This is a genomic window from Streptomyces montanus, assembly GCF_005786655.1.
GTDB lineage: Bacteria > Actinomycetota > Actinomycetes > Streptomycetales > Streptomycetaceae > Streptomyces > Streptomyces sporangiiformans.
Window position 1 is genome coordinate 1 of the sequence record NZ_VBZC01000010.1, and the last position, 57,671, is coordinate 57,671.

The following is a 57,671-nucleotide window of genomic DNA, read 5'->3' on the forward strand; positions in this document are numbered from 1 at the left end:
GGCACCCCCGCAGGGCCCCGGCCGGGCGCCCCTCGTGCCCCGGCCTCCGCGCCGCAGAGCCCCGGGGACACCCAGACCAGGGCAGGACGGACCGGCCCCCAGGACCCGTCCGCGCCCACCCCAGCCCGGCCCCCAGGCCCCCAAATCCCCCTCCACCGGGGCCGGGGCCGGGCCACCACACACCGACCACAGCCGGACTCGCCTCCCGGCCAGGGCTCCTTGCGGACGTGGTGTCCGCAAGTAAACGAGAGGAGAACATGTGTCTCAGGACACCAGCTCAGTGAATCGTCAGGCGTTCATGGACAGGCTGCGCGAGCAGTGGGAGAAGCAGCCGACTGAGCAGTACGAGTTCGTCGGGCTGACCGGCATGGACTACAACGACTGGCTGGAGCACCGCCATGGCTGGCCGGTCGACGCGGCTGGCAACTGCCGCATCCACTCGGAGCTGGAGGAATTCCCGGCAACGGACTGCAAGGTCTGCTCGACCCTGATCAAGCTGTACGAGGAGCAGCACGGCAGCACCACCGAGTTGGCTCCGAACAGCTTCGTCACCACCGGCGATGCGGCGCACCTGGCCGCCACCTCGGCCCGACCCATGTGCGTGGGCCGTCTCAGCGCCTCGTTCTTGGCCGACCATGCTGCCCTTGAGCAGGCGACCGCCCACTGGTCGCTGGAACAGCTCACGGCCGCCGCCAGCGCCCTCACGGCCGCCAGCATCCGGCGCCGCGAGTCCATGTTTGTGGACGTGCTGCGCGCCCTGTTCTACATCCTCCCGAGCGCAGGCGAGCCCGTCGCCCGGGTCGAGTTCGTGACCGACTCCCCGGCGGAGAACGGCGTGTTCTGGAACGCGTCGAGGGTCTACCTCCACCACGCGGACGGGTCGGTGGGCGAGTTCGAGGACTTCATCGAGGACGGTGCCGAGAAGGAGCTGTACGCCGACCTGGACGACATGTTCCGGGACCTGCTGACAGACATCGCCGCCGACACCCCGCCGCAGCCCGGCGACCACCTGATCGTGGACCTCACGACCGGCGAGTTCGAACGGTCAGGAAAGTGGGCGGCCTAACGGATCACCAGCCCACCCCGACGCCGGTGACACTCCCGGCAGCCGGGACCGCTGAGCGGCAGCCACGCGTTTGTGGTGGGGCCCGTACCCGGCAACTCTGGTTCGGGCCCCACGTGCTGCCGTCTCCGGGCACCGCCCGCCCAGCCGGCCGGGCGCATCGATCGCAGTTGCCGAGCCCGCGCCGAACCGTCGACACTCCCACGGTCTGGCTGCCGGGTCCGCCACGGCCACCAACGCGCAGCGGTGCGGCGGTGTTGTTCCTGGTCACCGCTCTGCCAGCAGGGGGAGCAGGACCGTAGCTTTCTGGGTGCGGCACAGCGCGGCAGGCGGCCAGGGCAGCAGCAAGTCCCGTGCTGCACAGAGTCGTTACAGATCACTTTCGCGCCGTTTGTGGCCGCGCCGTATTCCCGCTCAGTCTGTGGCCAGTTGGAGGAACGGATGCCCCGGTACAAAGTCTTTCTTCATGCTCACGCCGGTGCCGAGGTCGAGGTGGACGCGCCGGACGCGCAGGAGGCCAACCGCCTGGCGCAAGAGGCTGTCAGGGAGCGCAGGGCTGTACGCCGCCCCATCGAGAAGTGGACGCCGACGATGACGGTGAACCTCGACCGCAAGCCCTGACCCCCGGTTGCCGCACCCCTTGCCTGCCGTGCCCGGACGCACCCAGCCCGACGTTTTCGCTGGTCGGGCGCGGTAGGGGGAGGGATGGTGGTGCGTAGGATGCCGACGCTTACCGGGCGCCGCCAATTTCGTAGACGCCTCGGATGGCGAAACCACCGTCGGCTGTGGCGTGACTGCCCCCGAAAGATGTCGTATTCGTAGCGAGTGCCGACGATTACAGCGTGACGTACGTCGGCCCGAACGGCAGGACAAGCATGTCGCGCTCCATGTTTTCCGACTTGTTCGAACCAGCGGGCACGAAGGAGTAAGAGCAATGGATGTGGATGCCGGAATAATGGATGTCGCAGTGATGATACGGGCCTACGTCCTCAATCCCCAGGGGCTCTGAATTCTGTGCGGCACGCAGAAGAGCTGGCCGGGCGTATCCACGATGAGGTCCTGTAAGTGCTGAACGCCGCAGCGGATGACGTCACGGATTGGTTCGGGGCCGAGGACACCGGCACCCGCGATGCGGTCAACCTGATCGTCAACGTAGTAGCCGAACGTCTCAAGGGGAGCGCAAAGGAAATCAACGAGATCATTGAGGAGGGCTACGACGCTACCCCGGATGAAGTCTACGACTGGTGCCGATCATGACACGAGGAAAGTGGCTCGTCGAGAGGGGGTAAACTCACCCTGCCAAGATCACAAAGGTCCACCGGTGAAATGGCGCTTTGTCGACCAACTGGCCGGTCGAGGCGTGGTGTTGTGAATGTGGTGCAAAGTTTGCCAAGTGCCGGATGAATTATGCCGGGAACTGGGATGTGTGCACCCCCGACACGACCGTCATGTGGAAGGTGCACTTCCGAGCAGGCATTCCGCCGTCTGGTGCACAGCCAACAGGTGTCAAGGGCCAGTTTGTGCACCGGCGAAATGGTATCGCCCGCTGCATATGCCTAGCGTTGCCGATGCAAGCCCGGCCCCACCACCGGACGAGTGAGGCACAAGCCGAACCCGCCCGCAGGAGAGCCGAACAGGCCAGCTGCGAGCTGGCCCGGTGAGCGGCGCACAGCAGGAGCGAGGCGAGCTCCCAGCAGCTGCTCCTGCTGCGCCGCAATGAAGAACGACGGAGGCTCGCTGCTTCGAGGCATGTGTCGTAGCCAATACGCCCCCTGGCATCGCAAACCTCCCGGATCTCGCATATGAAGGAGCGCACCGATGATCCACCCCCACACAGAAGCGTCCAACTCTGACGAGTTCAAAGGCTTCAACGAAGCCCGGCGCATCATGTGGTGCCATGACGCTCGTGCTCGCGTGTACGAGCGGTTCGAGCAGACGAGCTTCATCGGTGACACGAACGTTGCAGCGGTCCACGTCGACAACACCACCAGGGCAGACCGTGTGTTTCTCGTGGCATTCGACAAGGCCGGCCAGCAGGTCGGCGTCGACACGCTCTACATCGACGAGCCGAATCAACACCTCGGCATCGCGCCCGAGTTCGACCACGACTTCACCGGCATGGACGTCGTGCCGGACTCTCAGCTTGACCAGGCCATCTCTCGCGAGAACGGCTGGGTGGTCAACCTGAAGGTACTGCGCGAGTACGACTCCTTGGCCGATTGCCGGGCCACGCAGCGCGCGGTGTTCCTGGCGCATCTGCAGGACATGATGAAGAACGGTGACGTCCGCGGATTCCTGTTTGGCCGGGGTGAGTCCGATGACACTGATGCGGCGTGAGAGACCACGACCTCGTACCTCAGACGACCCCGCCGGCAGCCTGGCCGACGGGGTCGTCTGTGTCCTTGGACAGCGAATCCAGTCGTCCGCCCCGCGCTGACCTGCGGCGACTAACTTGATTGGCAAGGGCGTTGGTGAGGCCGTCCCCGCTCACCAACGCCATGACCTGCGACGACTGCGTTGGATGGCAAGGAACTCCACGGACTGGGTTCGATGTCGGCGGACAGTCTGATCTCTGACGCTGTTACAGTGCTGCATTTTCACAACAGGTGCACCGACGAAACTCCGTGACCAGGGGCGATACGCCCCTCACTGGCTGTTCGACCTGCTGCGCGGACCGGCCGCCGGTATCGGTACTGCCGGCGTGTGGTGGCGCGGGCTGAGGGTCTGCGCGATCGACGGCACGACCATGGCCGTGCCCGACAGCCCGGCGAATCTGGCCGCCTTCACCAAGCACCGCTGCAACAACGGCGGTTCGGGATACTCGGCCCTGCGGCTGCTGGTGCTGGTGTCCTGCGGCACCCGCACGGTCATCGACGCGGTGTTCGGACCGACCACTGACGGCGAGACGTCATATGCACCGCGCCTGCTCCGCAATCTGCGCGAGGGCATGATCGTGCTGCTGGACCGCAACTTCGCCGCCCGGACCCTGGTGACCGCCATGGTCAGGACCGGCGCACACGTGCTGGTCCGGGCAAAGAACGGCCGTCGGCTGCCCGTCCTGGGCCGCTGCGGTAACGGCTCCTGGCTGTCGGCGATCGGCGCCGTCCCCGTGCGTGTCATCGACTGCGAGATCACCATCACCACGGCCGTGAGCCGCCGCACCGGCCGCTACCGGCTCCTCACCACCCTGACCGACCACCAAAGTCACCCCGCCGCCGAACTGATCACGATGTACCACCAGCGCTGGGGACCGCCAACCTGGAGATCAAGTCCACCATCCTGGGCGGCCGCGTCCTGCGCGCCCGCACCCCGGACGGCATCGACCAGGAGGTTTACGCCCTGCTCGTCGCCTACCAGGTCCTGCGGCTGGCCATGGCCGACGCCACCGCCACACGCCCCGGCATCGACCCCGACCGAGCCAGCTTCACCACCGCCCTGAACACTGCACGCGACCTGGTCGTCCAGGCCACGGGCGTGATCGCCGACACCGTCCCCGTCCGCCCACCGACCAACTGACTGGAGGCTCTGCTGTGCCCGACGCCGAACTTGCTGCCCGTATCCGTACGGAGATCACCCGACACCCCCGGCACCACGACCAGCATGCCTGGCTCGCCGGAACCCGTCTCCTGCGCCCGGACCAGGCGCCGGACTGCGGCACGACCCTGTGCGTCGCCGGATGGACCGCCCACCTGACCGGCTACACCCTCGAGCGCGACTCCGGCATCGTGAGGGCCTTCCGGCCCGGAATCCCCCGCGGATACGTCGACGACGTCGCCCGCGTCGAACTCGGCCTGACCGAGGACGACGCCCGCACGCTCTTCGCCACCCGCCGCACCCGCGCCGAGGTGCTCGCCGCGCTCGGCCAGCTCGCCGACGGAGCCGCCGCCATCGACTGGCCCACCATCTGGGCCACCCAGCCGCCCGAATAAAGCCCGCGCCCCGCGCCCCGCGCCCGGCTCCGGGCAGGCCAACCCTGGCCCCTGAACTCCCGCTGCCCGTGCGGGGGTTCGGGGGCTTCTCGCTCGTGGGCACTGGCCCGAGACCGTGCAGGGCCTCATCGGCCCTCGGGGGCCGGGGTTCGAACAGGTCGTCGGCCACCGGATGCCGGGCGGACTCGTGCGGCCCTTCCCCGCCGCGCGGTGAGGATCGTGCCCGACCGCCCCTAGCCGAACGACCCGCACCGTTGACGGCTCGCCCCCGCATCCGCCGAGGGCGGGCCGTCCCGCGTTGCCGCACGGACCGAACCCGGCACAGGGGTGCCCGGCTTGGCGTGCCGGGGGCCAGTGTCAGTGCGGCAAGAGCGGCTCCCGCCCCGCCATCTGCGGGTGTGGCCGAGCCCCCCCCGAACCGTCGACTTCCGCCGCCATGCCGGCCGGACATCGGTGCGCGCTGTCGGCCGCGCTGCCAGAGCTGCGCACTCGGGGACGGTTGCGCCGCTAACTCCCTGCCCCGCCATGGTCCTGTCCACCGGGCCGCAGCCCGCAGATCCCCCTCCCGTCACCGCTGCGGCCCGGCGCCCCCTTTCGACCGCCGTGCCGCGCTCACCGCGCGCCAGGACGCGGTGGCTGCCCCCCTGCCAGGTGACGTGCAGCCCCCACGGCGGGCCCCTCGCCAGGAGACGTAATGCCTGATCCACCCCGACCCGCCCCCACTGAAGTCCTTGCCGCCTTCCAGGCCGTGTTCTGCCAGCCCGGCGACGACGGCGACGACTGGGACCCCACCGACACCCTGCGCTGCACCCGCTGCGGACTCCTGATCCGGGCGGGCGCCGATGCGCACCTCACCGACCTCAACACCTCTGCCCTGGAGCATTCATGCCTGAACACCCGACCGTAGAAGCCGTTCTCCCCAAGCCGGTTGCCGCCATGCGCGACGACCTGCTGGAAGCAACCGGGCAGACGGCCGACATCCGCCGCACCTCACCGCTGCACTACCTGCTGCGGCTGGCCAGCGAGAGGGTAGAGCTCACCGTCACCTGGCGGCGCAATCACCGCGGCACCTGGAAGTGGAGTACCTCGACGCTCACGGTGGACGGCACCCCCCGTGAACTGGCCCGCGACTTCGATGACTTCGTGCGCATCTGGAACGACCCTGATGTCCTCTCCCGCCCAGGGGGCCGCTCCGAGCTCCCCGAACTGACCCCGGTGAGCGATGAAACCCAGCTCCCCGACAGGGTGCGCCAGACCCTCGACAACACGCGGGACACCGCCCGGCGAAAGGACACCGACAGCAACATCAACGCGTTCGCCGCAGCCACCGACAGCGGCTACACCATCCAGCTGAGCGGCCCCAAAGGCACACTGCACATCCACTACACCCCCAGCCGCCGCACTCCGGGATCCTGGGCCCTGGCCCCACGCCACCCGTTCCGGATGTATGACACGAACGGCATGGACCGCACCAGCAAGTTCGGCGGAGACCTGAGCACCGCCATGGCGGACATGTTCGGCCTCAGCGCTGCCCCCGCAGTGCCGGGGCAGACCGGCCACACCCGCCAGGCCAGCGTGACCAACTCGGTCCAGGTCCGGCGCCACACCGTCATCCGCGTCTGACCTAGAAACCACCCATCCCTTCGGGCCCGCCCCGCCGCTGCATCCGGCACGTGGGCGGGCCCTTCGGCGTCCCCGGGCCCGGTCACCTCCTGTGCCCGACGGACCCGTGGGGGCCTCGGGCCGTCCTCGCCTGCTTGCGGCGCTAACCGCGCGCCGTCGCACGGTGCTGCCCGGCCGCCCCGACCTGCCCCGGCCGGGCGGGTTGATGCGGCTCATTTCACTCCACCCCAACGAACGGATTGTTGACCATGCAAGTTCTGACATGGGCGCTGATCTTGCTGGGCATGCTGCTGTGCGCTGTGCCGCCCGCCGTGATCTCCGACCCTCGCATTCCCATCTTCAGGCTGCGCAAAGGCAGGCTGGCAGGCGCTCTGGCGGCCGGATGCGTGCTGCTGTCCGTGACAATCGGCTGGTATGCACTGGTTTCCGTGATGCTCACGCCGGTAGCGGTGCTGCTCCAGGTCGCAGCCGACCGTGGCCGCGCCCGCACCACGTCGGCCTCCACCCCGACAGCGTGGGTGATGAAGGCCCCTACCTACCGCGACCCGGCCACCCGGACCCTGCTGATCACGCGTGCCGACCACGCCGCCAACTCGAAGCCACATGGGCGAGTTGTCGGCCGAGGCATCCAGGTTGCTGACGCGGATCCTTCCGAGGGGCGGGAAAGGATCTCCAACAGCGTGGGAAACGAGCTCGGCGCGGAGCCGAATCTCCGCAGGTCGACGAGTTCCGTCGGCGCCCCCAACAGGGGAGGAGATCAGCACAGCTGATCCGGGGGGCGAACCCGGGCCGAGTGCTTTGCGGGGAGATATACCGTGGACCGGCTCACGCCGGTCCCGGGTGACGCCTCGCGGTGAGCCCTACGAGGTCACGCAGTTCGTCTTCGGCACCTTCGACGTCCAGGAGCAGCAACCATGAGCAAACCGCTGAGCATGGAGGACCTCACGGTCAAGTTCCACAGTAACCGCGCCGGCGTCTACCGCGGCGAGACCACGATCTGGCAGGCCCCTGAGGGAAGTCTCTACCGCGTCGTCCAGCGTCTGGACCCGGCCGAGTTCGAGATCGCGACCCTCGTCCCCACTGGGTGGATCACGCTTCTGGCCCTGCACAAAGAAGCAGACGGCGTCGCCGACCAGGATGAAGCAATGAACCGCTGGCTGGACATCCAGAACCTTCCCCCGACCTCGAGCAGCGACTGGGTGGCAGAGCCCAGGACCGAAGCATGACCGCCTCCGCCGATTCCGGGCTCACGCTGGACGACGTCCTCGATCTGAGCAGAGCGCTCGATCTCGTCGATGCGAAGATCAAGCTGCTCAGCGAGTAGTGGCTCGAGTACCCGCAGGACTACGCTCCGGATGACATCCGGTCCATGAACGACGAGGTCGAGCAGCTGCACCAGCTGCGCACGCGACTGATGGACCTGCAAGCCCGCCGGGACGCAGAGTCCTCCGCCTGAGAAGACGACGATGCCCTGACTGCCTCGTGGCGATCAGGGCATCGAATCAGGCTCGGTACGTAGCAGTGCCGCCCTGCCGGGTCGTCACACCGGCGGGATAAGCAGCGAGGCCCCCGCGTAGATGAGATCCGGATTCTGGATCTTGTTCGTCTCGACCAGGATGCCGATCGGCACCCCCGTCGTCCCTGAGATCGCGGTGAGCGTATCGCCTGGCTTGATGGTGTATGGCTTCGCCTTCGGCGCGGGCTTCGCCTCGGCCGGTGCACCCGATCCGTTGGGTTTGTCCTCGTCGCCGCGACCCGGCGTCGGATCCTGACGCGCCCCGTTCTCGTCCTGCTTCCCCGTGCCGCCCTCGCTCGGCTGCTGGGCGTTGCCGCCTCCGGCGTTCTTCTCGCCGGGATTCCACGGTGCCTCGACCGGGGCGTGATTGCCCTGCAGCGCCTGGATGATGCCGCCGTCGGACGTCGCGAGCTGCGTCAGGCCCCATCCGGCGAAGAGCGCCGCTCCGCCCACCATGACGCTGGCGGCGATGACGGGTCCGTTGCCGAAGCCCATCGGGCCGGCGTGACTCCCGGCAGCTGCTCTCATCTGCGCCGACGGCTTCAACGCCGTCCCCACTGGCCGCTGAATCGTAGCCGTCATCCCTGTCCCAACTCCTCTTTGAATAGCGCGCATAACCATTCACGTCCGGCATTGACATTCTACTCATAGCCGAACTGAAGTTGATAGAATAAGGGATTGGATGGCAGTCCGAATCCTGTCCGATAGCCCGCCAATGGCCCCCTGAATCGCCGACCGCCAGACCGAACGAAGGAACCGCACCACCATGGTCAACTACTCCATCTCCGCCAGCCAGATCACCGAGGGCAAGAACGTCTTCATCCGCGGGAAGCTCGGCTTCGCTGTACTCGCCCGCCTCATCGAGGGCGCGGAGCTCGTCGCCAGCGACCAGCGCAAGACGAAGAACGGCATGAACCCCGTCGGCAAGCCGCACACCACCGCGACGATCATTCACGCCGAGGTCCAGTTCGCCGATCCGAACAACCCCACCCTCGAAGAGCAGTTCGTCTCCGAGCGCCGCTACGATTCCCCGAAGCGGCCCGAAACCGGACCCAACTACTCCATCGACTCCAAGGGCAGCACCCTGCCGGTCATCGCGATCCCTTCTCCGAAGGGCGACGGCACCTATGACCAGGATGAGTCCGGCCGGGAGCTCGCGCAGGGCCTCGACGTCACGCTCGTGCTGCGCACCTACAAGCCGAAGAACTTCAACAACCGCGGCCTGGCCCTCGAACAGGTGATCGTCCACGAGGCGCCGCGCTACTACAATGCTGGCGGCATCGACCAGGCTGAGCTGGCTGCGCGTGGCATCGTGCTCAACGGCACGCCGCGCCCCGTTCAGGCCACTCCTGCCAGTGCTGCTCCTGCTGCCGCCGTCCCGGTGGCGACCGAGGTGGAGGACGGCCTGTCTTTCCCGGCCCCTCAGCCGGCGTCCGCACCTGTGGCCGTGGCCGCGCAGTCTCCGGTTCAGGCTCAGGCCCCGGCGACCGCCGTGGCTGCGCCCGTCGCTGCTGGTCCTGCTCCGGATGCTGTTCCGGCCGCAGCTCCCGCTCCTGCCCAGCAGGAGACCCTGGAGCAGAAGCTCGCGCGCCTGGAGGCCGAGAACGCCTCCCTCAAGGACGCCGGTTCGGCGGTGGGCTCGCCCGTGGCCACCGGCCCCTGGAACGGCTCCGGCCCGGCCCAGCAGGCGGGGATCACCTACCAGGGCTGATCCACGCTGACCATCGATGAGACCCCCGTACTCGCATCCGTGCAGTACGGGGGTCCTGTCTTTCTCTTCCCCTCCTGACGCCTCCGATCGAAAGCGTGCGTCCCACGATGACTCCAGCCGACCCCCATGCCTGGTTCCCGCAGTTCTACGGCAACCCCGCGATCCGCACTCTCGCCAGTGCCTGTCGGTGGACCATCTCCGGACAGATCAGGGAAGAGACCCCCGACGATCCCACCAAGCCGCCGAAGCGCAAGGCCCCGATCGACGTACGGCACCTGCTCGCCGGCTGCACCTCCAGCTGCAAGCACGCCGGCCCACTACGCGGAGCCTTCGCCCTGGACGAGACCTGCCTGCTCACCCTCGACGAACTCACCGCGGCGATACCGAACGCCGCAAACACCGCCTTCTACCTCCAAGCCCAGACTGACGGGCTGCTCGTCCTCGACATCGAGGCCGACTGCCCGCCAGGTGTGGCCACAGACCTGCTGCGGCTGCCGGGCATCCTCTACTCGGAGCTGTCGATGTCCGGCCAGGGCTTCCATCTCGTCATGCCGCTGCCGAAGAACTTCCACGACTTCCCCGTGGCCGCCGGCAAGCGCGTCCTGCGCGAGGAACACGGCTGGTACGAACTGCTCCTGGACCACTGGTCGACCTTCACCCGCCAGCCGGTGCCCGATCGCGTCATCTCTCACGTCAACGCAGCAACTATCGCACCGGCCTTCGCCTCCATCGAGGACCTCTACACGCAGCTGGCCGTGAACGCCAGCGAGAGCTCCGGTGCTTCAGCATCAGATGTCGACACCGCCGAGGTCATGCCCGACATCCCGTACTCACAGGCGATCGTCGAGCAGACCCTGGCCAGTGCACGCCATCAGCTCCGGGATCCCGGCGACTTCAACCACGACATGTCCCGCTGGGAGTTCTCCGTTCTCGCGTCGCTCTACGGCTGGATGCGGACGCAACTGCGCGCCTACAGCGCCCTCGGCGTCGAGTACTCGACGGGCGACACCGCGTGGTTGCTCTACAAGGCGGCGCTCGACGTCATCCCTGCGCGCCCCAAGCACAGCGAGCGGCGCAACGGCCGGCCCTTCCTCCTCGACCGGGCCGCCGCGCTCGTGGCCGACCGCGAGGCCCGTTCCTCGTCGACCAACTGACGCTCTGTGCCTGCTGCTGCTTCTGCTCCTGGTTCATCTGCTGCCTCCGGCAGCGGGTGGGGTGGGTGGCGGGTGCTGCGGCGGGGCCGAGCACAGGTGGGGGACAGGGCTGGATCGCGCGGAGCGCGATCGGGTGGCGATGTGCAGCGGGGCTCCATCGCCACCCATGGCGGGAGTGCAGGTCTCCGCCGGGCTCCGACGGCGCGGCCCGCGCCACAGGACCGTTCACGGCCTATGCAGCCTCGGCGACGCCGAGAGCAGCAGCGCCGTCCTCCGACATCTCTTGTCTTTCTCTCTCTTCCTCGCCCACGCACAGAAAAGACATCGATATGAAGTTCAACGACACCCTGACGACCCTCATCAAGCAGTCACTTGAGGTCGACGCGACGCCCGCTCTCATGGGCGAACCCGGCATCGGCAAGTCCAGCTTCGTCGAGGACCTGGCCTACTCCATGGGCACGCAGGCTTTCACGCTGCCGTGCAACCAGCTCGCCGACAAGGCCGACCTCACCGGTGCGCGCCTGGTGCCGTACACCAAGGACGACGGCACGCAGAGCTACAAGCAGGTCTTCTACCCGCACCAGGTGATCCAGGAGTGCATCGACTACGCCGAGAAGAACCCGCGTGAGTGGCCGATCCTCTTCCTCGACGAGATCAACCGCACCACCTCCGACGTCACCTCCGGCGCGCTGACCCTGGTCACGCTGCGCCGCATGGGCTACGTCGAGCTGCCCAAGAACGTCCGCATCGTCGTGGCCGGCAACGACAGGGGCAACGTCACTTCGCTCGACGAGGCGAGCCTGTCCCGCTTCGCGATCTTTCATGTCGAGCCCGACGCCGCCACCCTCATGTCCGTGCTCGGCGACAACATGAACCCCTGGGTGAAGACGGTGCTCACGCAGTACCCCGGGCTGATCTTCCAGAAGTCGACGCCCGAGGCCATCGTCGCCGACGGTCAGGACGACGACGACGACAACGGCAACGTCACGATGGCCGATCTGTTCGACGGCGGCGAGGAGATGAACCAGCTCACCACGCCGCGCACCATCGACAACCTGTCGAAGTGGCTCAACGCGGCCGACCCGCAGCAGCTGGCGCAGTACCTGGCGACCCCGATCCAGATCGGCGACCGCGAGACATCGCTGCTGAACGAGGCCATCGAGGCCTACGTCGGAGACACCATGTTCACCACGCAGCTCGTGGCCACCATCTCTCAGGACCTGGCGAACAACGCTGGCGGCGTGCAGCAGAACCGGGTGAACGTCCCGAAGCCGAACTGCTACCAGAGCCTGAAGGCCGCAGCGACCATGACCGACATGGCCGCGGTCATCGCGACGCTGACCGACAACGAGAAGTCCGGGTCGCTGCTGTACGCGCTCAAGGAGAGCGAGGACAACGCGCGCCTCATCGAGCAGCTGGCCCAGGCCATCACCCAGATCGAGCCGGAGCACACCCGCACGCTCATCGAGATGGTGACCAGCCAGCAGATCGACCGCCAGAACCTGGAGGCCTTCATGGAGATCGACGCTCCGATCGTCAACCAGGCCAAGCCGGTCCTCTCGGCCTTCCTCTGATCGCTCGCTCACCGGTGGTGGGGACTGCTGCGGTGCAACTCTTGCTGCAACTCCCCACCACCGGCGGCGCTCTGCCGCTGCCTTGTCCTCAGAAGGAGACCACGACCCATGACGATCACCGTCACGAACCAGAAGCCGGCCGTACTCGACGCACTGCACACCATCTCGTGCACCGGTGATTACGACCCGATGCCGGCGATCCAGCAGACCCTCATCGACCCGCTGCTGGAGCCGTTGAACCCCAATACCCCGGCGAGCATCACCGACGCCCAGGGCGCTGATCTGACGGGGGACATCCCGGATCTGGTCCTGAGCTGCCTCGGCGACACGCTGAACGTGACCAACGAGCAGACCGTCAAGGAGCTGCTCGGGCAGACCCTGATCAACTTCGACCAAGGCACACCGCTGCCGGTCGCCGAGCTCTTCGCCGTTCAGGCCGGGCAGCAGAACAAGATGCCCGCTCCCTCCCCTCGGGTGCTCTACACCGCGCAGGCTGATGTCCTCCCGGCCGCGAAGGCTCTGCTGGCGAGGACCGGCGACGAGAGCGCCTTCTTCGCCTCGATCGCCTACACCTTCCACCCCGACACCCTCGGGTTCTGGTTCCAGTCCTCCGCGGCCTTCGACGACTTCAAGATTTGGCTGTCCCAGCAGACACAGACGATGGCCAGTGCGTTGCCGCCGGCCACCACCAAGCTGCTCAACGACTTCACGGCCCTGTCCCTGAAGGGGCTCACCGAGTCGCTGCTGGTGCGCAAAGACGACTCTGACGCCAACGATGAGCACTCCTTCGCCCGCGTGCTCGTGCACATGCTCATGAACTACGCCGAGCAGCAGCGGGCCCAGGCCGGCCAGCAGAACACCGCTCTGGACACCGGCGTCCTGCCGTTCACGGTCGGGGAGCTGTTCTGCCCGCGCTCCGTCGTCCTGGTCAACGTCGAGGCCCATGCCCGGGCCACCGCGGCGAAGATCACAGGGGAGTGGAACCTCATCAAGCAGTCGCTGGCTTCGCCGGTGAAGGTCGTCTCGAACACGTCGCTGTCCAAGCTCACGTCGCTGCCACGGGCAGCCGCCCGGGCCGCCGCCCTGGGAGCCAAGCAGCAACCGGGGCAGCCTGGCAGCCGTAGCGCCCAGGTGGCGTTCCGCAAGCAGCCGCCGAGCAAGCTCGACCTGCTCAAGCACATCACCCGTGTGCTACGCCGGATGGGCAAGGTCAACAAGTCGCAGAACATCTTCCGCACGACGACGGCGACCTTCCTCAAGGCCAACCGCCGGAACCCGGACGACTTCAACAAGCCCGGCCGGATCACCTCGGTGCAGTACATGCCCGACCTGCATATCTACATCGACACCTCCGGCTCGATCTCCGAGGAGAACTACCAGGAGGCGGTCATGATGCTCATCCGGATCGCCAAGAAGCTCAACATCAACCTGTACTTCAACTCGTTCAGCCACTTCCTGTCCCAAGAGGTGATGCTGCGCACGGAGAACAAGTCGACGGCTCAGATCTGGAAGGAGTTCCGCAGGATCCCGAAGGTGTCGGGCGGAACGGAGTACACGCAGATCTGGCGGTACATCAACGCCAGCCGGGTGCGCCAGCGCAGGCTCTCGCTCATGGTCACCGACTTCGACTGGCTGCCGCCGTCCACGCGTCAGGACCACCCGAAGAACCTGTACTACGCGCCGTGCTCCGCCATGGACTGGTCGTTCATGGTGGACCTGGCCAAGCGCTACGCCGACTCGATGCAGCACATCGACCCGAGCATCCGGCAGAGGCTCCTCGGCATGGTCGTCTGACCCTGCTGCCCCCAAGGACCGCCAAGAGCGGTGCCGTGCAACCAACTCCCCTGGCCGGCACCGCTCTTGGTGACCCCTGGCTTCTTCTCTCACCCATCCATATCCCTGCTCGGAGCCCGTGAAGCATCCACCCAGCGCGCCATCACGCCGAGCGACCCGCACCGAAGGAGGACCCGATGGGTCTCAGCAAATTCACGCCCGGCGGCTCCGACGACGACAAGGGCACCGGCGGTGGCCGACCTCCAGCGTCGTTCCCGCCCATGGGAATGCCATCCGGCGGCAGCGCCGACGATGACGTCAAGGAACTCCTCGTCGACTACAACGAGAAGTTCAAGAACGCCGATCCGACCTTGTTCCGTGACACGCTCATTGAGCAGGTCCTCTCGGTCATCATCAGCAAGACCAAGCCCAACGCTCTGCTGGTCGGTTCCGCCGGCGTCGGCAAGACGAAGATCGTCGAGGACATCGCACGGCGCATCGCGCTCGGTGACACCCTCATTCCCGACCAGCTCAAGGACTACACGATCTACGAGCTGCCCATCACCAACATCATCGCCGGGACAGGCATCGTCGGCTCACTGGAGGAGAAGGTCAAGGCGATCGTCGAGTTCGCCTCGGACCCCAAGAACAAGGCCATTCTGTTCATGGACGAGATCCACCAGATCACCGGAGGGTCCGGCAGCCATGGCGACGCCGTCGGCCGCAAGATCTCGCAGATCCTCAAGCCGGCCCTGGCCCGCGGCGACATGTCCGTCATCGGCGCGACCACCAGTACGGAGTCTCGGGCATTCGACGAGGACCCGGCCTTCGCCCGCCGCTTCACCCGGCTCATCGTCGACGAGCTGAGCGTGGAACAGACGCTGGCCGTGATGACCACGGTCCGTCCCGGCCTGATGGCGCACTTCCGTCATCAGATCGGAGTCTCCGACGACGTCCTGGCCTCGGTGGTGCAGATCGCCGAAGCGAACTCCCGGGCTGGCCAGCACCGGCCGGACAACGCCATCACGCTGCTCGACCGCGCGATGGCTGACCGGGTCCTGGAGCAGAAGAAGCTCATCGTCCAGGCCGAGAACGCCGGCGACACGGCACTCGCGCAGACCTTGCGGTCCATCCTGCAGGTGCCGCTGACGAGCACCCGTGTGCTCGATGTGGCCAAGCGCCTGATGACCGGAAACGCCCAGCGCAAGGACCTCGACGTCGCTGCGTTGAGCGCCACGCTCACCAGCCGCCTGCAGGGCCAGGACGACGTGCTCGCCAAGCTCACGGACCGTCTGGCCCGCGAAGAGCTCGACCTGTTCCCGATGAAGACGCCCACGACGTGGCTGTTCGCCGGGGCCTCAGGTGTGGGTAAGACCGAGGCGGTCAAAATCATCGCTGAGGAGACGACCGGCACCGAGCCGATCATCCTCAACATGACCGAATTCCACAGCGAGTGGTCGACGTCGAAGATCATCGGCTCACCTCCCGGCTATGTCGGATCGGACTCCAACCAGGAGCTCCCGTTCGACACGCTGGAGTCCAACCCCCACCGGGTGATCCTGCTCGACGAGTTCGAGAAGGCTGACAAGGCCGTGCAGCGCCTGTTCCTCTCGGCGTTCGACGAAGGCTACATCCGCAATGCCCATGGCAAGATGCTGGACTTCTCCAAAGCCCTGGTCATCTGCACGACCAACGCCGCCCGTGATTCGCTCGACGGCAAGATGATCGGCTTCGGCAACAACCCGAAGACCATCTCGAACCAGAGCCTCAACAAGGCACTGGAGCAGTTCTTCGACGCCGAGCTGCTGGGCCGGTTCTCACTGGTCGTGGGGTTCAACCCCATCGACCGGCAGACCTACCGGCAGATCATGGCCGCCGACTACGAGCGGCAGCGTGAACGGATCGTCGAGGCCAAGCCGCGGCTGGCCCAGGCGCTGCCCGCGTCGATGCCCGACGACGAGCTGCGCGCCATCGAAGAGACCACCTACGTGGACTCCCAGGGTGCGCGGCCGGCGCGCAAGGCTGTTCGCACCTGGATCGAGGACTGCCTGCTCGCTGCCCAGACCGGCGGCACAGCCTCGGCATCCCCGTCGGACGACTGAGCAGCCGTCCGCATCGCACCGAGGGCTCCTGTTCCGGATGTTCCGGAACAGGAGCCCTCGGCGTACCTCACCCCCCACACCCTCATTGCTCAGAAAGGGGGACAGCCATGTCCGCCAGGCTCCCCGAACCTCTGCTCCAAGAGCACCGAAAGCGAGCCATGGAGCTCTCCGCCGCGGCCCGAGCGAACCTCACCACCCATGTCCGGAGTACCGATGAACTCCGCAAACTGGGCCTCATGCTTGGCCTGATCGAGGTCGATCCCGCAGGATCCCTCGTCACGGCCTGCCCCTGGGATCTCGATGCCGGCGATGCTGCCGTCGATGGTCCCGACCGGCGCTCGGACTCGACTTCGAAGTGAGATGAGCTGCCGCTGATGAACGACCGCGCGCCTGGGTAGTGCGCGGTGTCCGGGGCGTGGCTTCGCCACATACCCCGGATTCAGGGGCCTAACGGCCCCTGACGGGTGGGTTGAGAGGAACACGGGCGGGGCTCGTCAGCTGACGAGCCCCGCCCGTGTTCGTACCTGCGCCCATGACCCAGCCCTGTCGCTGCACTCTTCGCTCACCTTCGAGCATTCGACTGACTATTCACCTCTTGTCAGAGTTGCTGTGCGATTGATTCATTCTTTCTCTCAATCCCCCTCTCGACCCGCTGGAGAAAGGCAACGACATGCCTGTCCTGCTTGATGACCTCGACCTCTCGGCCAATGCCGTTGCTCAGAAGGCTGTCGACCCGAAGTTCTTCTCCTCGAAGCTCACCGGCAACGGCAAGAAGATCGGCCTGCTCAACGAGTCCCTGCGGCCGATCAACACTGCCACCAACACCGCCTACGCCATGGCCACCGACATCGAGGTCAAGCAGAGCTCGACGCAGCACGACATCACCACGACATCGATCCCGCTCGCACCGATCACGCGTCGCGCCCTGAACGCAGGCGGGTCCTTCACCCTGCCGAGCCCGCACGCCGACGACCGCTTTACTGTCGACACCTCGTCCAGCCGATTCGACGACTGGGACGTCGCCTTCGACATGACCCCGCAGGCGCTCGTGTTCTACGAGGACAAGTCCGGCGGCAAGTCCACGCGCGACCTCGTCATCCAGTACCGGATGGAGCTGTACCTCTTCAAGAAGGGGCTCCCCGAGCCCGAGTACGCAACCGCCGCTTCGCGCTCGGTCGGCTACGGCAACCACGACGCCGCCGTCTTCCTGCAGTGGGACACCAGCCCGCTGGAGAACGCCCGTGACTACGTCCAGGACGTGCTCACATCCGCCGGCCTGACGGCCTCCAACCTCGGCGATGAGTTCGACGAGTGGATGCGCCAGTACTCGATCTACGAGCGCATCACGCGCCTGGCCCAGATCTGGGACTCCGAGGCGATTGCCGACGAGGTCTGCCGCTACATCCAGGACATGCCCGCGGGCCCGACGGAGCAACAGCTGAACATGCTCGCCGTCCAGCTGCGCTACCTGGAGAACTACAACGTCCCGCTGGAGGCCTACCGCCAGATCCACAAGCAGGTGGATGTGACCTTCTCCGACCAGATCGCCACGAAGCTGTCGAAGCAGAACCTCAGCCTGCTGATGAATCACACACTCGACCATCTGGAGCAGATGAAGCCTCAGCTGATCGTGCCTGCGCAGCCGGCCACGCCTCCGAATCTGCCGCCCCACCTGTCCAAGCAGCAGCTCGACGCGCTCACCACGCACGAGCCGCTGGTGATGACGCAGGCGGGAGCCGGCACCGGCAAGTCGACCGTGATCCTCGAACGGATCAAGTACCTCGAAGCCTGCGGCGTCCCCGCCTCGGACATCACGGTGCTCTCGTTCACCAACGCCGCTGCCGACAACATCACGGAGAAGAACCCGGACGTCGGCTCGATGACGATCGCCAAGATGATCATCGACATCTACTCGATGAACCACCCGAGGCACAAGGTCTCGGCGATCGACACCATCATCAACTCGATCGACATCTTCTACCCGAACAGCCAGTTCGCGGCGACGTTCCGCCACCGCCTGCTGGAGGTCGACCAGAACAGGACCGGCGCCTTCACGGCCCTGAACACCTTCGTCGAGAGCCACTTCGACGAGGTGATCGCCCTGCTCGACCGCATCGAACAGACTTCGCTGGAGCTGCAGATCATCATCTGCTACCAGAAGATCGACGACATGGCCGAGCCGGCCCATGTGCAGTCGAAGTACCTCATCATCGACGAGGTGCAGGACAACAGCGTGTTTGAGTTCATCTACGTGCTGAAGTACATCACCAAGCACGCTCAGTCCCTGTTCATCGTCGGCGATGCCTCGCAGACGCTGTACGAGTTCCGCTCGGCGAACCCGCGCGCGCTCAACACGCTGGAGGGCTCGGGGGTCTTCGCGACCTTCAAGCTCACGACGAACTACCGGAGCAACCAGGAGATCCTGGACTTCGCGAACGTCGTGCTCGGCGGACTGGAGACCAACCAGTTCGCCAACATCCAGCTGCAGGCGAACTCGCTCGCCATGCCCACGGCCGACTCGTTCCTGGAGAAGGTCACCCTGGAGTACCGCGAGGTGGCCAGACTCACCGGGTTCGTCACCCAGGACCTGCAGGCAACCGTGCGCAACACGGTCATCCCCAACTACGTGGACAAGTGCCTGGACCGGGGCGAGCAGGTGGCCTTCCTGGCCTACTCGCGCCGCGAGGTGTCCTTGATCCAGGATGTGCTCGAAAAGCGCTACCCGGACCGCCACGTCGCCTCTCTGGTCAGCGATCGCGTCTACGCCACGGACATCTTCTCGAAGTACATCAAGTTCTTCTGGAACGACGTCCTGCAGGCACCGCCGACCAACGCCGCGTTCGTGGTCTCCCAGGGGATCAAGGACAACATGGACAAGCTGACGAAGAACGCTGCCAACGCCAACGTCGAGAAGGCGATCCTGCGCACGATCTCCGAGTGGTGGATCGAGAACAGCGCGACCATCAACGGCTGGATCACGCTCTGCCACCAGGGCACGCTCACGCACAAGGCGTTCTTCGATCGGCTGCGCGACAACCTGCTCTCCTTCGAGATTCAGCGGAACCAGCAGAAGCTGAACATCAACAAGCAGAGGAACCAGGAGCGCAAGCGGAAGAACCTCGAGTCCAAGGCCGACCTGGTCGTTTCGACGATCCACGGTGCCAAGGGTCTCGAATTCGACAACGCTGTCGTCCTCTACAGGGAGGACACGAAGATGACCCAAGACGCCAAGCGGATGTTCTACGTCGCCTTCACTCGTGCCATGAAGAGCCAGTACGTACTCGGCTACGGCACCGTGAAGAACCCGCCGATCCAGAGCAGTTACGAGCAGATCGTGACGGCTCTGACCGAGCGTGACAAGAGGAACGCCGCTCGCGCCCTCGGCATCGATCCGGATCTCCTGGACGACAACGACAGCGCTGCTCCCGGCAGCGCCGACGACCGCTCCGCGGTCACCGCGGCCGTCTGACCAACCGCCGCCACCTCATGCCGTAGGGGCGGGTGTTCTCGACGAGAGGCACCTGCCCTTGCGGTCTTCCACACCTCACACCCCTGAATGACGCAGCCCCGAAGGTCACACCCCTCGCCGCCTGGGGCCACTACTCCAGCCGACACTCCGACCCCGAGTCCTTCCAACCCCACGACGAGGACGCCTACGGCCTGCGTCAGCAACAGCGCGACGCCGACACCCTGTCCGCGTTCGGCCGGGTGTACCACCACGCCGACGAACTCGTGCACGTCGCCGAGCAGCAGCTCGCCCGGCTGGCTCCCTCCGACCGGACCCGACGCTACGCCTGGCAGGTGCGGTAACTACGCGAGGCCACCCAACACCTGTACGCCGTCCAGGACGAGTGGCGCGCTGTGCACAATGAGCTGCTCAAGAGCGCCCGGCCCGGCACGAAGGCGTACGACGAATTGCTCGTCGAGAGCCTCGCCGAAGCCTGGCACTACCTCGACCAGGGGGTCATCCACGGCGAGGTTCTCTTCGCCATCAACGCCCTGGCAGAACGCCAGGCGTAGCAAACCGCACCCGCCATGCCCCCCGCACAGCGACCTCGGCGGGACGGCGGTGTTCGAGTATCCCCGGGCGTTGCCTCCCGCCGCCCGCCTCCACCACGCTTTTCCGCCGAAGAACAGGAATCCACCCATGGGCTTTCCCGGCCTGGAACTGAAGATCCGCATGTCGCTCGTGGCTGGCCCGGACTTGCGTGTATTCGTCCCCGTGCGGCTGTACTACAAGGACACCGACCCCTACGCGGTGCAGTTCTCCTTCGACGTCACGCCCGACGATGTGGTCCGGTGGACGTTCGCCCGGGAACTGCTCGACCAGGGCACCACGACTCCCGCCGGGATCGGCGACGTGAAGATCACCCCGGTCGGCCCGCTTCCGGACCGCTGCCTCAGCATCGAACTGGAGGCCCCCGACGGGTATGCCCGCCTGGAAGGATCGATCGCTCCCGTCAAGGAGTGGCTCGCCGAGACCTACGCGGCCGTCCCCGCAGGCCAGGAGTCCAAGGCCGTCGACATCGACAGCCTCCTCGACGAACTTCTGCCCCACTGACAGCGAAAGCCGAGCACGGCCCGGAGGCCCCCAGTCCCCGGGCCCGGCGCAACAAGACCCACGACGTCATGTCACACAGGCAGCGCGCTGACCACCTCTACACATGACTCACCCGCCAGAGCAGTCCCGTGACCGCTCACTTCCTTCATAAGACCTCGGCCATCAGCAGCGAGGAGGTCGCCGAAACCGCACCCGACCTCTCGACAGGTGCAACGAACCGAGAGGACCCACCATGCAGTTCCTCAACGAACACGAACTTCGGGCCTTTCTGCGGCTGTGCATCGACCCCGGCTCAGGCCGGGACAAGCGCACACCCGCCCGAATGGCCGACGCCGTTCACCCGGCCTGTGAGGACGCGCTCCGCGAGCTGGCTCCGCCGTACCTGGAGGCGTACCGGCGCAACGCCGACGACCTCGCGAAGCGGGCGGAGGGCATGCGTCAGGCATACGCCGTCGCCCTCCTCGCGTGGACCCGCGACGAGCAGCCCAGTGACCGCCTCCTCGCGCTCGCCGACGAGGCGACCGCCCACTCCCACGCCTGCCCCTGGTGCACCGTGAGCGGCGTCCTGTCCGCGCAGTGCAAGGACGGAACGCGCTTCGCGAAGGCGCTCCTCACCCCCTTCGAGGACACCCCGGCTGGCGACGCCCCCGAGGACCGGGCACAGCACTGCAACGGCGCGGCCCTCACTCACAATGAGACCGGGATCTGCAACCACCCCGTAGACCAGGCCGAGGAGCCGCCGTGCCCTCACGAGTCGTGGGACGTCACAAGCGAGTACCCGGCGCCCAACGGAGGCGGGTGGGTGAAATCCCGCAAGTGCAACGACTGCCGCGAACCGTTGGAGCAGATCTGCGAGCCGACCCCCCACTTCGAGGACAACGGCGCCCATGCACCAGCCGCCTCCGCATCCGGTCACGCCACCGTCGAGGAGACCATCGCGACCAGCCAGCCGGACACCTCCAGGACCGAGAAGCGCTCTCAGCGGCCGGCCGCGCTGCCGTGGACGAACGTGCTCCAGGGTGACGAGCCGTTCGAACTGCTCGGGGAGCTGAACCTTGTCCTCCAGGACGGGCACGCCCAGCACGAGGGGGAGACCCACGACGACCGGGCACGGCGGATCCTCGGCGGAATCGACCGGGTCCTCGGCTCCTGGCAGGACGCGATAGAGCATCGCCGGCCCACCTCGTACCTGACCCGCGACGGCCGCGTCTGGACCTACCGCGGCGAGCACCGCGCCAAGGGCGGGCCGGCCTTGTACGAGTCGCCCACCTCACCGAAGGCCTACACCTTCGCCGAGCTGCGCAACGTGTACGGCTGGGTGGCCGCCGTCCAGGGCCTGGCGCCGGTCGACGGCGAGACAGTCACCACCACGTTCGAGCACTACGCCGCCGTCTGCCGCGAGAACGGCCTGATCCCCTTCACCACAGCCCTCGTCCGCAGCGGCGCAAGCCCGGCGATGCACGCGGCCGTTCACGTCTCGATCGACCCAGACCTCGAACTCGACACGAACGCCGTCGACCAGGTCATCACCGCCGTCTGCGACGGACTGACATGCCCACCCTGGCGGAACAGGCGGCAGCCTTTCTGATTCCCCGGGCAACACCGGCGTCCGTGCCGTGACCTCCAACCCGCTGACACTGTCGAACGCAGAGTTCTACAACCGTCTGGCCTCGGGCCTTCCGCAGGCCTGTCAGGCGACGTGGGGCCGCTCAACCACCGTGCGGCCGCCCATTCGCCCCTCCCGCACCCACCCCACCACCTCCTTAAGGACACATCGTGCGCTCTGCCGCCGTACGGTCGGTCATCGCGACCGCGACCCTCGTCACCACCGCAGCTCTCACCCTCGCCGGCTGTGAGGATCCCGACACCGACATCGACCACGGCGAGGTCATCGACAAGCGCAGCCGGGCCGCCCAAGACCCCATCTACGACCAGATCGAGCGGCCAGCCCCCTGCCGGTCCACGCGCACCCAGATGCTCCGGAGCGCGCTCGCCAAGCCGAATCCCAGGCCCCGGTCACCCGCTGACACGAGCGATGACCAGCCGGACGCACCGCAGCCGCCGCGCACCGATACCTCGAAGAAGAGGCCACCGCGCTCGACACCGAGTCCACGCACACCGGACAAGGATGACTCCTCGGCCCGGTGCGGAATCACCACCGTGCCCGTCTTCAAGGGCTACAGAACGCCCGCGAAGTGGGAACTGCAGCTGAAGGAAGGCGATGTGACCGGCTGGGAAACCGTCACGCGCGAGGAGTACGACAGCGTCGAGATCGGCGACCGCTTCTGAACTGAACGACCCAAGGGTATCGCCGGGCCTGCGTCGACTCGCGGCATGACGCAGGACCCTACGACCACGCGGCCGCGGAGACCAGTCACGTTCAACCCTGCCGCGAACCTGGCGCCGCGCCGCCAACACGCCTGATGCCGGCCACCGTCACCCTCACCGAGTCCGTGCTCGATGAGAGCGAGGGCGTCTACCGCCCGGACAGCAGCGTGCTGCCCATCCGTTGAGCACCCCTGTGCTGCCACCACCACCCACATACTCCCGCGAAAGCGAGAAGTCTTCATGCCCGCATCCACGATCGTCGCCTCCGGCGGGGAGTTCCGCCTCTACGGGGACTCCGTGCAGACCTTCGCTGATCTGCCCGTGGCCACCTACACGATCGCCTTCTCTCAGACGACCGGCTACAGCCTGCGCCAGACGGAGCCGCTGGCATCCGCCGAGACCGTCTACGGCAGCCACGCCTCCCGTGTACAGCGGATCGTCACCGGCTACTCCGCCATGGACCGTTCGCTCGGCGTCATCCTCTCCGGCGACAAGGGCATGGGTAAGAGCCTCATGCTCCGCCTGCTCGCCGAGCGGATGCGCGAGGAACACCACCTGCCCACCGTGCTCGTGCAGCACGACACGCCGGGGCTGGCCGCCTTCCTCGACGAGCTGGGCGAAGTCGTCGTCGTCTTCGACGAGTTCGAGAAGATCTTCTCCAACGAGGACGACGAGTCGCAGAACCAGTTCCTGAGTCTGTTCGACGGGCTGAGCACGACGAAGCGCCTCTACGTCCTGTCGGTCAACGAGCTGCACCGCGTCAACGACTACATGCTCAACCGCCCCGGCCGCTTCCACTACCACATGCGCTTCGCCTACCCCGAGCCCGAGACGGTGGCCACCTACCTGCGCGACCAGGTGCCCGGAGTGGCCGAGAAGCAGGTGGCCGAGATCGTCGACTTCTCCCGGAAGTACGACATCAACTTCGACCACCTGCGAGCGATCGCCTTCGAGCTGCGCCTGGGCGAGTCGTTCGCTGAGGTGATCGGTGACCTGAACATCAAGCGCAGCGAGCACGCCGGCTCGCGGATCGAGGCCCACATCACCTGGAGGAACGGCGACACCGACGTCTTCGATGGCCGTGTCGATCTGTTCAACAGCCACAGCCTGCAGACCATCAACGACTGGGACACCGGCACCGGGCTGCAGTTCCGCATGCGCGACGCCGCCCCGTCCGAGGACGGCTACCAGCTCCCGGATGGTGCCTTCACGCTCACCGACCTCCGTGACGAGGACGACAGGTCGCCCGACGACGAGAAGGACCTGCGTGCCGCCGCGGTGATCCTGCGCCGTCCCCCGAAGTACTCCATCGACTTCTGAGGACGCCCCCATCCGAACCGCCGAGAAGCCACTCCGGTCTCCTCGGCGGTTCGCTGTCCGGCTCACGCGTTCCTGTACAGAAAGCAGCCTTCGACCATGCTCAAGTACCGCATCGTCTCCGATCCCGACCCCGGCGCAGAGCATCGTGAGCCCCGAAGGGCCAATCTTTGCCTCGGCAAGGACCGTCTCGTCACGGTCCTCGACTCCGAGGACCTGTTCTGGGCGACCAGGCGTGAGCTGATCTCCTTCGGCAACGACCTGCACTGAGCGCCATGCAGCCAGATCCGACTGTGCTGCTCGCCTGCCTGGCCGTCGCTGCGCTCGGCATCCTGTGCCTCGCCATCGGCGTTGGCCGTAAGCGGCGCTGGCGGGACCCCACCCGGCTTTACAGCTGGTCCCAGAAGCAGCAGCTCATCCGCCAGGCCAACGGCCGGTGCGAGCACAAACCGCCCCTCTGGTTCCGGTGCCAGGCACCGGGGACCGAGGCCGACCACATACACCCCTGGAGCCGTGGCGGGCCGACTGAACTGTGGAACGGCCAGTTGCTCTGCCGCCGGCACAACCGGCGGAAGTCCAACCGCCTGCCGAGCCCCCTCTACCGCTGGCGTCTCGCGCACCGGCGCAAGAAGTACTGACCACCCCGACACATATCAGGAGCAAACTCATGGCCTGGATCATCTGCCCGAACTACGGCGCGAAGCACGACACTTCGCAGGGAAGCACCAGGTGAGCGGGGCAGAGACTCCCCGCCGAGGCAGCCGGCCGGGCCGGGCGGGCATCAGAGACGTGGCTGCGGCGGCCGGGGTCTCCATCACGACCGTCTCCGACGCCCTCAACGGCAAGGGCCGGCTCCCGGACGCCACCCGACGCCATGTCCGTGAGGTCGCCGACCGGCTGGGCTACCGCCCGTCGGCCGCGGCCCGAACCCTTCGTACCGGGAAATCCGGCCTGATCGGCCTGACCGTCACCACGTCCGGGGATGAACGTTTCACCTTCACCGAGTTCGCGTACTTCGCCGAAATGGCGCGGGCCGCCACCTCGGCAGCACTCGCCCGGGGCTACGCGCTGGTCATCCTCCCCGCGACCTCGCGCCACGACGTGTGGTCGAACGTGGCCCTCGACGGCACCGTGGTCATCGACCCGTCCGACCAGGATCCCGTGGTCAGCGAGATGGTCCGGCAGGGATTACCCGTCATCTCCGACGGCCGCCCGGCCGGCTCGCTCCCGGTCACCGCGTGGGTCGACAACGACCACGAGGCCGCCGTCCTGGGCATCCTCGACCACCTGGCCGACGCCGGCGCCCGCCGCATCGGCCTCCTGACGGGGACCACGACCGACACGTACACGCATCTATCGACGACCGCGTACCTGCACTGGTGCGAACGCGTCGACCAGGATCCGGTGTACGAGGCCTACCCCGCGCACGATCCCTGCGCGGGCTCCGCCGCCGCCGACCGGCTGCTGGCCCGGTCCGACCGGCCCGACGCGGTCTACGGGCTGTTCGACCCGAACGGCACCGACCTGCTCGCCGCCGCCCGCCGCTACGGCCTGCGCGTCCCCGACGACCTGCTGATCGTCTGCTGCAGCGAGTCCACCGTGTACGCCAGCACCGAGCCGTCCGTCACCACGCTCTCCCTCAAGCCGCGCCGGATCGGCACGGCGGTGGTCCAGCTCCTCATCGACGCCATCGAAGGGGTGGACTCTGATCACCCGGTCGAGCAGGTGATACCGACCGAGCTGATCGTGCGTACCTCGTCCCAGCGACGTGCGCCGCGCACGACAGTCAGCCCGCCGCGGTCGCCGGAGGAGGGGTAGGGCACGGGCGGTCACCGACGGGCCCAAGGCCCGCGCGGGCGGTCGCCGGATGGTCCCTCAGCGACGGCCTCGACGGCTCAGCCAGCACGAAAGGCCTTCTTCCAGGAGGGCATCAGCGACGCCGTGAGCCGAGCCGCCAACGACGTGAGCGATCTCGCGCCCGAGAACGTGACGCGGCCAACCTCATCTACAGCGCCGCGCTGCACTACCTCGAGAACCCCGGCGCGACCCTGCGCCAGGCGATCGAGGCCAGCTGCGACCAGGACGTCGATGAGTCCTCGGCTGGATCCAGGACTGATCCGACCCGCAGCTTCCCCCACCACCGAAGGAGTAGATCATCATGGGCGCGAGCATGCTCACCGCCACCATCGCTTTCCCTGCCGAAAGCACCGAGCCGCCGAACTTCGACCGAGGCCGTCAGCTGCTCGAAGAGATCACAGACGCCTCGCTCTTCACCTTCGACGAGCCTGAGGCTGAACTGGAGGAGCTGCTGCCGGACCTGGACGGCGAGTCCGACCTCGTCGACGAGAACGGCGAAGTGCTCATCGAGTACGCCCGGCGTGCCGGTCTCGTCATCATCAACAACCTCGAAGAGGCCCTCGACTCCCGGGAGACGAACTTCCTCACGGTCGCCAACTACAGGCTCTACATCTCCGGCGGGCCCTCCAGCGGCGGCACCCCCACGGACGCGACCAAGGCGATCTGGGACGCTTACAAGCTGCCCGAGAGCGTGCTCCTCGCCATGGGCTTCATCCGGGACTATGAGCAGCCGCTCTCCCGCGCGAACAGCCGCGGGGCCAGCACGCCCCCCACTGACACCGACGTGGTCGACGCGATCGCGCTCGGCCTGGGCACCTCGCCGGAGTGGCCCGGCACGGACACCCTCAAGTGGATCGCCGAGGCCATCGGCAAGGTGCGTGACGAACCCGGTAACGCTGAGCCCATCGAGCACCTCAAGCGCTGGTCAGAGCGGTACGGCTTCGACCCGCTGTCGAGCAAGTTCCTCTCGGCGTACATCGACGAAGAGATCGGCAAGGTCGGCGAAGAGGAGAGCGAGGACTGACAGTGCTCGCACGACCCATAACCTGCAGCACTTGGTCAACCAGCTCAAGCACCACCTCGAAGAGGCCGGATACGAGACCACCCAGGCCGCCGTTGGAGGAGTTCGGCTACCTGAAGCGGACCAGGGAGCCCACCGACAAGGGCACCTTCCGGCGCGAGCAGGTGGTGTGCGATGACCCGGAGCTGCTTCAGGGCGAGCCACCAGCGCCTGAAAATCCGGCGCCGGAGAATCCGCCGGAATCGGGGCCACCAGGGACGGGAAATCAGGCGCCGGTAAACCAGGCACTCAAAGATAAAGACGGTAACCACAAAGAGAACCCTTCGGGTTCTGCCGCCCCAGGCGGCAGCGTGCCGACCGTGAGCCAGCGCGCCATGAAGGTCGCCAAAGGCTTCTGCGACAAGTACCCGCTGCACAGCTTCCACGGCGTTTGCTCGATGGACACGCGCGCCATTCAGGCGGGCTACGACGAACCGCGCATCACCCGCGCCCTCAAGGCCCTCGCCGAGGCGGGCAAGCCCGTGACGCTCGGTACCTTGCGATGGGAGCTGGAAGGGCCGCCGACGTTCGAGCGGCAGCCGCGCACGGTCGACGACCCCGGCACCTCGGTCAACGACCGCGGAGTGGACGAGGTGCTGTGGTGAGCGACGTCCCCGACTACGTCCGCGGCCCCGGCCTCCAGCGGCCCCGCCGCCCGCAGAGCACCACTTCGGCTGGCCGGGCCTCGTGCCCGTGGGCCGAGTGCAGGTGCGCGCACGAGCCTCCGTGTGTGGCGGGCTGGATCGACACCGACGAGCAGGAGCCCGAGCGGGGCGCCGACGGCCGACCCCGCACCCGGGACGGCCAGCCCGTCACCCACCAGACGACGCGCCCGTGTCCCAACTGCCGCCCCGAGGCGGCCCAAGCCCTGGCCGACCCGATGCTCACGCGCGGCCAGCAATTCTCGAAGATCCGTAAGCGCAAGGAGCGCTGACATGTCCTTAGCCCAACCCACCGAGACGCACCCCCCGACCCGGTGCGAGGAACTGACCCACGACCTGGCCGACGCCACAGAGAAGACGCGGGCGGCCTGGCTGTCGCAGCGCATCGTCGTCGCCACCTACCTGCGGGCCGTCATGCCCCACCTGGAGGCGGCGTTCCACCGAGGCAGGCTCGGCCACCTGCGCGACCTCGGGATGCTCCCGCCCTCGCTGACACACCCGCTCACCGGCCGCGAGAAGCAGGTCATCGTCCGCGTGGCGCGCGGCATGTCCAACGCGGAGACCGGCGCGAACCTGTTCCTCTCCGAGGACACGATCAAGACCCACCTGCGGCGCATATACAAGAAGACCGGCACGCACGACCGGGCCCACGCTGTCTCCCTCCTGCTGATCCGGGGCGACATCACGGCGGCCGACGTCCTCGAGCCCCTGGATGACGACCGTTGACGCCTTCTCTCGCACCTGGTGCCCGCAGACAGCACCGGGCGCCCGGTCCACCTCGTCGAATTCCGGCGGCGCGGCGACGAGTACCCAGCCGCTGCGCTGGCGGGCATGGTGCGCGGGCGGCCAGTTTCACAGCGCCACTGTGAACGTCTGGCTCCCGGACGGCTCGTATCCCATCGAGGCGACCACGCTCACCGACACCGCGGAGTTCCAGGACTTCTCCTGGGGCCACGGGTACGAGCGCGAGATGCCGCTCGACACCCCCGCGAAGGAAGTGACCGACGCCGTCCTCGCCACGCTCCAGGCCCAGGAGAAGCAGAGCGTGCTGGTCAGCAGAGCCCCGTACGACAAGCCGGGGTCTCCGTTCCACGGAGGCCCCGGCTTCGTCATGCCGTCGTGCTCGCCGCCTCCCCACAACATCCCACCGCACGTCAGAGAAAGCGCAGCACACTCATCATGACCAAGCCGACCAACCCCTACGCCCACGCCTACGCGGACTTCCTGCGCGAAACCGCCGAGCACCAGCTCGTGGTGCTCCACGATGACGGCCTCTACCGTCATCTGCGGATCCAGAAGCCCTGCACCCGCATGTGGTCCTGGGACATCACCACCTGGCCGGGGCACCTGGCCACCTCCGGCGACATCGCTGACGGCTACATGTTCACCCGCGAACTGGACATGATCGACTTTCTTAGCGTCTCCAGGAGGTGCCGCGACTACCGACGGCGGGCCAGCCACCCGGCGACCGAGGCGGTGCAGTCATGAGCCGCCGTCCGATCCAGGACCCAGCGTTCGACGCAGAAGGTGACAGCGAGATCCACCCCGCCTTCGGCGTCGCGGTCGTGACGCGAAGAAGTGGCTCAGGTCGTTCGCTGTTCCAGTCCGACCTGCTCCACAACGAAACCATCTCGCTCTCCGTCCACCAGGCCACACGCAAACGCGACCTCAACCACGACTGGGTCCATCCAGGCCGGGAGCTCGTGGAGATCGAGATAAGCCTCGCGCAGTGGGGCTCGCTCGTGTCCTCCATGGGTCTCGGCAGCGGAGTGCCGGTGACCATCCGGCGTACCGAGCACGACGCCTTCGTGCCCGAGATCCCTCATCAGCCTCGCACCGCCGAGAGCCTGCGGGAGGTCCGCGAGGTCACCGACCGGATGTACGCCCGTGTCAAGGCCGCCACGGCGGCACTGCACGAGGCGATCCACGAGAAGAAAGGCGTGAGGGCCACCAAGGAAGCACTCAGCGCACTGGAGAACGCCGTCGCCGGTGCGGGCAGCAACGCCCAGTTCACCGTCGACTCACTCGTGGAGGCCGGCGAGCAGGTCGTCGCCCAGGCCCGCGCCGACATCGAGGCCCACGTCCTGGAGGTTGTCCGGCTGACGGGTGCCAAGTCCTCCATCGAAGCCTCGTCATTCGATGCCCCAGCGCTACCGGGACCAGCTACCAGCCGAGAGGAGCCCACCGATGCCTGAACTCACCGTGCCCGATGAGCTGTTCGACACCGATTTCGTCGCCTCCGACGAGCACAGCCTGGCCGACCGCTTCGACTGGATCATCCAAGGCGGCCAGCTCGTCCACGCTCCCGTCGTCGGCTGGACCTGGGCGTGCCCCGAGTGCGGCGAGTCCGGGACCTTGTCGAAGGACCCTGTCGCCCTCGCCTCCCCGCACGGAACGCAGCACGCAGCGGGCCCGTTCGACACCCTCGTGCCACTCCTGGTCTCCGTCGTGCGCGCGTTCCCCGGCTCTCCGCCGCAGGCCGACTGAAGCACCAGCCTCGACAAGGAAGAGACACACCAGTCATGAACGCACTCACGACCATCGGGACGCCGCGCCGGCCCCGGGCCGTCATCGTCGACATCGACGGGACGGTCGCCAAGCATGTGCTGTCCGACGGCACGCAGCTGCGGGGCCACCACGACTACCGCCTGGTGGTCTGGGATCTGCCCAACCCGCCGGTCATCGACACGGTGAACGCGCTGCGCGACGCTGGCCACCAGATCATCTTCTGCTCTGGCCGGCCCGAGCGTGACGACCGGGGGTACAGCGTCCGCGCTGCGACCCGGGGCTGGCTGGGCCAGCACCTGGGGGAGTGGGCTGACGATGCTCTGCTGCTGATGCGCGGCCAGGGAGACATGCGCCCCGACCACGCCGTCAAGCACGAGCTGTTCAACGCCCACATTCGTGACGCCTACGAGGTCCCCCTAGCCCTGGACGACCGTGACCGAGTGGTGGCCCTGTGGCGCTCGCTCGGCATCGTCTGCCTGCAGGTCGACGAGGGGAACTTCTGAAGTCGCGACCGTCCATCCATCAGGGCCCGTGCCCCGGCTCCGCACCGTGCGGGACTGGGGCACGGGTCTCTTCTTTCTCCTAACCGCTCCGCCTCTCAGAAGCGGAGCGGTGGACCATTCGACGCCCTTATCGACTCGGCGAACAAAGTCGTATGCGAGTCGATGACAAGCTATTCCCGACTGATTAGGCTGAAGCTATGACTCACAACAGCAACGCTCACGACAACGGCACTCCAGACGCCGAGCTCCCGAAGTTCTCCGTCAATGTCGTCCCGACCGACCAGCTCAGGCGCGAGGACCTCGCCACGATGCTGAACCTCTATCGCCGCGGCGAGATCACGCCGCTGATCTTCGGGGACGACAACAAGCCCGAGGCCGCGATCATCCCCTTCGCCGCGTTCGTGCGCCTCATGAAGTACGACCACGCGGCCCACGTCCACGCTGAGGCTGCTTTCCAGGCCGAGCTCTCCCGCCGCATCCAGGAGTCCGACGCCTCCGGCGAGGCGAGCATGACCATCGAAGAGCTCGCCGAGAGCCTCGGCCCGCTCGGTCAGCAGTGGGCGGATGAGCATCGTGCTGCCCAGCAGGAGAAGCGTGATGAGTGAGCGTCAGCCTCCCATCCGCCTCCTGCCGACGACCGGTCTCAAGCAAGACCTCCAGGCGCTCCACGACGCCGCGGTGATGCACCCTCATGGATCGGAGGATCGGCTCCTGCGCGTGGCTCTCAACCAGATGGGCCGGATCAAGCAGGGCGCGCCGAGCACGCACCCGCTGGAGTACATGCCCAGTTATCCCGACCTCGCTGATTGCGAGACCACGTACGTCGGCGCGGATCCGAATACGAAGCCCTCGCACCGGATCGTCTGGCGGGAGCGCGCGCCCCAGCGCCCGGGCGAGCCCGTCACCCGCGAGATCATCGCCCTGGGTGAACGCGCGAACGGGCAGGCCTACTACATGGCCGGCCAGCGCCTCGGTCGCCCCGTGGGCTTCACTCTCGCCGAGCTGGCCGCTCAGCGCGAGCCGATCGCGAGTCCCTCACGACCCCGGCAGCGCTCGATCGGCAGCTTCGACACGCCATCCATGAGCGAGCCTGACCTCCAGTTCGAGTGACCTTTAATCCGCGATTCTCTGACCATTGAGAGCTTCTCATAGGATGGAAGTGATAGTGATTCGATACGAGCGAGATGGTGACGATGTACGACTACGAGCCAGTGGCTCAGGCGATTGCTCCTGATGTCGAACCCCAGTCCAGCGCAGCCATGGGACGCCGCCGGCGGATCGGTCCTCGTTCCGCCCTCTTCGTACGGCGCGGCACCGGACTGACGATCGCCCTCGGCATGGCCTACGGGATCTTCCACGTCATCTTCCGCACTGAGGTGTTCGCCCCCGTACTGGCCTACGTCGGACCCGTCAAGGACTTCATCGGCTGGGTGGTCGAGGACCCGGGGCGGGCCTGGATCGCGCTGGCGGCCCTCGTCATCCCGCACATCGGGCTGTACTACCTGCTCTTCGAGGACCGGAAGTAGGGCGGGGCGTCATGGTCAGGACCATGTTCAAGAGCGCTCGTGCCATCATCGCCCTCGTTCTGATCTTCGTGACCGGCTCGGCGCGGGCATAGGCCCGGTCAGTTGCTGGGCCGTACTGATCCGTGCCCTGGTTCCGGGCGCTGCGCGCTCTCGTGGCGGGCCCGGGCCGCCAACTGGGGTTCGTAACTTTGCTGCGGCATGGCTCGTTTTGCGAGTGGTGCCGCCTTCGTTGCGCTGTGACGGTGCCCGGTCGAGTGTCGCGTCAGCCCACGTCTGGTGCGAACGGGTAGGCCCCAGACGCGCGGCGTCGTTCGCAGCGCCTCGGCCACACAGGAGTGCCGGATCGTGGGACTGGCCGGAGACGGAACTATCATGACCAATTCCTATCCGCGCAGGCGTTCCCAGCGGCGTAGCGAGATCCCCCGTGGACCTGAACAGACGGAAGGTCTGCAGCAGATCCGCGATGTCCTGCTGCCCGCGTCCGCGGCATGCACCGTGCCGCCTGCTCCTCGCCCTGCAGAGGACGGAGTGCCGCGGGAACTGCTGGCACTGGTCGCCTACCACTGCCGACACATCAACGCCTACCTCGCCCGCGCCCAAAGCCTGGGCACCGTGCATGGAGACTGTATGGGCGAGTGGCAGCGCCTGGTCCTGTACGCCCTGACCGACGCTCTCGCCCACAACCATCTCCTGGTCGGCACGATCGCCGCCTACCTCCAGCGCCAAGATCTCGATGCCGACCTTCTGCGCCGCTACCTGCAGTCACCCCACCCTGACCGCTACGTCACCCGGGAGGCCGTTGATCACCTCGATGGCCTGACGGGAGCCGTGCCCGAGAGAAGCACTGAGCCGACTTGGGCCGCGGTCGGCCGGCGGATCGCCCGAGACGCTCGCTGACGGCTGGCGAGGGGGAGCAGCCAGCCGGGATGTTCGGACTAGCTGCTCTCAGCTCGGGAGTTTCCCGCTCGGTTCGGTCGTGCTTCATCTGTCCTGCACGATGAAGCAGGCCCGTTCGTAGAGCTCGTCGAACGTGATGACTTCGACGTCCTGGATGGATCGCCTGTACTGCTCGAAGGAAGTGATCTTCTCGGGGTTCGCCGCGCCGCCGTCGGTGAACTCGCTGAGGCTTCCGATCACCAGCACCTGTCGCGGGCGGACGGTGGAGACCTCGATGCCGGTCGGGGCACCGTCGTCCCGGAACTGCCTATGCAGTTGACCGCTGACCAGTTGTTGGGCCTTGTAGGCGGTCTTCTGTACCTGCGCCACGGCGCCGACGACTTCCTTGGAGACCTGATAGACGTCCGGCGCCCGGTACGGTGCGCTGGCCAGCAGGGATGTCAGATGGGTCTTGATCTCGCAGAACAGCAGGCTGCTGATGAAGCCCCTGGAACGCATGACGGCATCACTGCGCTTTCCCGCCCCCGCGAAGATGTTCGCGCCGGTCGTGATGCGCTCCAGCTTGCCGTCGTCGTAGGGGCCACAGGCAACGAAGGTGAGACCGTATCCAAAGATCCAGGAATTCTTTTCGAAGAAGCCCTGCCAGACCGCTTCCGGCCCGGCCACCTGAGCGCGCTCCTGCTGGAAGAACTCCGGGTCGTTCAACAACCGGTCGAACCTTTGGAGTTGGGCTTTGCGGTTGCTGATCAGTCGGATGTCCTCTTCCGTGAGGGCGCCGCCGACGGCGGCTCTGACGGCTTCGAGGAGTGTTGTGCGGTCCTGGTCGGCCAGGAGGCGAGCCAACTCTGCTTCGTCGCCGACGACCAGCCGCAGGCTGCTGTCAGGGATGTCCAGCCCGACGCAGCTTTCGAGGAAGCGGATGACCTTCCAGAAGCTCTCGTGGGCATCGCTGGTGTCGACGAGTGCCTTGACGATCTGAGGGGCCTCGGTGCCGGGTATCGCTTCCGTGGCTGCCGTCTTTGCAGCCTTGCTCTTGTCCTTCTTCCACAGCTTGATCCTGGGTGAAAGGACACCGTCCTTGTTGATGAGGGTCACGTTGCACAACGTGGCCACCCGCTGCCGGTCGTCCAGAAGGAAATCGGTGATCAAGCGGCTTCCGCGAGTGTCGTAGAAGTAGGGGAGCCCTTGGTCTTGGTCGCGAATCTCAAGATCTGAGAAGTCCTGCGCCGTAACATCGAACTCTGTGGTCTGGAGGCCGATGCGGAAGCCCCGCAGGACGGGGAGATCGGGCTCGGCCGTCTGGTCCCTCCAGTCCGGCGAGACGGCCGGTAGCGGTCCCATGTCGCCTTCGACCACGAGGGACTGGACGTCCGCGCGCTGGAGACGAGTGAGTACGCCTTCCAGTCGTTGCCAGACCGCGTTGATGACGGCCTCCGTGAACGCTGGCAGAAGGACAGAAGGCACGGTGAGGACTGCCTCGTACGTGGCGTCCGTCCATCCGTCACCGGGAATGGGGTGGTAGAAGCCGCCGTCACGGCGCAGCGTCAGAACAGTCGGGCGGAGCAGGTCGCGGGCGACTTCCTCGCCGTCGCGATCGAGGAGGCTGCAGGTCTGTCCGAGGACGAGGTCGAGTTTGCCGGTGTCGTCGTCATCGAGCGGCAGTGAGACCAGCGGGCCCGTAGTCGGTGCGGGCGCTGGAGCGTAGACCGGCCGCCCCGATATGAACTTGAAGGCGCGGAGAGTCCAGCCGTCCGGCCCGAGGAGGCGGTTCAGCTTCGCAACCTGTTGGGATGCGCGGTCAACGTCGGGCTGCACCTCGGGATGCACCAACCGCGCCAGGAAGGCGAGAAGTACCTCGTCAGGGCCCTCGTGGAGCTGGAACGGGGGGTATTCGAAGACCCAGTCGTCGTCCCAGTCGAGTGGGTTGTCCACCCGGTGCTTAATGATGTCTTCTCGTGCCGTCGTGTACCGGGAGTCCGTCGACGCCAGCCTGTCGAGGTCGTACAGGGATCCGAGGAAGTCGATCTCGTCGAGTCGCCCCCACCACGGGGCGCCCTCACCGCTCAGGTAGTCGAAGATGTCGCGTCGCGTAAGTGTCGTGATCCTCTGTGTGCTCTGTGTGCTCTGTGGTGCCGGGGAGGCGGCGAACTGCGTCATACCCACAGGATGGACGTCCGCCGACTCACCCGGCAGGCCATTGAACATCCTGGCTTTCTGACTTCAGGCACCATCCGCCTTCTGAGCATGATCGTTTGAATCGGGCTAGGGGGGCATGAACTCCGGCTGGCGCCCGGCATGGCCGGGACCGGGGCGTCAACGCGCGGGCGGCCGTTGCCGGGCAGCGAGTGCTTCGATGATCGCCTTCTGACGGCAGAAGTCGGCGGCTTGCTCCGGGGTGGGCTCGTAGCCGGAAAGGCTGTCCATCTCTGCGAGAGCTGCTGAGATGTCCCCCATGTAGGCAAGAGTGACGGCCCGGTGGGAACGCAGGCCGAAGATCATTTCCGGCAAATTGTACGTCTCTGCCATAGAGAGGAGTTGACGCTCGAGGATGTGCAGGGCCTGCTGCATCCTGCCAGCGTTGACCAGGATGTCAACGACTTCCTGGCCGGAGTCGACTGCCTCGCGCCAAGCACCGGTGATCGAGTAGAGCTTCCATGCGGGAATGGCCGCGACGGTCTCGGCGCCGCTGGCTATGCCTTGGCGGCGGCGGGACTTGACCGACAAGGAGAAACAGTCGGCGAGCCGCTTGTAGTCATCGGGTGAGTCGCTGGCGTGGAGCCGTTCCTGCAGGGCAGCAATCGGCCCGCCGAGGTCGTCGAGGCTGAGTCCCAGATACGCGCGGTACGCCTCGGCCACCTGTTGTGCCACCACGTCAGCACGGTCAAACTCGCCCGCATGGTAAAGAGCTTGGGCAAAGCTGGAGCGCAGGGCCGGTTCCTCTGCAGATCCGGTCTCCACTTGCCGGAGGCCGGCGGTGAAAGCCTCCGTCAGGCGACGTACGTCCTTGTCGTGGCCGTAGACGATGAACTGGCGGGCTGCTAGCAGAGCTCGCTCTCGCGGGCCGATGCCGCTGTCGCCGTTCACGGCAAGCCGTTCCATGGCGCTCACGTGCCGGGCGCATGCCTGCCAGTCGCCGTCATAGTAGGCCCAGGTGGCCAGCGTGTTGTGGGCTTCGAAGCGGATAACAGTGTCCCGGGCCGAGTCCTCGGCGGCATGCGCGACTGCGGCGCGGATCTCGCGGGGATAGCCGCTCTGGTAGAAACCCTCCTCCGAGGCGAGGTCGAGTAGTTCTTCAACCCTGCCTGTCTCGGTCAGCAGGCGCATCCAGCGGCCGAGCTGAGGGAGCCCACGCTGCCCTTCCAGCATCTGCAGGAGGGCGTCGCGGATCCCATGGGTGACGCCATCGAGCAGATCGTCCGCGGCGGAAGAGGCCACGGGGCGGACCGCGTCGTGCAGGGTGACCTGGCCGCCAATGAAGTCCTGTGTGAACCTGCGGGCGGCCAGGTCACGTACAGCCCTAGCTGCGTGAGCGGGACGCAGGCCGGCCACCTCCGCGAGCTGCTGGAGCTCTGCGACGGCCAGGGGGACTTCCGCGATCGCCAGGAGCGCGGCGACGGTGCGTGCACGCGGTTCCAGGAGGTCGAAGGCCTCTTCCAGAATCCGTTCCTGGGCGGTGGCGGTGGTGTGGGTCTGGGCCTGCACGGCGTCGCAGAAGGCGGTCCCGTCCCCGGCGTACGCGGTGGACGTCAGATACGCGGAGTTGAGCACATACAGCGGCAGGCCCGCAGTGAGGGCGAGGACGCGCTGCACAGTGCCATAGTCCACAACGCAGTCTTCGGCGGCGAAGACCGCGGCGACGGTGTCGATGCTCCAGCCCGCCAGCGCCTCGGCGGTGATGCCAAGATGGGCGGCGAGTGGGATCTGCTCCGGCCGGGGGTGGCCGAGCAGAATCAGCCGGGCCGTCGGCAGGGCCCCGGCCAGCATCCGCACCTCGTCGGGGGCGAGCTGGTGGACGTTGTCGACGACCACCGCGATCGTGGTTCCCGCCTGGGCCAGCCTGGCATGCACGGCACGCAGCACGTCGATGCCGTCCGCGGCCGGCAGGGTTTCGGCCTCCGGCCGGGACAGGTGCCGGGCAGCCAACTCCCGGGCCAAGGCGCCCGGCACGGAGGCCGACGGGATGCTCGCGACGTCGAAGTAGGTGACCGGATGCGGGCAGTGCGCGGCGGCGTGCGCCGCCCATGTCGTCTTGCCAGCCCCGGAGAACCCGACCACCAGCCGCACCGGCTCCTCACTCGTGAGATCCGGCTCCCCGTCGTGCGGCCGGTAGACGCCAGGCAGCTGCGGAAAGGCCTGCAGCTCCTCGACGAACTGCTCGTACAACGGCGGCAGTTCGGTCGCAGCGAACTCCTGGCCGTGGGCTCCGGTGCACGCGTACTGCACGCGGGCGGCCAACTTCCATACCAAGGTCACGGCGCTCAGCGACCCGAATGGGACCCGCTCGGCCTGCGCGGTGCACCAGTCGAGGAGGTCCGCCAGGTCGCGGCCCGGCACGGGCAGCCACCTCTCCGCCGGATGCGGCCTTTCCGGTCCAACGAGCGCGACGTCTGCAGGCCAGGACGCTTGCCGTGTCCTGGCCTGCAGGTCCGGGCCCAGGTCCGCGTTAGTGACCACGATCAGCCAAGGAGTGCCAGCACGTCGGCCTGCGGTGTGTTCGGCACGGATGCCGTCGAACTGCTCGACCGCGCCCCGCACGTCACCCCACGTCAGGTTGTCCTCGCGGGTCTTCACCTGTATGTACAGATGCCGGTCGTCGAACACGATCTCGACATCTTCGTCGCGTTCCACTCGCAGCAGTTGCGCTTGGGCCTCCCGCAGACGCAGCAGGCATCCGGCCGCGTATAGATGCTGGTAGGTAAACCCCCGGTGCGTCGATGTGATGCGCCGAAGCTGCTCGCCGTTGAGGACGTCAGCAGCCTCGCGAACACCCGGCGACCCGGCAGCCGGGGCTGCCCGGCGCGTTCCATCTCCCTGCACCACACCAGGGTAGTTGCCTGCACTGATAGCGACACACGCCGAACGAGACACGGCGTTCGCCGGGACAAGCGGCCCGGCTGCGACCCCGGCCCTGTAGTTGCGTGAGGCCCTGACCGCGGTTGGCGCGCCCGCATCGTCCGGCACCGCGGTGTGCACCGGCTCTGTGTTCGTGGGGCCTGTGCACCGCGGATCTAGCGTCCCCGGCAGCGATCCCGTAGCTCGGCGATGATTGCCTTCTCGTGCGTGTTGAGATCCCCGTCGACGGCGGCGACCCGTTCGGCTGCGTAGACAACGTCACTGAGATCCCCGGGCTCGGCGTCGATGCGGTGCCATACCTCGTCCGGGTCGATGTTGACGACGTTGGCGAGTTGCTCGTCATCGACCTGATGCTGTTCCCGGGCAAGCCGCGTCAGCCGCTGGAACAGCAGGCTCTCGGCGTCAGCGATCTTGCCGTCCGCGTTGATGACGAGCCACGCAACCCACAGCATCAGCCGTGGGTGCCGCGTACGTCGGATCAAAGTGTCGGCGAGCTCGATCACCTCTGCTTCGTGACGAAACACGGATTTGGCATAGCGTCCCGCAGCCACGGTCGTGTAGCGGTTCACGAGGACGGTCAGGGGGATCCCGACGCCGGGGATGCCGAACTTGATGATGTTGCGTTGCAGCAGGTGTCTCCCGATAAACGGAAGGCTCTTCGCGGCGGCAAGGGCCGGACCGGAGTAGTACTTCTTGAGGACTTGCCGGACCAGGCCGGGGACAAACTTCATGCTGCTGCGCGCGACTTCGCCGGACTTTACGCCGATTGCCACCCGGACGAGTTTCATCATGTCTTCGGGATCGTCCACGTCCAGGGGAATCCGGTAGATCACCGCAATGTCGTAGGCCAGGCGCATTTGCAGTTGGGTGATGTACGTCAGGTCAACCATGAAGGTGACGACACCGGCTGGAACAGTGGCGGGGCTGGCGCCACCCAACGACCCGATGGTCGCGGCGATCGTCCCATTGTAGAGGCTGGAGGTGATCCCTCCTTCAATCATCGCGTTCTTTGCCGCCAGCTTGATTTGCTGCCCGACGATACCGTCCGCGGGTACGCCCTTGTACTTCTGCTGGAAGTACTCCCAGGTGGCTTTCTCGGCGTACGACCGCAGCGCTTGGGCGCAGAGTTTCGTGAACCAGCCGCCCGACTTGATGTCGCCCGCGCTTAGCCCTTCGACGAACTCCCGCAGTTTGGCGCGCTCTTGTTCGACAGCTTCGCGGTCGGCAGCGTCGTCGTCGGCGTTGACGGAGCCGGGCAGCACTTCGGTCACAGCGGGTCCCCTCCCAGGTGGTTCAGCGACCTGCAAGGTTGCCAGATATGGGCAGAGGAGCCGTCGTACCCGCACGATCCCACCGCTCCTCGTTGTGCGGGGTCAGGTTCGACGTCGTCGGGTGAGGTCGGGGACTGCCGTATGGCCGGCCAACTGGTCTCTCAGGTTCCTGTTGGTCTCCTTGAGCCGGTGGTTCTCGATCTCCAGGACTTGGACGATCCGGGCCATGAGTTGTAGCTGAGTGCGCAGGTCGTCGCGTTCGGCGTGGACTCGGGCCAGGTCTTGCTGCTGCTTGGCCGCGCGGGCCTGCGCGGTCTCGGACTCCACCTCCGGGAGAGGATCGCGGGCCTTGACCAAGGCGTAGAAGAGGTCCTTGAGCCCGGTGTGCTTGTGGGTGAGCTTGTTGCGCCGTAGGCCAGCTTCCGCGGCGAGGGAGACGATCGTTAGTTTGCCGTCGGAGTGCAGCGGTGCGCCGATCAGCAGGCGCACCATGGCGTCGGTGATGGCCTTCACCTCCGCGGCGCCCTCCGAGTCGACGTCGGGGTGGGCGCGGGCGAGGCCCTCGCCCGCGTGGCTGCGGCCGACGATCCACTCAGCCTGGCCCGGGCCTTCGTGGCTTGCCCAGCGCCGTCACCGACCAGTTAGGCGCTGGACGCGGACACGGCGGGCGGCAGCGGGATGTCGTAACGCCCGAAGAGCTCTCGGAAGAAGCCGGCAACTACCCGAGGACCGCCGTTCTGGTCGAGCTCGTGGCCGCCGAAGCGGTAGACCTCGTAGCCGGAAAGCTTCAGTTGCCGATCTTCCGACACCATCTGGGCATACAGCTTTGGGTTCGCCTGGCCGTTCACCGAGTAGTGCTGTTGGCCGTCGACCTCCAGGACCACGCGCACCCTGTGGGGCAGCAGCAGGAGAAAGTCCATACGCTGCCTCGCCAGAGGGCCTGGCGCGGTTCGGGTCTTTGCGGTGTAGGGGTCGTAGTGGAGATACACCTGGGGAATCAGCGCGGGCAGGGCGAGCCCTCCCTCTCGGAGGTACAGCGCCGCGTACGTGTGGAACAGGACCTCCTCCGGCGGGGAGGCAAGCGATTCTGCAAGCCGTTCGCACAGATGCCCGGAGGCGGCCGCCTGATCACCTGACACGGCGGGGTTCGTCTCCTGCCACCAGCTCACGAGCTCTGCCCATGACAGGCCGGCGGCGCCGAGAGGCCGGGTGTAGGTCAGGCAGTACTGGGCGTTGCGGACGATGTCGAGGCGGTTGTTGACCGCGTCGCGCAGAACGATCTCAGGCTTGGGGCCGTTAGCGGCGAAGATCAGGTTCTTGAACTCTCCGTCGACGCCGGTCATGCCCAAGGACGCGAGAACCTGCTCCAGCTCTGGGGCTTCGTACTCGTCGAGGACCTTGCGCGCGACGGCGGTCAGCTCCGGTATCGCCAGCGGCCGCAACCGATGCATGACATAGCGGAACTTGCTCTTGAAGGCGTCGCCCTCATTTCCTGGCGCCAGTCCCAGACGCACGCACTCGTCCGGGACCTCGTACGACTTCAACTCGGCTACGGCGCTGGCTATGGCGGAACGCAGAGTTTCCGGCTTGACCGCATCTCCCATGCCCCGAGGCTAATGGTCCGCACCGACACAAAGCAGTCAGCCCGATCAGGCCCTACCCTCCGGGAAAGGCTGGCTGCCTTGTCGGCGCGAGGCCCTGGCCGGGCTCATCCCTCGGGCACGTGTGGGCAGGTCTCGCGCTGCTGATAGCTCCCTGGCACACCCGCGCCGACAGCAGCCCAGAAGGGGCGGGAGTCCTGGAAGTGGCCGCCCAGGGTGTGCCAGGACAGGCCGGGGTGCTCGAGGCGCAGCGCTTCCAGGCCTGCGGTGGCCAGCCCGCACCGCTGGTACTTCTCCATGGTGTAGGGCCACTCGACCCACCCGAGTCGGCAGGTGGTGCAGACGGTGTAGTCGCCGGCGAAGGCGACATCGCCGGCGAGGTTCGCTGCCCACTCCCTCCAGCCGGGCCGCTCCGAGGGGGGAGTGTCCTGCCAGGGCGCATCCAGCCGGATGACGGTCCAGCCGGTGAGCTGGCGGCCCCATCGGCCGCCGCTGATGTGCTCGTGCTGATCTTCGCCATCGGCGACGGCTGAGCCTCGCAACTGGGCTCGTCTCGCCATGAAGAGAACCCCCGCGATGCCTGTGCATCCCGGGGGTTCTCTTTTTCTGCTGGTACCTCGTTGCCTACGATGCGGCCCGTAGCTCACGATCCTCAATGACGTTTTCGAACTCGTCGGCATCCTCGATCATCCCGTAAGTCTCCGGTGAGATCTCGTCCTCGTCGCCGCCGAGCCGGCGGTTGAAGCTGCTCGACGCGGAGAACTTCAGCACCACGTAGTCGTCGACGTTGCTCTTGCCGAAGCGCACCTTGTGGCCCTTGTGATCCTGTCGGTAGAAGCGGCCGAAGCTCGTGAGCACGACCGTCTCCCCACAGCTGACCGCGCCCGTGAGTTCACCGAGCAACGACTCGTACACCTTTTTCACCACTCGGACCGGCAACCCGCTGCGAGTCGCGACCCGAGAGATGAACTCGCGCTTACTGACACGCGGATTCGTCGTCGTCTCCATACCCACACCCTGTCCTGTCGTCCTTCATGCCGCAGTTTCGCTTAGAAACCAGTCTATCGAAGATAGTCGCGAGTCGAGAAGAAGGGGCTGGCTTATCGAGTGCTGCTCGCTAAGCTTGTCGTGGCCCATTCGGCTAGAGCTCCAAATCCGGATCGATCTCCTCCCGGTCGTCCTTGGGCTCGTAGTCCACCGACTCGATGATGTTCCGCGTGTTCGGATCGCGGCGCTGGTTCACGACCTTGTCGTGGGACTCCTCGAACCGCTGCTGCGCCGCCACACGGTGGGCCGCATCGAGCTTCGCGCCGATGTTGCGCTCCCCGAACTCCATCATCGAGCCCAGCAATGACTTCGTGCCCTGCTTGGTCGCGTTGACGTTCGGCTTGTTCTGCGCCCGCAACTGCTCCCATCGGCTCCTGTCCTCCGGCGTGACGTAGCCGAACATCTGCGCGAAACGCGAGCCGAACCTGGTCTGCTGTCCCTCATTCTGTTCCTGGCTCATGACCCTTCTTCCTGCTCCTTGTTCGTGTTCTCGGATCGCCCTCAGACGGGCTGGTAGTCCTCGGCATCGGCCTCAGCGTTCGGGCTCTCGTTCTGCGGGCCGGCCTCCTGCTCGGCCGACGGCCCTGTAGGGCGCGACCGCGGCTTGAGCCGCTGCTCCTCGAAGAAGACACCCGGGTCGTTGACCGCCGTCTGCAGCGTCTGCTGCCAGTTCTCCCCGAGGCTCCGCTTCAGCTCGGCCTCGAGATCCGGGTACTTCTCGTTCACCGCCTCCATCGCGTCGACGTAAGCGTTGGAGTAGACCCGCTGCTGCTCCTCGGGCGGCAGGCCGTCGATGTCCATGCTCGCGATCATCACCTCGGACTGGTCCAGGCGGTGCTGGAGCATGTCAGGCAGCCCGCTGGTGTCCAAGCCCTGCTTCTGCGCCGCGAAGCCGACCAGGTAGCCCAGCATATTGCCCCCGTAGCCCTCCTGATCGCCGCGGCCCAGCGCGTCGAGCATCGAGGTCTTCATCGTCTCGGCGAGCTGGACCTGGTGGGCGTCCGCGTCCATGGGCCGGCGCAGCGTGAACATCCCGTCTTCAGGCAGACGCTGGCCCAGCTGGTCGTCGAACTCCCCACTCCAGACCGTGCGGACTCTGTCCGAGCCCGCGATCCGCTCCTCGTGCGCAGGGGCCTTGACGATCCGGCCGTGGGCCACGCCGTTGAACATCGTGCGCAGCTCGGGCTCGTACTCCATTCGCTCGCCGATGATCATCCGCGCGCGCTGGACGACCTCCTGGCGCTCCAGGCCGTCTTCGCTCATCTGCTCGTGCAGCCGCTTGCGCATCGCCCGGTAGCTGTCGCGGATCAGGCCGGCGTCCGCGCCCGGCTCACGCACCTTCCAGAAGGCGTTCTCCATGAGCGCGACCTCGGTCATGGCTGCCGAATCCGGAGTGAACATCTCCCGGTGGCCGCGCTCACGGTGCTGCATGGCGTCGAAGCGCGTGCGCCACTTCTTCGTCAGGTGGTCACGCGGATCGGTGCTGCCGATGAGGCGCTCGCGCCGGGCGTCGCTCGGCACGTCCTTGAAGATCCTCTGCCGGTGCGTGATGCCGCTCTCGGCAGAGGCGATCATGCCGCGGGTCCTGGTGTCGATGCGCTCCTGGATCTTGTCTTTGAGTGGCTGGAGGTAGCTGTCCATCTCCTTCTTGAAGTCCGGGGCGAGCATCCGCATCGTCATCACCATGCCGGCGGCCTGGATGATCGAGTTGGCATCCACTCCGCGCGAGAGCGGCTTGAGACACGACTGCATCATCATCTGCATGTAGACGTGGTGCATGACGCCGAGCTCCTGCGTCCGCTCCTCGTCGTTGAAGCCGGGCACCAGCAGCTTCGAGTCCCGCAACGAGGCCATGTACTTCTCGCCGGCCAGCCGCGTCTCCGCCCGGAGCTTGAGCAGCTGCTCGCGCTGGTCCAGGCCCTCGGTCTCGTCCTCGGCCCGGTCGACGTCGATCCAGTGCACGCGCTCGCGGTCGGCCATCCGCTCCCGGGTCTTCGCGCCGAAGAACCCGCGGGCGCGGTCCCGGAGCCGTTCGCGCCAGGCGCGCGAACCGTCTGCGTCCTCCGGTCCCGGCTCGTCGATCACCTCGGCGTCGATCGGCTCGTCCGAGCGCGAGTCCCAGGAGGCGTACGCGTTGCCCTGCGGCTCGTCGGCCTGCTGCCGATCGTCGTCCACCGGAAGCTCCTTGGTTGCGCGCCGGCGGCCCGCAGGGCCCGTTCCCAGGTCCTTGTGCTGTGCCATCTCAGTGCCCCATGCCGTAGTCGTCGTCGTTGCTCTGCGGCTGATCGATCTCGATGCTCGGCGTGTAGACCGGGCGCGACGCGCCCACGCCCACGGCATGCGCAGAGCGGCGATGCGAGCCGCGGGTGCGGGAGGCCCCTGCGTCCTGAGAGATCACGTCGCGCTTGACCACCGAGTCATCGACTGCAATCGCAGCGTTGTCCAGGCCCTGCGCCTCGGCGGAGCCCAGCTGATCGAGCTGCCGGGACATCTCCGCCCGGGCCTTCCGGGTCCCCGAGGACGCGAATTGCTCGTTCTTCTCGCCGTCGTAGACGCTCTCGCGGTTCGTGGCCGCCTGCACGAGCGCCTCGAAGCCACCGCCGTAGGCCATCCGGTCCATCACGGTGCCGGTCAGCGACGGGTCCTCTTCGAGGTTGCGGATGAGCCCGGTTTTCGGGTCCTCCAGCGCACTGGCCACGCGGGCCACGTAGTCCGGGTTGACCGTGACGCCGAAGCCCTCCTTGGACTCGTAGAATTCGATGAACTGCTTCTCCCACTCCTCGGCCGTGGCCTGGACGGGCTCACCGTCGAGGAACGCCGTGCGCCACTGACCGGGGCCGACGTGTTCGATGCTGCGGCCCCTCCAGAGCTCGCGGCCGGGGCCCTGGAGCATCTCGTACTTGTGCCGGGCCTCGGCGGCGTCGTGCTTGGCCTGCAGGATCGACTGGGTCACCGGGTAGGTGACCTCCAGGACGGCCTTGAGGTCTTCGCCGCGCAGCGCGCGCACGGCGCGCTGGCTGAACGAGCCGCCCAGGCCGGTGCCGTGGGCCTTGATCGCCGTGGCGAACATCGAGGCTTCCTGGTCGGCCTGAGTGATACCGGGCGTGCCCTGCGCATCGCCCAGGTTCCGGGCGTAGTCGGTGAGCTTCTTCTCGCTGCCCTTGGCACCGGTCTCGACGCAGACCTCGCGCACGCTCCGCAGGTGCGCCGCGCGGTCCGAGAACGTCAGTGCCGCGCCGAACTCGCCGCGCTGCGCCTGGCGGTACAGCGCGCTCAGCTCCTCCGTCACGACCTGCTGGCCGAGCTTGATGTCCTCCGGCGACTCTGCGCCCGTGAGAGCCTGCAGCCGGAGCCGGTTCGCCTCGCTCCGCGAGCTCTCCAGCTCATCGGCCAGTCCGGCGTCCTTGGAGAGCGCGACCTGGGTGTCCAGCGAGACCTGCATGGCCAGCGGGTGCGAGCCGTCGCCCTTGACCACGCCGGTGTCCAGCAGGTTGGCCGGCACCGAGAGCTTCGCCAGGGCTTCCGCCTTGGCGGCCTCGCTGTGCAGCTTCACCACGGCGACCGCGTCGCCGTCGAAGTCGCCGTCGAAGCAGGCGTCCATCACGGGGTTGACCGCGGCACCGGTGAGCCGGTCGTCGATCGCGACCCGCATGTAGCGCACGCCAGCGTCACGGAGTACCGGGTCACGCCACACCAGCGCGTGGTCGCCCTCGGCCAGCCCCAGCTGCTCTGCCTTGACCGAGCTGAGCGCAACCTGGTCGACGTCCAGCCGCGGGTCCGCAGTCCACACCATCGTCGCCGAGTCGGTCAGCCGCGAGGCCATCAGCCCGGTCTTGAAGATGTTGCTCTTGCCCGTGAGCACCCGGTTCTGCACGTCGGTCGTGATCGCCTCGAAGGCGCGCTGAGCGCGCGAGACCGACTCGCTCATGCCGCGACGCACCTCGGCGCGCTTCTCCGCGGACAGACCCTGGCCGTCCAGCTGCTCGGTCATGTAGCGGTAGCGGCAGGCCTCGACGAAGACGTCCTGGTAGCTGCGGGTGTAGTCGTGCGTGACGGAGGACCCGTCCTCGAACTCCTGGCCACTGCGCAGATGCGAGGACATCACCGGCAGCTTCCACGAGCTCGCGCTCACCGTCTCGGTCTGCTCACCAGTCGGATACGTGAGCGAGAACGGGATCTCCATGTCGCCGCCGCGGTCGCCGACGAGATCGCCGAAGGACTTGCGCATCGCCGTGGTGTTCAGTCCCGGGAGCTGGCCCTCCCTGCGCGGCCGAGTGCGCAGCAGCTCGGGCATCGGGATGAACCGGCGCTCGGGGCGCTCGTCGAGGCCCTCGGCCTGGCCGACCACCCGCAGCGTGCCGTCAGCCTCCATATCCATGCCGGTCACCAGCAGGTACTCGCGCAGGTTCGACTCGGCCCCGCTGTTGTGGCCGTAGAACTCGCGCATGATCGCCGGGCAGTCCTGAGACTGCAGCGCCCAGGCCAGCTGCGAGGAGGCCTTACGGCCCTTGCCAGCACGCACCTGCTCGTCGTCGTAGATCTTCGTCTTCTCATCGACGGCCATGTGCGTGACGACAAACCGCATCTCGCCGAGAGCACTGTGCTGGTACTCGCCGTCAGGGGAGAACAATCCCGCCACCCGTCCGTTCATCAGCTCGCGCGCCGAGCCCGCGTTGCGCCGGGAAATCAGGCTGAACGGGCTCATGACGACATCAAGATCAGCATTGGCCCGGAACCAGGCCACCTCCTGCTCGATGCCTTTCTCGCGTGCCTCGGTCGGCCGCATCTCCCGATCGACCACCAACGAGATCACACCCTTGTTGCCGTGCAGATCGCTGATCTTGTCGCCGACGACCAGGTCGCGCAGCTGTCCCCCGGTCCCACGGATCTGATGCTCAGCCGCGAACTCCGCGCTGACCACGATCGGGTCGTCGGCCGTCCAGCCGCCGAAGGTCATCAGCGCGGTGCCCATGGGACGGGTGACCTCCGAGGACTGCATGATCGTCGAGGCCGTCATCTGCTGGCGGTCGAACGGGTCGTACCGCAGCGTCTCGAGCTCGGGGAGAGTCATGAGCGGCGCACGCTGTCCGGCCACCGTCTCGTCGCCCGGCACGATCCGGCCGTCGCCGTCGATCTGTGCCTGCGTGGTCAGATACCGCACGATGCCCTGGTTGGTCGCGCCTCCGGTCATCACCGGGTCGAAGTAGCCGCTGGGCGCAGCGACGTTGTTCCGGTCCTTGCCTGTGAGCACCGTCATGTTCCGCCCGCCGGTGAGCCGCCAGGCGTCGAAGCGGTTGTCGTCAGCCGGGTCAGTTCGGTCGCGCTGGGCCCGGTACTCGGCGTAGATCGTCGAGCCGGCCTTGATTTCGTTGGAGTAGCGCACACGGCGCGCCTCGGTCTGCAGGATCGCGGCCGTCCACTCGTCCAGGTGCTTCTTGATCTCGCCGGTGGACTCGTCGAGCTGGTACGTGGTGGCGCGCTCGATGAAGTCGATCGGGTGCTTCGTGCCGTACAGCTGCGAGTAGACCGTGTTGAGCGAGGAGGGCTCGCCGGTCTCGCTGCGCCCGGCGATGAGGTCGCCGGCGATCTGGTACTGGATGCGCTCGTGCATGAGCTGCTCGTAGCCGCACAGGCGCGTGCGTTCCTCGACCGAGGTCGGAGCCTCGCCCGGAGTCTGGGCCGTGATCGTGGCCTCGTAGCCCGGCACGACCAGAGCGTTCTCCCCGCTGGCGAAGGCGGTGGCGATCTCGCCGTACTCGCCGACATCGAAGACCTGGCCGATCTCACCCGAGATCGGAGTCCCCTTGCCGTCACGGCGCAGCTTCTCGCCGCTCCAGCGGATGACGCCCTGATCGTCGACCAGGATCTCGGAGACCGTCGCCGCGTTGCGCTCGATGCTCTCGCGCACGGTGGCCCCGATGCGCCGCATGTACGCAGATTCGTGATCGGCGATCGGCACGGAGCGCTCGGCGCTGAAGCGGACGAGCCGGTCCTTGAACCGGGTCGTCTGGAAGGTCGAGCCCATCATCTCGTCGGGGGAGATCCCGCAACGACGCAGCGCCGAGGCTAGGTTGTCGAGGTTCGACCACTGCCCGGTGGGGCTGGTCATGTACCGCGCCACCCGGTCCGGGTTGAAGCGCTGATCGACCCACTCGCCGTCAACGTCGTGGGACTCCGCCTCCCAGGTCCCGATGAGTTCGAAGGGGACGTCCTCGGCGTGCTGCCGGACCTTCTCGACGGCGGTGCCGCCGTAGACGAGGTTGCCCATCTCGGGCACCTCCTCGGCCTGCAGTTCGCCGATCTCCTCCAGCCGTTCCTGGTACATCTCTTCGGTCGCACCCGGGCGCAGCAGATCGCTGTGCGCGCCGGTGAGCACGTCCCAGTACGAGCGCTGGATCGCAGCAACCTCGGAATCAGCCGAGTAATCCGGCGGCTCGATCGCATCCAGCTGTCCGCCGGTTCGCTCCAGCTCGGCCTCAGCGCGAGCGATCAGGTCTTCGACGCCAAGAGCTGCCTGCAGATTCTCCCGCGCGCTCTCGACGGCGGCCTTCGCGTAGGCCTCAGCGGGCTCGGCGTCGACGAAGAAGGTCGGCAGGGAGCGGTTCTTCGCGTCCCGGCGCAGCATCACCTTCGCCCCGGGCCGGGGACCGGACTCGCCGGGCGCCACGTAGTCGCCGACCACGAACATCGACTCCCGGTCGACGTGGTAGCTGTCGGGCACATCCACCACCGTGCGGCCACGGCTGCGCTCCTGGTGCGTCGTGCCGGTCTCGCCGGCGGCGTGCCCCGGAAGATCCGTGCGCTCGATGCGATGGCCCTGGGCGAAGCGCAGCAGCTGAACGGCCTCCGCCGGCGAGGGGGAGTAGACCGCCATGCCGCCGGGGACCCGGTAGTTCGTCGAGTAGCGCAGCACGGTGCCGTTGTCATAGATCCGGGCTCCGGCGTACTCCTCCTGGCGCGTGTCGGTGAGACGGATCTCCATGCCGGTTCCGGCGATCTTCGCCTTGATCTGCCCCGGCTCGCGGTCGCGCATCACCTCGTAGGACACGCCCTGGGCCTTCAGCTCTTCGAGCAGTGCTGCCGAGCGTGCCACGGCGCGCTGGGACATGAAGCGGTTGCGGTCGACACGGTTCGTCTGGGGATCCCGGCCGCCGTCGACGACCCACCCGCGGACCTGGTCGTACTCCTGCTGGCTCATCTTGTCCATCAGCGCGGTGAGCCCAGCGGCGTCATCGTTCGTCATCGCTCGGCCGGCCTCGAAAGGCTTGCCTTCGTCGTCGATGCGCCAGAGCACCATGTTCCCGCGCCGGGGATCGGCCAGGGTCTCCACCTCACCGCCGGCCACGCGTCCGATCGTCTCGTCCGGCAGGTACACGAGCGCGGTCCCGGCGCGCTTCACGGTCGCGCGTTCGGACCAGTCGGGGTCGTAGGGGCTGATCGGCAGTCGGGCCGACTTCGGGTCGGCCTGGTCACCGACGCCGGTGGCACGGGTGAACTCCCGCTGCGACTGCTGGTAGCGCTCGTTCTGCGGGGAATGGTCACCGAACTGCGGCTCGTAGTCGGACACCTTCTCCGCGAATGCCTCGTCGATGGCGGTGAGGCAGTCCGTGACGCCCAGCCGCGGGTCGGCCAGCGCGGTGCCCCGCTGGCCGAGGATCTCGTCGACCCGGGCGCGGATCGCCTTGGCCTGGGAGATCGGAATGACCTGTCCGGTCTGATCCCGGGCCTGCTCGACTGCCTTGTAGTAGACGTACTCGTAGAAGTACCTGCGCAGCCCGTGTGCCTTCTTCATAGTCAATCAGCGTCCTGTGGATGCTCGGGATTACATAAGTATGTATAGAGCTTACCCCGCCTATCGAAAGGAGGTGAGAGGTCATCCGGAAAGGCCAGTGCCGAGGCGATCTCCCTTAGTCGAGAGACGACCTCGGCACTGGTCGTGATCCTTGGCTGGCCCCCAAGTGGACGCCGGCTACTTCGAGTTCATCTCGATGGCCATGGCCCGGTCGAACCGGCCGTCGGCCAGCACCTCCCAGCTCGGCAGTGAGGCCAGGTACTGGTAGAAGGCCGAGTAGACCTTCACCGTCGCCAGGGACTTCAGGTCCTCCTCGGTGACGTCCTCCTCCGCGAACACCCGCGAGTCCTCGTCGTTCACATGGCCGTTGATCCGACGGGCCGCATGGGCGTACGCGTCCGAGCGGATCTGGCTGATGTACGTCTGAGAGCCATCGGCGCTGCGCAGCTCGCCGCCGCCGCCGACCGAGAAGTGCTCGCGATCCTGTTCCAACTCGGTCTGCGCCGACTTGTAGGCCTCACCGATCTCGATGTCCAGGTTCTTGACCTTCGCCGAGCCGTCGGGGTTGACCAGCATCTCCTTGCTGATCGTCCCCTCGGCGTATAGCAGACGCTGCCGCTCGGCGCTGACCGCCTGACTCTCGGCGACCGCAACCCCGACCTCGACGTTCTCGATGAACTGGTCCTCGTCGAACATGCTCATCCCCTCGTACTCGTCGGGGTCGACGACCACCGGAGCGTTGGGGTCCTGGCCCTCGTCGACCGTGGTCATCGTCGTGATGACCTCCATGACCTCGTCGGCGTAGACATCCGGGTCCAGGCGCTCGATGTCGACCTCCTGGTAGCCGTAGATCTCCTTGTACTGCGCCTTCGCGTCCGCGGCCTTGACCGCCTGCCGCATACGCTTCTCCAGCATCTTCACGAAGTCCGGCTGGTTCATCCGCACGTCGAAGTCCATGGCACTGGACAGGGTCGGGATCGTCTGCAGCGAGTACGTGTGCCCCGGGTGCTTGATCGTGTTCCCCAGCAGCCGGAACGACATCGGCAGGATCGTCTGGTTGCGGTTCCAGATCGGCGCATCGCCGGCCCGGAAGACGATCGAGTTGCGCGGCGAGAGGAAGGCCATGTCGTTGTAGCTGATCAGCGGCTCTTCCTTGGTGTTCATCGTGTAGGAGACCCGGCCCTCGGTCTTGCCGCCGATGACCTTGTCGACATCCTGGCTGATCTGCTTGCTGTCCCGGTACGACCGGTGCGTCTTGCCGCTCATCTTCTCCAGCGTCTCGATCATCGAATCGTCCGTGGACTTGAGGAAGACGATGTTCGAGGTGTTGTGCGTCGGGATGAAGTCGTCGGTGAGGTAGAGATGCCGCTCGTCGGCCACCCGGATGCACTGCACCTCGTCGTCCCGCACGTACTCGACGCTGACGACACAGTTGAAGCCCCGCGTGCGATCCCTCCAGCGCTCCGCCTTGCGGGGCAGCGCGAACGGGTTGATCTTCGGCAGACGAATGTTCTGCACGCGGTAAGCGTCCCGAGCCGCCTTGGGCTCGCTCTGGTTCGGGGCCGTGTACGTGATGTTCGTCTTGACATTGATTGCCACGCGACCACCGAGCGAACGGATCAGGGTCTGCACACCCTCGGCGAGCTCACGGCTCGCAGAGGTGAACTCCATCTGACCCTTGGCGCTGATCGTGCCGTCGGTGTCCATCAGACCCCGGAGCAGGTCGGTGCGCTGCGCGACCGAGCCACGAAGGTACGCCTCCGGGATCGACTTCTCCCACGAGCGCTTGCCGGAGATGTCGAACTCGCGCATGAGCTTCCGAACCCCGTTGATCCGGTACTTGGGGCACAGGCCGTCCGCGACGGCCTGCTCGACGATGTCATATCCCCGACGACGGATCTCGTCCACGATCTCCAGGTCGCTGCTGTAGAGGGAAACCGTCCCCTCCGGGTTGATGTGACCATCACCCAGGATCGCGCCAAAGACGTACGGGTCGATCAGGAGGTCCATCCCCGGGTAGGCGACCGGGTCGATCGCGATCAGGTCGACCTGGCGACCCTTCTCGATGCAAGACTTGAGCTCCTCGGTGCTGATGATCTCGGTAACCCGCGCCATCGTCTTGCCGTCGGCACCGCCAACGTAGAGCCGCTTGCCGTTCTCGTCCTTGCCGCCGAGGTACTTGATGCTGGACTTCCAGCGCTCGACCGGCCACAGGTGATCAGGGCATGCCTCTACCGAGGACCCGTCGTGCAGCTTGAGCCGGTAGACCGGACGAATCTTGACTGGGTACTTCTCGGTCACAGTCGTGACCGTGCCGAACGGGGTCATCAGCTCGTCACCGGGCTGGATCTTCTCCATCGTCGTCCATCCGTCCGGCGTGGCGATCTTGGCGTCGAGCGCGAGGCAATTTCCCTGGACGATCTTGTCGACGCTCTCTCCGTAGACGTCGCGCAGCTGCTGCAGGGTCTGCAGGATGAGCGTGAACTGCTGCTCCTGGCCCAGGCCGATGGAGAGCATCGTCTCGAAGCCGTCGATGCCCTTGCCCTCCGACTGCAGGTTGCCGAGCTCGTCGAGCATGAACCGCGTGCGGTAGAGCGGCTTCTGGTTCGACTTCGTCATGTACGCCTGGTCGGCGCTCACGTCGAACAGCTGCTTGACCAGGATCAGGATCAGCTTCGCGTACTTCATCAGGTGAGGCGGAGTCACCAGGAACAGCGCCTTGGGGGACTCCGAGTAGCGCGACAGCGTCTGCGTGATCGCCCGTGCCTGGTACGAGACCTTCTCCGGGTTGCCGCCGCCGGAGAAGTCGAGTCGCGTGTCCGGGTAGAGCGTGTCCCCGGGCTGGAAGGACAGGATCTTCCCGTCCCGGGTGCCGCCCTCACGCACCGGCTTCAGTTCACGCATCACGCCGTTCTTCACGATCTTCTTGCCCGTCACCGGCTCGACCACGTAGTGCCGGCCGTTGAGCGAGACCTGGTAGTTCTTCGTGAAGCTGAAGTAGAAGGTGCGCACCAGCATCTTCGTCTGCGGGTTGACCAGCTCCAGCTTGAGCCAGGCCTCGTCGCCAGGGAACTTGCCCTTGAAGTTGTACCGGGCCCAACCTTCGCGGCCGACGATCTCCTCGTGCTCGAAGTCCTCGCCCAGGTTCTCGGTGAACATCGGGTCCGCATAGGCCGACCACACGGCCTGCTGACCGACAAGGTGGTCGCGCTTGACGTAGTTCGGCGCGAAGCGCACGCCGAGGCGACGCGGGAAGCTCAGGCCGGCCAGGTCGGTGTTCTGCGAAGGCTTGCCCGAGGTCAGCGTCGAGATCGTGGGGTCGGTGAAGAACGACATGGCGGTGATCGCGATGCCGTACACCGAGGCCAGCATCTTCTCCGCGCCGGCCATCGAGCGCAGCGCGTTGTGGGCATTGCCCACCAGCGTGCGCATGTTGTTGCGGGGCAGCTCCTCGCTCGCGTTGAAGTACAGGCTGAGCATGTCCTGATCGGCCTTGCCCTCCCACATGAAGGCCTGGGCCGCCGCCTTCTCCTGCTCCTCGGCCAGGGCGTCCTCGTTGTTCTCGAACTCGCCGGCCTTGACCCGCTTCTCTAGCTCGGCCTCAGGGTTCTTGATTTTCTTCGAGCTCATCTGCACGAAAAGCTGGTAGCAGTTGTAGAGCGTGACCTTGCCCCAGAGGTCATCGAGCTTCTGCTCCAGCAGCGCCGGGTCTATATTCAGCACGGCTGCGGCGCTGCGCAGCTCCCGCTCCTCCTCCAGGTAGAAGTCGATGAGTCCGTAGGCCGCGCGCTTGAAGGCGTTGTTGGCGGCATTGGGCCAGACCGGGTCCTCGCCGCCGTCGAGCGGAAAGAAGATCCCGGCGATGTTCTCCACGTACAGCGCGCACTTGGTGAAGTTGCCCTCACGCGCCGCGTCGGCCGCCAGCCCCAGGGGGCTGTAGATGTCGGTCTTCATGGAGTTGATCAGGTTGAACTGCACCGGCTCGAACCCGCGTGTGACCAGGGGCACGTAGTTCTTCACCAACAACTCGCCCTTGGGGTCGTTGATGACCATGTTCGAGGGCTTCTTCTCCCGCGACCACATGTCGATGATCGGCTCGATGTACGTCTGGCCCTTACCGGCTCGGGTGATGGCCAGCACCATGGTGTTCACCGGCGCGGTATCGACCACGTACGCCCCGGCCGGGCGCTGGACCTCGTACACCGGGAACGTCCAGTCCTCCTTGATCAGGTCAGCGACGGTCTTGTACGTATCCGACCCGAAGCCGAGCTTGTCCCGGTTCTTGCCGTCAGGGTTGTACGGGATCCGCGTCGTGTCGTACTTCTGCCGCAGGGTCTTGTCATCGGGGAGCCCGGATGCCTCGAACAGCTCGTCGCCGAAGTCCTCGTCGATGATCGGCAGGGTCTGCGTCAGCGGATCGCCCTCGTCGTCGTCCATGACCTCGCCGGCGTAATAGACGAGGTTCCCCTCCTCGTCGATGACGTCCTTCTTGGCGCGCTGGGCGACCTCGACGGTACCCAGACCCTTCTTCTTGAGCATCATGTGGCTGAGCATCGAGCTGACCTGCACGCTCGAGTGAGCACCGGCGTCGGGGAACCAGTCGTAGTTCTGCTGGATCTCTTCCGGCAGGGAGATGTGCTGGTCGTTCTGGTACTGGTTGATGTCGCTCGTGGTGTTCATCAGGTTCGCCGCAGCGACCTTCCGCGAGAACCACGTGCCGATGATGAGGGCGACCATCAGACCCGAGCCGAGCGTGATGAAGAGCTTGAACCCCGAGACGTCGGCCAGCTGCTCGCCGACCGTTGTCGCGCTCTTCTTGGGCTCAGCTGGCCTCTCGGCGCTGGGCTTGCCGTCCTTCGCCGCGGTGTACCAGCTGGGGACCGGAACAGCCTCAGCGCTGGTGTAGCACTTCGCCTTCACGTCCGGGTTGCCGTCCTTGGTCAGGGGCCGGTAGCACTTCACGACCGAGCCGCCCGCACCCGTCGTGGTGTCCTGGACGTAGTACGCGCTCGGCTTGCCGGTGCCGTTGCCGGGCACGCCCGAACCCACGGACGCGCCCACCGAGAGCACCGCCGTGGCGATGAGCGAGTAGAAGACCCAGGCGACGATCGTCACCAGCACGCCGGTAATCACCGCGACGACGATGCCCGGTCTGGTCGACCTCAGGGTCAGGAACGTGCTGCGGTCCAGCTGCTGGCTGTCGTAGACGTCTCGGTTCGTCAGCGTCTCGCCGGGCGTCCGCGCCGAGATCTTGTCCCAGCTGCTCGCCTTCGGCCGTGCCGCCTTCCGCCTGTTCGTGGCCATCGTGATCCCTTACTCTCGAGCCTCGCTCGTTCTGCTGTCCTGCTGTCCAGTGCGACTGCCTGCGCAGACGACGACGGCGCATGGGGAACGCGCCCCATGCGCCGTCAGATCACCCCGTCGGTCATGACCGGTCCGCTCAACGGGTCAAGACCACCCCGACGATGAAGCCGGCCACGCCCATCAGGAGCGAGAGCGTGACGATCATGACGACGAGGATCTTGTTCGAGCGGCTCTGCATCTCGGAGGCCCGAGCCAGCTCGTTGGCGTAGGACTCCTTGTCGGCGTGCATCTCCGCCAGGCGCACCTCATACCGCCTGGCCACTGAATCCTCGACCGTCGACAACTGATGGAGCAGGTCGGTGACCCGCGCCACCTGGGAGTTGGTCTTCTCCTTCTCCAGATCGAGGTTGTGCTGCCACTCGGCGTCCCGAGCCGTCATCTGCGTGATGGCGTCCTTGCGGTTGCGTTCGAGCTCGTCCTCCATCCGGCGGATCCGGTCGGCGTGCTCAGAGCGCACCGACTTCAGGAGGTCCTGCTGCTCCCGGCGCAGGACGCCGATCTCGTCCGTGGTCCGCAGGTGCTCGGCCAGCGCCTCGGACTGGGCGATGTCGGCCTTGCGGTTGTCGTCGACGATCCGCTGAATCTCGGACTTCCACTGGTTCAGGCACTCTTCCTCGGCCGCCAAGTACTCCGACTGCCGCTCGGCCAGCACCTCGAAGACCCGCGTCTGCCCGGTCTGCATCTTCAGCGTCGCGTCCGAACGCCGGACCCGCAGGATCTCCTGCTGGTTGTGCGCGTGGGTATCCTCGATGTCCCGCTCGATCTCGGCGACGGAGTCGATCTGCTCGCGCTCCATCTTCGAGCGGTTGCGCTCCTTGTACTGCAGTTCCGCCGAGAGCGCCGCCTGCTGGGCCACCTTGGAGGCCTGCGACTCGTAGTCCTTGACGATCTCCGCCCGGCGGGCCCGGATCTTCTCATCCTTCTCCGTCTGCCGCTGCTGGTGCTCGGCCTCGGCGGCGTCCTTCAGCAGCTTGTACCGGGAGCCCGCGCGGTCGGTGGCCACATCGCGGATGACCTGCTCGGTGTGCGCCGACATGAGGTTGACGTAGAGCGCACGCAGCTCATCCTCATGCGCGGAACGGAGCTGCATCAGGTCTGCGTTGGCCTGCCGGTTGAGCTGGGCGACCTGGTCCCCGAGCCACTCCGTCGAGCCCTCGGGCACAGCGATCTGCACGACCGGCGCGCCGATGGCGAAGGTCGCGTTGAACTCATCGAGCCGGACGTCCAGGTCCAGCTCCTCGGAGAGGAACCGACGGGCGATGACGTCGCGCACCTGGGCCTGATCGGCCAGCAGCACAATGTCGCCGGCCTCCTGGTGGTCGCCCTCGACGCCGTAGCCGGCGTCGGTCTCGTCGAAACCCTCGTAACCGGCCACCTCGTCGCCGTCGTAGTCCGACTCCGACTGGACCGGGACGGTGCCCGCGTCGTCGATACCTGCGGCGTCCTCGTCGAACATGGGTGCGTCCGCCCCTTCATCCGCGTCGACGACGTCGCTGAAGAGCGGCTCGTCGCCCAGGCCCTCGTCAGCCCCCTCGACACCGGGGATCTCGTCGAAGATCGCATCCCCCTCGTCCTCCCCGAGGACCGCGGGGGCAGTGGCTCCAGCCTCGGCGACCAGGCCGCTGTGCTCCTCCCACGCCTTCTTGCCCACGGCTTCTGCGAGGCTCGTGGTACCTGCAACGACAAAGCGCGCCTGCGCGAAGGTCGCATCGTTCACCAGATCGACGAGCAGATCGCCGCTGGGCTTCTGCCACACGACGGCCCAGGCGTAGGTGGCGCCGGTGAGCAGCGAGTACTCCTCCATGCGCGCGAGAGTCTCGTCGGTGGGGATGATGCCGAAGACCTCCTCTTCGAGCATC

51 protein-coding genes and 1 pseudogene (1 of these 52 running past the window's edge) are annotated in these 57,671 nt (G+C 66.7%); 39 read left to right on the plus strand and 13 right to left on the minus strand.

The features are described from left to right. The first annotated feature begins 280 nt into the window (after positions 1 to 280). The 10 genes from FE633_RS10680 (at position 281) to FE633_RS10725 (ending at position 7,841) form a co-directional block, all read left to right on the plus strand. Positions 281 to 1,066 (plus strand): hypothetical protein, encoded by a 786-nt coding sequence (locus FE633_RS10680; RefSeq protein ID WP_212747197.1) that lies wholly within the window; start codon positions 281 to 283, stop codon positions 1,064 to 1,066. Between the two features lie 438 nt (positions 1,067 to 1,504). Continuing rightward, positions 1,505 to 1,684: a hypothetical protein gene (locus FE633_RS10685; protein ID WP_101401362.1), complete on the plus strand. Its 180-nt coding sequence runs from the start codon at positions 1,505 to 1,507 to the stop codon at positions 1,682 to 1,684. Between the two features lie 444 nt (positions 1,685 to 2,128). Further along, positions 2,129 to 2,320, plus strand: a complete 192-nt coding sequence (locus FE633_RS10690; RefSeq protein ID WP_138044884.1) for a hypothetical protein — start codon at positions 2,129 to 2,131, stop codon at positions 2,318 to 2,320. A 561-nt stretch (positions 2,321 to 2,881) separates the two neighbouring features. Then, on the plus strand, positions 2,882 to 3,400 hold the full coding sequence (locus FE633_RS10695; RefSeq protein WP_138044885.1) for a hypothetical protein: 519 nt from the start codon (positions 2,882 to 2,884) through the stop codon (positions 3,398 to 3,400). A gap of 364 nt (positions 3,401 to 3,764) precedes the next feature. Further along, complete coding sequence (locus FE633_RS10700) at positions 3,765 to 4,502, plus strand: transposase (RefSeq protein WP_138044886.1); 738 nt, start codon at positions 3,765 to 3,767, stop codon at positions 4,500 to 4,502. 91 nt (positions 4,503 to 4,593) lie between these two features. After that, positions 4,594 to 4,992: a hypothetical protein gene (locus tag FE633_RS10705; protein ID WP_138044887.1), complete on the plus strand. Its 399-nt coding sequence runs from the start codon at positions 4,594 to 4,596 to the stop codon at positions 4,990 to 4,992. A 694-nt stretch (positions 4,993 to 5,686) separates the two neighbouring features. Further along, positions 5,687 to 5,899: a hypothetical protein gene (locus FE633_RS10710; protein WP_138044888.1), complete on the plus strand. Its 213-nt coding sequence runs from the start codon at positions 5,687 to 5,689 to the stop codon at positions 5,897 to 5,899. Beyond that, a complete protein-coding gene (locus tag FE633_RS10715) occupies positions 5,878 to 6,615 on the plus strand; it encodes a hypothetical protein (protein ID WP_138044889.1) in 738 nt (245 codons plus the stop codon). Before FE633_RS10710 ends, FE633_RS10715 begins: the two co-directional genes overlap by 22 nt. 248 nt (positions 6,616 to 6,863) lie before the next feature. After that, entirely contained in the window at positions 6,864 to 7,385 is a 522-nt protein-coding gene (locus tag FE633_RS10720; RefSeq protein ID WP_138044890.1) for a hypothetical protein, read from the plus strand. Between the two features lie 144 nt (positions 7,386 to 7,529). Continuing rightward, positions 7,530 to 7,841 (plus strand): hypothetical protein, encoded by a 312-nt coding sequence (locus FE633_RS10725; protein ID WP_138044891.1) that lies wholly within the window; start codon positions 7,530 to 7,532, stop codon positions 7,839 to 7,841. A gap of 314 nt (positions 7,842 to 8,155) precedes the next feature. Here FE633_RS10725 and FE633_RS10730 read toward each other — a convergent pair whose 3' ends face one another. Then, on the minus strand, positions 8,156 to 8,626 hold the full coding sequence (locus FE633_RS10730; RefSeq protein WP_171059890.1) for a LysM peptidoglycan-binding domain-containing protein: 471 nt from the start codon (positions 8,624 to 8,626) through the stop codon (positions 8,156 to 8,158). A gap of 271 nt (positions 8,627 to 8,897) precedes the next feature. Here FE633_RS10730 and FE633_RS10735 point away from each other — a divergent pair, with 271 nt between their 5' ends. The 29 genes and pseudogenes from FE633_RS10735 to FE633_RS10865 all read left to right on the plus strand — a co-directional run bounded on the left by FE633_RS10735 (position 8,898) and on the right by FE633_RS10865 (position 33,664). Continuing rightward, a complete protein-coding gene (locus tag FE633_RS10735; RefSeq protein WP_138044893.1) occupies positions 8,898 to 9,842 on the plus strand; it encodes a hypothetical protein in 945 nt (314 codons plus the stop codon). A 107-nt stretch (positions 9,843 to 9,949) separates the two neighbouring features. Continuing rightward, positions 9,950 to 10,996, plus strand: a complete 1,047-nt coding sequence (locus FE633_RS10740) for a hypothetical protein (RefSeq protein ID WP_138045061.1) — start codon at positions 9,950 to 9,952, stop codon at positions 10,994 to 10,996. A 329-nt stretch (positions 10,997 to 11,325) separates the two neighbouring features. Next, complete coding sequence (locus FE633_RS10745; RefSeq protein ID WP_138044894.1) at positions 11,326 to 12,570, plus strand: AAA family ATPase; 1,245 nt, start codon at positions 11,326 to 11,328, stop codon at positions 12,568 to 12,570. Between the two features lie 108 nt (positions 12,571 to 12,678). Then, a complete protein-coding gene (locus FE633_RS10750) occupies positions 12,679 to 14,364 on the plus strand; it encodes a vWA domain-containing protein (protein WP_138044895.1) in 1,686 nt (561 codons plus the stop codon). A 176-nt stretch (positions 14,365 to 14,540) separates the two neighbouring features. Then, positions 14,541 to 16,445 (plus strand): AAA family ATPase, encoded by a 1,905-nt coding sequence (locus FE633_RS10755; protein WP_138044896.1) that lies wholly within the window; start codon positions 14,541 to 14,543, stop codon positions 16,443 to 16,445. Positions 16,446 to 16,552: 107 nt separating this feature from the next. After that, positions 16,553 to 16,804, plus strand: a complete 252-nt coding sequence (locus tag FE633_RS10760) for a hypothetical protein (RefSeq protein ID WP_138044897.1) — start codon at positions 16,553 to 16,555, stop codon at positions 16,802 to 16,804. Positions 16,805 to 17,115: 311 nt separating this feature from the next. Then, positions 17,116 to 19,914 (plus strand): UvrD-helicase domain-containing protein, encoded by a 2,799-nt coding sequence (locus FE633_RS10765; RefSeq protein WP_138044898.1) that lies wholly within the window; start codon positions 17,116 to 17,118, stop codon positions 19,912 to 19,914. A gap of 32 nt (positions 19,915 to 19,946) precedes the next feature. Continuing rightward, the gene (locus FE633_RS48250) at positions 19,947 to 20,255 is read left to right on the plus strand and encodes a hypothetical protein (RefSeq protein WP_246113551.1); all 309 of its coding nucleotides are present in this window, start codon (positions 19,947 to 19,949) and stop codon (positions 20,253 to 20,255) included. 51 nt (positions 20,256 to 20,306) lie between these two features. Continuing rightward, entirely contained in the window at positions 20,307 to 20,465 is a 159-nt protein-coding gene (locus tag FE633_RS48255) for a hypothetical protein (RefSeq protein ID WP_246113552.1), read from the plus strand. Between the two features lie 127 nt (positions 20,466 to 20,592). Continuing rightward, positions 20,593 to 21,006, plus strand: a complete 414-nt coding sequence (locus FE633_RS10775; protein WP_138044899.1) for an SsgA family sporulation/cell division regulator — start codon at positions 20,593 to 20,595, stop codon at positions 21,004 to 21,006. A gap of 232 nt (positions 21,007 to 21,238) precedes the next feature. Then, positions 21,239 to 22,594 carry a hypothetical protein gene (locus FE633_RS10780; RefSeq protein WP_138044900.1) on the plus strand — a complete coding sequence of 452 codons (1,356 nt, stop codon included), beginning with the start codon at positions 21,239 to 21,241 and terminating at the stop codon, positions 22,592 to 22,594. Between the two features lie 188 nt (positions 22,595 to 22,782). Next, positions 22,783 to 23,295 carry a hypothetical protein gene (locus FE633_RS10785; protein ID WP_138044901.1) on the plus strand — a complete coding sequence of 171 codons (513 nt, stop codon included), beginning with the start codon at positions 22,783 to 22,785 and terminating at the stop codon, positions 23,293 to 23,295. A 279-nt stretch (positions 23,296 to 23,574) separates the two neighbouring features. Further along, positions 23,575 to 24,654 carry an AAA family ATPase gene (locus FE633_RS10790; protein ID WP_171059891.1) on the plus strand — a complete coding sequence of 360 codons (1,080 nt, stop codon included), beginning with the start codon at positions 23,575 to 23,577 and terminating at the stop codon, positions 24,652 to 24,654. 96 nt (positions 24,655 to 24,750) lie between these two features. Next, positions 24,751 to 24,921: a hypothetical protein gene (locus FE633_RS47110; protein ID WP_171059892.1), complete on the plus strand. Its 171-nt coding sequence runs from the start codon at positions 24,751 to 24,753 to the stop codon at positions 24,919 to 24,921. Positions 24,922 to 24,926: 5 nt separating this feature from the next. Then, positions 24,927 to 25,289: an HNH endonuclease gene (locus FE633_RS10795; RefSeq protein ID WP_138044903.1), complete on the plus strand. Its 363-nt coding sequence runs from the start codon at positions 24,927 to 24,929 to the stop codon at positions 25,287 to 25,289. A gap of 91 nt (positions 25,290 to 25,380) precedes the next feature. After that, positions 25,381 to 26,469 carry a LacI family DNA-binding transcriptional regulator gene (locus FE633_RS10800; protein ID WP_171059893.1) on the plus strand — a complete coding sequence of 363 codons (1,089 nt, stop codon included), beginning with the start codon at positions 25,381 to 25,383 and terminating at the stop codon, positions 26,467 to 26,469. A 340-nt stretch (positions 26,470 to 26,809) separates the two neighbouring features. Then, positions 26,810 to 27,532, plus strand: coding sequence for a hypothetical protein (locus FE633_RS10805; RefSeq protein WP_138044904.1), 723 nt, complete (start codon positions 26,810 to 26,812; stop codon positions 27,530 to 27,532). Positions 27,533 to 27,624: 92 nt separating this feature from the next. Further along, positions 27,625 to 28,173 carry a hypothetical protein gene (locus FE633_RS10810; RefSeq protein WP_138044905.1) on the plus strand — a complete coding sequence of 183 codons (549 nt, stop codon included), beginning with the start codon at positions 27,625 to 27,627 and terminating at the stop codon, positions 28,171 to 28,173. 125 nt (positions 28,174 to 28,298) lie between these two features. After that, positions 28,299 to 28,502: a hypothetical protein gene (locus FE633_RS10815; RefSeq protein WP_138044906.1), complete on the plus strand. Its 204-nt coding sequence runs from the start codon at positions 28,299 to 28,301 to the stop codon at positions 28,500 to 28,502. A 193-nt stretch (positions 28,503 to 28,695) separates the two neighbouring features. Beyond that, a pseudogene (locus FE633_RS48260) lies at positions 28,696 to 28,956 on the plus strand (helix-turn-helix domain-containing protein); the annotation flags it as partial. Continuing rightward, a complete protein-coding gene (locus FE633_RS10825) occupies positions 28,943 to 29,413 on the plus strand; it encodes a hypothetical protein (protein ID WP_138044908.1) in 471 nt (156 codons plus the stop codon). The pseudogene FE633_RS48260 and the gene FE633_RS10825, both read left to right, overlap by 14 nt. Then, entirely contained in the window at positions 29,410 to 29,718 is a 309-nt protein-coding gene (locus FE633_RS10830) for a hypothetical protein (RefSeq protein ID WP_138044909.1), read from the plus strand. Before FE633_RS10825 ends, FE633_RS10830 begins: the two co-directional genes overlap by 4 nt. Beyond that, positions 29,715 to 30,425 (plus strand): hypothetical protein, encoded by a 711-nt coding sequence (locus FE633_RS10835; protein WP_138044910.1) that lies wholly within the window; start codon positions 29,715 to 29,717, stop codon positions 30,423 to 30,425. Before FE633_RS10830 ends, FE633_RS10835 begins: the two co-directional genes overlap by 4 nt. Beyond that, a complete protein-coding gene (locus FE633_RS10840; protein WP_138044911.1) occupies positions 30,418 to 30,717 on the plus strand; it encodes a hypothetical protein in 300 nt (99 codons plus the stop codon). Before FE633_RS10835 ends, FE633_RS10840 begins: the two co-directional genes overlap by 8 nt. Before the next feature lie 35 nt (positions 30,718 to 30,752). After that, on the plus strand, positions 30,753 to 31,241 hold the full coding sequence (locus tag FE633_RS10845) for a phosphatase domain-containing protein (protein ID WP_138044912.1): 489 nt from the start codon (positions 30,753 to 30,755) through the stop codon (positions 31,239 to 31,241). Positions 31,242 to 31,438: 197 nt separating this feature from the next. After that, positions 31,439 to 31,846, plus strand: coding sequence for a hypothetical protein (locus tag FE633_RS10850; protein WP_138044913.1), 408 nt, complete (start codon positions 31,439 to 31,441; stop codon positions 31,844 to 31,846). Then, positions 31,839 to 32,351: a hypothetical protein gene (locus FE633_RS10855; protein ID WP_138044914.1), complete on the plus strand. Its 513-nt coding sequence runs from the start codon at positions 31,839 to 31,841 to the stop codon at positions 32,349 to 32,351. The genes FE633_RS10850 and FE633_RS10855 overlap by 8 nt, the downstream gene beginning before the upstream one ends. Positions 32,352 to 32,425: 74 nt before the next feature. Then, positions 32,426 to 32,767 carry a hypothetical protein gene (locus tag FE633_RS10860; protein WP_138044915.1) on the plus strand — a complete coding sequence of 114 codons (342 nt, stop codon included), beginning with the start codon at positions 32,426 to 32,428 and terminating at the stop codon, positions 32,765 to 32,767. A 372-nt stretch (positions 32,768 to 33,139) separates the two neighbouring features. After that, complete coding sequence (locus FE633_RS10865) at positions 33,140 to 33,664, plus strand: hypothetical protein (RefSeq protein WP_138044916.1); 525 nt, start codon at positions 33,140 to 33,142, stop codon at positions 33,662 to 33,664. A gap of 84 nt (positions 33,665 to 33,748) precedes the next feature. On the opposite strand, the gene FE633_RS10870 is transcribed toward FE633_RS10865, so the two are convergent. From FE633_RS10870 to FE633_RS10925, 12 genes are all read right to left on the minus strand, one after another. Further along, the gene (locus tag FE633_RS10870; RefSeq protein WP_138044917.1) at positions 33,749 to 35,821 is read right to left on the minus strand and encodes a Shedu anti-phage system protein SduA domain-containing protein; all 2,073 of its coding nucleotides are present in this window, start codon (positions 35,819 to 35,821) and stop codon (positions 33,749 to 33,751) included. Positions 35,822 to 35,977: 156 nt separating this feature from the next. Next, positions 35,978 to 38,701, minus strand: coding sequence for a dsDNA nuclease domain-containing protein (locus tag FE633_RS10875; protein WP_138044918.1), 2,724 nt, complete (start codon positions 38,699 to 38,701; stop codon positions 35,978 to 35,980). Positions 38,702 to 38,892: 191 nt separating this feature from the next. Continuing rightward, the gene (locus FE633_RS10880; protein WP_138044919.1) at positions 38,893 to 40,008 is read right to left on the minus strand and encodes a tellurite resistance TerB family protein; all 1,116 of its coding nucleotides are present in this window, start codon (positions 40,006 to 40,008) and stop codon (positions 38,893 to 38,895) included. 102 nt (positions 40,009 to 40,110) lie between these two features. Continuing rightward, complete coding sequence (locus FE633_RS10885) at positions 40,111 to 40,521, minus strand: hypothetical protein (protein WP_212747198.1); 411 nt, start codon at positions 40,519 to 40,521, stop codon at positions 40,111 to 40,113. 128 nt (positions 40,522 to 40,649) lie between these two features. Beyond that, a complete protein-coding gene (locus tag FE633_RS10890; RefSeq protein ID WP_138044920.1) occupies positions 40,650 to 41,612 on the minus strand; it encodes a hypothetical protein in 963 nt (320 codons plus the stop codon). A gap of 104 nt (positions 41,613 to 41,716) precedes the next feature. Beyond that, positions 41,717 to 42,169, minus strand: coding sequence for a hypothetical protein (locus tag FE633_RS47735; protein WP_212747199.1), 453 nt, complete (start codon positions 42,167 to 42,169; stop codon positions 41,717 to 41,719). Between the two features lie 64 nt (positions 42,170 to 42,233). After that, positions 42,234 to 42,617 (minus strand): HU family DNA-binding protein, encoded by a 384-nt coding sequence (locus tag FE633_RS10900; RefSeq protein ID WP_138044921.1) that lies wholly within the window; start codon positions 42,615 to 42,617, stop codon positions 42,234 to 42,236. A gap of 133 nt (positions 42,618 to 42,750) precedes the next feature. After that, positions 42,751 to 43,116 (minus strand): hypothetical protein, encoded by a 366-nt coding sequence (locus FE633_RS10905; RefSeq protein ID WP_138044922.1) that lies wholly within the window; start codon positions 43,114 to 43,116, stop codon positions 42,751 to 42,753. 41 nt (positions 43,117 to 43,157) lie between these two features. Beyond that, a complete protein-coding gene (locus tag FE633_RS10910) occupies positions 43,158 to 44,831 on the minus strand; it encodes a hypothetical protein (protein ID WP_138044923.1) in 1,674 nt (557 codons plus the stop codon). 67 nt (positions 44,832 to 44,898) lie between these two features. After that, on the minus strand, positions 44,899 to 50,448 hold the full coding sequence (locus FE633_RS10915; protein ID WP_138044924.1) for a hypothetical protein: 5,550 nt from the start codon (positions 50,446 to 50,448) through the stop codon (positions 44,899 to 44,901). A 177-nt stretch (positions 50,449 to 50,625) separates the two neighbouring features. Next, positions 50,626 to 55,752, minus strand: coding sequence for a type IV secretory system conjugative DNA transfer family protein (locus FE633_RS10920; protein ID WP_138044925.1), 5,127 nt, complete (start codon positions 55,750 to 55,752; stop codon positions 50,626 to 50,628). Positions 55,753 to 55,888: 136 nt separating this feature from the next. Beyond that, positions 55,889 to 57,671, minus strand: partial view of a hypothetical protein gene (locus tag FE633_RS10925; RefSeq protein WP_138044926.1) — the 3' portion only. The gene runs 284 nt beyond the window's last position; only the last 1,783 of its 2,067 coding nucleotides appear in the window; its start codon lies beyond the right edge, outside the window; the stop codon is at positions 55,889 to 55,891.

Coding starts and splice junctions, on each gene's coding strand:
- FE633_RS10780 (WP_138044900.1), top strand. CDS start 21,239: ATGCAGTTCCTCAACGAACACGAACTTCGGGCCTTTCTGCGGCTGTGC.
- FE633_RS10755 (WP_138044896.1), top strand. CDS start 14,541: ATGGGTCTCAGCAAATTCACGCCCGGCGGCTCCGACGACGACAAGGGC.
- FE633_RS10870 (WP_138044917.1), bottom strand. CDS start 35,821: ATGACGCAGTTCGCCGCCTCCCCGGCACCACAGAGCACACAGAGCACA.
- FE633_RS10840 (WP_138044911.1), top strand. CDS start 30,418: ATGCCTGAACTCACCGTGCCCGATGAGCTGTTCGACACCGATTTCGTC.
- FE633_RS10760 (WP_138044897.1), top strand. CDS start 16,553: ATGTCCGCCAGGCTCCCCGAACCTCTGCTCCAAGAGCACCGAAAGCGA.
- FE633_RS10835 (WP_138044910.1), top strand. CDS start 29,715: ATGAGCCGCCGTCCGATCCAGGACCCAGCGTTCGACGCAGAAGGTGAC.
- FE633_RS10915 (WP_138044924.1), bottom strand. CDS start 50,448: ATGAAGAAGGCACACGGGCTGCGCAGGTACTTCTACGAGTACGTCTAC.
- FE633_RS10790 (WP_171059891.1), top strand. CDS start 23,575: ATGCCCGCATCCACGATCGTCGCCTCCGGCGGGGAGTTCCGCCTCTAC.
- FE633_RS10685 (WP_101401362.1), top strand. CDS start 1,505: ATGCCCCGGTACAAAGTCTTTCTTCATGCTCACGCCGGTGCCGAGGTC.
- FE633_RS10900 (WP_138044921.1), bottom strand. CDS start 42,617: ATGGAGACGACGACGAATCCGCGTGTCAGTAAGCGCGAGTTCATCTCT.
- FE633_RS10850 (WP_138044913.1), top strand. CDS start 31,439: ATGACTCACAACAGCAACGCTCACGACAACGGCACTCCAGACGCCGAG.
- FE633_RS10865 (WP_138044916.1), top strand. CDS start 33,140: ATGACCAATTCCTATCCGCGCAGGCGTTCCCAGCGGCGTAGCGAGATC.
- FE633_RS10920 (WP_138044925.1), bottom strand. CDS start 55,752: ATGGCCACGAACAGGCGGAAGGCGGCACGGCCGAAGGCGAGCAGCTGG.
- FE633_RS10725 (WP_138044891.1), top strand. CDS start 7,530: ATGAGCAAACCGCTGAGCATGGAGGACCTCACGGTCAAGTTCCACAGT.
- FE633_RS10740 (WP_138045061.1), top strand. CDS start 9,950: ATGACTCCAGCCGACCCCCATGCCTGGTTCCCGCAGTTCTACGGCAAC.
- FE633_RS10890 (WP_138044920.1), bottom strand. CDS start 41,612: ATGGGAGATGCGGTCAAGCCGGAAACTCTGCGTTCCGCCATAGCCAGC.
- FE633_RS10720 (WP_138044890.1), top strand. CDS start 6,864: ATGCAAGTTCTGACATGGGCGCTGATCTTGCTGGGCATGCTGCTGTGC.
- FE633_RS10695 (WP_138044885.1), top strand. CDS start 2,882: ATGATCCACCCCCACACAGAAGCGTCCAACTCTGACGAGTTCAAAGGC.
- FE633_RS10830 (WP_138044909.1), top strand. CDS start 29,410: ATGACCAAGCCGACCAACCCCTACGCCCACGCCTACGCGGACTTCCTG.
- FE633_RS10765 (WP_138044898.1), top strand. CDS start 17,116: ATGCCTGTCCTGCTTGATGACCTCGACCTCTCGGCCAATGCCGTTGCT.
- FE633_RS10735 (WP_138044893.1), top strand. CDS start 8,898: ATGGTCAACTACTCCATCTCCGCCAGCCAGATCACCGAGGGCAAGAAC.
- FE633_RS10805 (WP_138044904.1), top strand. CDS start 26,810: ATGGGCGCGAGCATGCTCACCGCCACCATCGCTTTCCCTGCCGAAAGC.
- FE633_RS10825 (WP_138044908.1), top strand. CDS start 28,943: ATGACGACCGTTGACGCCTTCTCTCGCACCTGGTGCCCGCAGACAGCA.
- FE633_RS10715 (WP_138044889.1), top strand. CDS start 5,878: ATGCCTGAACACCCGACCGTAGAAGCCGTTCTCCCCAAGCCGGTTGCC.
- FE633_RS10775 (WP_138044899.1), top strand. CDS start 20,593: ATGGGCTTTCCCGGCCTGGAACTGAAGATCCGCATGTCGCTCGTGGCT.
- FE633_RS10710 (WP_138044888.1), top strand. CDS start 5,687: ATGCCTGATCCACCCCGACCCGCCCCCACTGAAGTCCTTGCCGCCTTC.
- FE633_RS10745 (WP_138044894.1), top strand. CDS start 11,326: ATGAAGTTCAACGACACCCTGACGACCCTCATCAAGCAGTCACTTGAG.
- FE633_RS47110 (WP_171059892.1), top strand. CDS start 24,751: ATGCTCAAGTACCGCATCGTCTCCGATCCCGACCCCGGCGCAGAGCAT.
- FE633_RS10845 (WP_138044912.1), top strand. CDS start 30,753: ATGAACGCACTCACGACCATCGGGACGCCGCGCCGGCCCCGGGCCGTC.
- FE633_RS10730 (WP_171059890.1), bottom strand. CDS start 8,626: ATGGGCTTCGGCAACGGACCCGTCATCGCCGCCAGCGTCATGGTGGGC.
- FE633_RS10750 (WP_138044895.1), top strand. CDS start 12,679: ATGACGATCACCGTCACGAACCAGAAGCCGGCCGTACTCGACGCACTG.
- FE633_RS47735 (WP_212747199.1), bottom strand. CDS start 42,169: ATGGCGAGACGAGCCCAGTTGCGAGGCTCAGCCGTCGCCGATGGCGAA.
- FE633_RS10905 (WP_138044922.1), bottom strand. CDS start 43,116: ATGAGCCAGGAACAGAATGAGGGACAGCAGACCAGGTTCGGCTCGCGT.
- FE633_RS10795 (WP_138044903.1), top strand. CDS start 24,927: ATGCAGCCAGATCCGACTGTGCTGCTCGCCTGCCTGGCCGTCGCTGCG.
- FE633_RS10855 (WP_138044914.1), top strand. CDS start 31,839: ATGAGTGAGCGTCAGCCTCCCATCCGCCTCCTGCCGACGACCGGTCTC.
- FE633_RS10860 (WP_138044915.1), top strand. CDS start 32,426: ATGGTGACGATGTACGACTACGAGCCAGTGGCTCAGGCGATTGCTCCT.